Below are 57,671 nucleotides of genomic sequence, written 5' to 3' on the forward strand. Positions count from 1 at the left end.
TGAGACAGGAGAAGAACTCCGTTTGTCATCTCAAGAGAAGATTTCAGGAGAAGAAAACCAGGTGAACGAATTGGCAGAAGTTCCAATAATGCAAGAAGTACAGAAAAGATCATCAGGTAACCTCCGACTTTTACAAGCGTTTCTGAACTGTTCAGGATACAAGATTCTAACACGGGAAAATTCATTTTGTGCGTCAGTGGTTTTGAAAAAATGGAATTCTCCTGTGTGAAAACTTCGGACATTTCCGGGAAAATCCAATCTTTATTCTTGATGAAATGTCTTAGAATTCGTTGAAGAAAGCTTAATAGGATCATAGTTCCGAAAAGAAGCAGTAAAGCGGGAATGCAGAAAGCTTTCTGATGAATTGTATTTAAAACAAGAAAAGTAATAATGAAAGATGGACTTGCATTATTACAGAAGGACAGCAGGTAAGAAGCTTCTTCAAGAGAAATTTTTCCTTGAAGAAGAAGGTCGGCAATGATTTTTGCACCCATTGGATAACCGCATAAAAAGCCGGACAGAACGGCGAAACTTCCATAGAAGGAAGTTCCAAAGAGCAGATGGAGAGGACGGAAAAGCAGACGGGAGACAACAGCAGCACCATCTGTTTTCAACAAAAGTCCTGTGACAATAAGATAAGGAAAAAGGGTCGGTATCAGAATCTGATACCAGAGAAGCAGGCCATCACAAGCTCCCTGGAATACAGTTTCAGGAAAGAGTAGCATCGTAAAAAACAATGAAAGCAGTACGAGAGCCAGAAGCATAGGAAACCTCCTTTTACAAAAATATTCTATGAAAAGAAAAAAGAAACTATACCGGAGCTATGGAAATATGATATAGTTAAATGTAAAGTATTTTGATCTTGATATTGCAAAGGAGCAAACAATAAATATGAATTTACCAAAAGTATTTGAAGAGAAAATGAAGGATCTTCTTGGTTCTGAATATGAAGCATATACGGCATGTTATGATGAACCGCGTCACTATGGTCTGCGCGTGAACACAGCGAAGATTTCTGTGGAAGATTTCCTGAAGATCGCACCTTGGCCGTTAGAGCCGGTTCCGTGGATCCATAATGGATTCTATTATGACGGAGATAATATCCAGCCGTCGAAACATCCATATTATTTCGCAGGACTTTATTATCTGCAGGAGCCAAGTGCCATGACACCGGCAGATCGTCTTCCGGTAGAGCCGGGAGACCGTGTGCTTGATGTCTGTGCAGCACCTGGAGGCAAGGCCACAGAACTTGGGGCAAAGCTTGGAGGAACCGGTGTACTGGCTGCGAATGATCTGAGCAGTTCCAGAGCGAAGGGACTTTTGAAGAATCTTGAATTATTTGGAATCGGAAACGTGCTCATCTTAAGTGAAGAGCCTGGAAAGCTTGTTTCTTATTTCCCAGAGTATTTTGATAAGATTTTGATCGACGCACCTTGTTCCGGGGAAGGCATGTTTCGTAAAGAGAAAAAGATGGTGAAAGCATGGGAAGAACACGGACCGGAGTTTTTTTCAAAGATCCAGAGAAGCATTGTGACACAGGCGGCCCAGATGCTGCGCCCGGGTGGAATGCTGCTTTATTCCACCTGTACATTTTCACCGGAAGAGAATGAACAGACGATTGAATATCTGCTTCAGGAATACCCGGAATTTAAGATCTGTGAGATGGAAGGTTACGAAGGATTTGCAGATGGAATGCCGCAGGTGACAGAAAGCAAGAATCCGGAACTTGAAAAGACGGTTCGTATTTTCCCTCATCGTATGAAGGGAGAAGGACATTTCCTCGCACTTCTTCAAAAGGGCGAAAAACAGGAAGAAGGAAAGAGACTTCCGGAGAGTGGGAAGAACAAGAAGCTTCCGGAAGAATTGGAAGAATTTCTTGGTCATATTGATCGAAAATTCGATTCCTCTCGCATGGATCTGCGTGGAGAGAAAGTGTATTATATGCCGGAAGGACTTCCGACACTTCGTGGAATCCGTTTCTTAAGAACAGGCCTACTGATGGGTGAACTGAAGAAGAATCGTTTTGAGCCGAGTCAGGCACTGGCGATGAATCTGAAAAAGGAAGAATATGATCAGGTGATCGATCTTCCATTAGAAGACGAACGCGTTATGAAATATCTGAAAGGCGAGACTTTGGATGTGGAGGATCTTGTGAAGCCGAAAGACAAGGGATGGTATCTGATCTGTGTGGATGGATATCCGCTTGGTTTTGGAAAGCTTGTGAATCAGATGCTTAAGAATAAGTACCTTCCGGGATGGCGGTGGAACTCATGAAACTGAGACTGGATAAATATCTGGCAGACATGGGAATCGGAACACGTACAGAAGTGAAGAAAGTAATCACAAAAGGACAGGTTCGAGTTAATGAAGAGACAGTAAAACGTCCGGAGATCAAGATTGACACCGAAAAAGATCATGTGTTTTGCCAGGGACAGATGGTTGCTTATGCAGAATATGAATATTACATGTTAAATAAGCCAGCCGGGGTGGTTTCTGCAACGGAAGATAAAAATGACAGTACTGTATTAGATTTGATTGATGAAAAGCAGAGAAAGGATCTCTTTCCTGTCGGAAGATTAGATAAAGACACAGAGGGACTTTTACTGATCACAAATGATGGCGAACTCGCACATCAGCTTTTGTCACCGAAGAAGCATGTAGATAAAGTCTATTTCGCCAGAATCGATGGAAAAGTTACGGAAGAAGATGTGAGAAGATTTGCAGAAGGACTTGAAATCGGGGAAGAGAGACCGACACTTCCGGCTCATCTGGAAATTCTGAAAAGTGAAGAGATTTCTGAAATTCGACTGACAATCAGAGAGGGAAAGTTTCATCAGGTGAAACGAATGTTCCATGTAGTCGGAAAAGAGGTTATTTATCTGAAACGCCTGCAGATGGGAAGCCTTGTACTTGATCCGCGGCTTGCATTAGGAGAATATCGAGAATTAACAGGACAGGAACTGGAAGTATTGCGTGACTGTTCATTATTACGTTAAACAGGGAGAAAGCATGAAAGGAAATTTTTTACCAATTACCAGAGAAGAGATGAAAGAGAGAGGATGGGATCAGGTAGATTTTGTCTATGTATCAGGAGATGCCTATGTCGATCATCCATCTTTTGGTCACGCAATCATTACACGTCTTCTGGAATCCAGAGGATATCGTGTTGGGATTATTGCACAGCCGGACTGGCGTAAGCCGGAGAGCGTGCAGGTGTTCGGAGAACCAAGACTTGGATTTCTTGTCTCTGCAGGAAATATGGATTCTATGGTAAATCATTATTCTGTATCCAAAAAGAGAAGAAAGACAGACGCCTATACACCGGGCGGCGAGATGGGAAAACGACCGGACTATGCCTGCGTAGTATATGGAAATCTGATTCGTCAGACTTATAAAAAGACACCGATCATTTTGGGCGGTATCGAAGCAAGTCTTCGAAGAATGGCACACTATGATTACTGGTCAGACAAGCTGAAACGTTCTGTACTGCTCGATTCGGGTGCAGATGTGATTTCTTATGGAATGGGCGAACATTCAATCGTAGAGCTTGCAGAAGCACTGGATGCCGGGATACCGGTTGAGGATATCACGTATATAGCCGGTACGGTTGTAAAAACGAAATCATTAGACAGTATTTATGATGCGGAAATCCTTCCGTCCTTTGAAGACCTCAAAGCGGACAAGATGAATTATGCCCGCAGCTTTTACACACAGTATCTGAATACGGATGCATTTAACGGAAAACGTCTTGTAGAACCGTATTCTGAACATCTGTATGTAGTACAGAATCCGCCGGCAACACCACTGACACAGATGGAGATGGATGATGTTTACTCCCTTCCTTATCAGAGGACTTACCATCCGTCTTACGAGGCAAAAGGCGGAGTTCCTGCAATCAAGGAGATTAAATTCAGTCTGATCAGCAACAGAGGATGTTTTGGAGGATGCAGTTTTTGTGCATTGACGTTCCATCAGGGAAGAATTGTCCAGGTGAGAAGTCATGAATCTCTGATTGAAGAAGCAAAAGAAATTACAAAAGATAAGGACTTTAAAGGATATATTCATGATGTTGGCGGTCCGACAGCAAATTTCCGGCATCCATCCTGCAAAAAGCAGATGGAGCATGGCGTTTGTAAAACGCGTCAGTGTCTGTTCCCGTCCCCGTGTAAGAATCTGGACGCAGATCACAGAGATTATGTCAGTCTGTTGAGAAAGTTGAGAGATATTCCAAAAGTTAAGAAGGTGTTTATCCGTTCAGGAATCCGCTTTGATTATCTGCTCGCAGATAAGAAGCAGGAGTTTTTAAGAGAGTTGTGTGAATATCATGTCAGTGGACAGTTGAAGGTAGCACCGGAGCATGTGGCAGGGCCTGTCCTGTCTCTGATGGGAAAACCGGAGCACAAAGTCTATGAAGAGTTTACAAGACAGTTTTATAAGATGAATGAGAGAATCGGGAAAGAACAGTATCTGGTTCCGTATCTGATGTCCTCCCACCCTGGTTCTACTCTGAAGGAAGCAGTAGAACTTGCAGAGTACTGTCGTGATCTTGGCTATATGCCGGAGCAGGTGCAGGATTTCTATCCGACACCATCAACTCTTTCCACCTGTATGTATTATACCGGGGTAGATCCGAGAACGATGCAGAAGGTTTATGTTCCGAAGAGTCCGCATGAGAAGGCAATGCAGAGAGCGTTGATCCAATATCGTAATCCGGAGCTGTATGATCTGGTGATTGAAGCACTTCATAAAGCAGGAAGATCTGATCTGATCGGATTCGGACCGAAATGTCTTGTGAGACCGAGACAGATGCGTGGTTCAGGAAATGATAAAAAAGCCGGCAGAAAGGAACCGAAAAAAGGATCAAAAGGTTCGAATGGTCAGAAAAGACAAAACAATTCTGAACACAGAGGAAGAGTTGAAGGGAAAAATAAGAAGAAATCTATCAGAAATGTTCATTCTAAGAAGAATAGAAAATAGGTACATTTAAGTATCTGACAGACAGGATTCAAGAAAGGAAGCAGGATGAAAATTGCAATCGTAACCGGAGCATCTTCGGGAATGGGAAGAGAATTTGTACGTCAGCTTGGATATTTTTATAAAAATCTGGATGAGATCTGGGTGATTGCCAGGCGCAAAGAGCGTCTGGAAGCGCTTGCGAAAGAAAGCAGAGTTCCTCTTCGGATTTTTGCAGGTGACCTTCAGAAGAAAAAGGTATATAAGGAATTGAGAGATGCACTTGAGAAAGAACAGCCGGATTTACGAATGCTTGTGAATTCAGCAGGATTTGGCAAGTCAGGAAGTGTAGAAGAGATTTTGTCTGAAAAATTCCGGATCCAGACAGATATGGTGGATGTAAACTGCCGGTCTCTTACAAGAATGACATTGCTGTGTCTGCCATTTCTGCGTGCTGGCAGCAGGATCGTCAATCTTGCGTCCGCATCTGCATTTTGTCCACAACCGTATTTCTCAGTATATGCGGCAACGAAGTCCTATGTCTTAAGCTTCTCCAGATCATTGGGAGAAGAACTGAGAAAAAAAGGAATTGTCGTCACAGCAGTCTGCCCGGGTCCGGTTGATACGGAGTTCTTCAAGTTTTCCGGGAAACCGCAGAATATCTTGAAGAAACTGACAATGGCGAAGGCAGACAGAGTGGTTCATCAGGCGTTGAAGGACTGCAGATCCGGGAAGTCAGTCTCCGTTTATGGAATCCCAATGAAATTAACTTACTTTGGAACAAAACTGCTGCCGCATGGATTTCTCGTGCGTATGCAGCAAATATGAATTTAGAATAGGATGAAAAATGAAGAAAATACAAAAAGGAAAACCAGGTTATTTGAATTATAAAAGAAAAGTGGAGATTTTAAGAACAGTTATTTATTTTGTAATCGTTCTGGCAATTTTTGCTCTTGGTTACTGGCAGACACATACGAGGCTGAATCTTCTGACAGTTGTTGCTATCCTTGGATGTCTTCCGGCATCAAAGGCACTTGTAGGTGTGATCGCGCGTTATCCATATCAATCAATTGAACTGTCACAGGCGAAGGAAATCGCAGGAAAATCAAAACATTTAACAGTTTGTTATGATCTTATAATTACAAGCAAAGAGCATATCATGCCAACAGACTGTATCGTAATTTCGGGACACAACATTTACGGATACACACATTATGAGAAAGTAAATACAGATGAACTTGGAAAGCATATCAAGACAATCCTTGCGCAGAATCAGTACACAGGTTTTACTGTTAAGATCTTAAATCAGTATACACCGTTTCTGGCCCGCGTGGAGGGACTTGAAAATATTGCTGTAGTAGAGCAGGAAGATACGAAAGCAAGAGAACAGGAAATCCGTAATCTTATTCTGAATATATCAATGTAAAGAGGAAAAGACGATGAGAGAGATCAGCATCCAGAAAAATGAGGCAGGACAACGCATGGATAAATTCCTTGCAAAGTATCTCAATAAAGCGCCAAAAAGTTTTTTCTATAAGATGATGAGAAAAAAGAATATTACCTTGAATGGAAAAAAAGCAGTTGGAAATGAACAGCTGAAACAGGGGGATGTGATTAAGTTATTTCTTGCGGAAGAGACGATTGAGAACTTTATCGATCATTCACAGTTTTCGAAGAAAAAAGTGTCCTCTGCAAAAAAACAGACAGCGGGAAAGAAGGTACAGTTAGATATCTTATATGAAGATGAGGCTGCTGTATTTATCAATAAACCGGTCGGAATGCTCTCCCAGAAGGCATCCCCGACGGATACTTCTCTTGTGGAGTATTTTATTGATTATCTGTTGGAAAATGGGAAAATCACGGAAGAAGAACTGCATACATTTCATCCATCTGTCTGTAACCGTTTAGACAGAAATACAAGCGGAATTGTGGCAGCAGGAAAAACACTGCAGGCATTACAGGGATTAAGCGAGATGTTCCGTGACCGTACACTTAAGAAATATTATCTTTGCCTAGTAAAAGGGCAGGTAAAAGAGAATCAGAGGATTCATGGTTATCTCGTCAAGAATGAAAAGACAAATAAAGTTACGGTGAGTCAGAAAAAGCCGGCTGAACAGACAAAAGATGGGAAAGAGGCATCAGCAATCCGTACAGAATACAAAGTGCTTGCACGAAATAGAGAAACAACACTTCTTGAAGTGCATCTGATCACCGGTAAGACACACCAGATTCGTGCACATCTGGCATCCATTGGGCATCCGATCGCAGGGGATTACAAATACGGGAACCGGTCATTTAACGATGCTTTGAAAAAGGAATACGGACTTCGTTCCCAGCTTCTGCATGCTTACCGTCTGGAATTCCCGGAGAACTGCGAGGGAGATATCAAACAGCTTTCAGGAAAGATCCTCAAAGCACCTGTCCCGGCCTTATTTGAACAAATCTGTAAAGCGCAGGGAGTGATGTGAGATGGCAACATGGAACTCGAGAGGACTTAGAGGTTCGACACTGGAGGAATTTATCAATCATTCGAATGAAAGATACAGTGAGATGGGACTTGCACTGATGCAGAAAATCCCGACACCGATTACTCCGGTACGTATGGATAAAGACCACAGACAGATTACACTTGCGTATTTCGACAAAGCAAGTACGGTAGACTATATCGGAGCAGTGCAGGGAATCCCGGTCTGTTTTGATGCGAAAGAGTGTAATGTAGATACCTTCCCACTTCAGAATGTACATGAGCATCAGATGGACTTTATGGAAAAGTTTGAACGGCAGGGCGGGATTGCTTTTTTTCTGATCTATTATACAGCAAGAAATGAGCTTTATTATATGCAGTATACACAGATCCGTAAGTTCTGGGACCGCGCGCAGAGCGGGGGACGCAAGAGTGTCCGGCTGGAAGAATTAGATCCTGAATGGTTTTTTCAACTGAAAAATGGCTATTTTGTGCCGTATCTGGATTTAATTCAGAAAGATTTGGAAACGAGGGATTGACAGAATCCTACAAAGTCCGTATAATTACAAACAGGTTTTAACGTGGTAGCACGCTAAAGTGAAAAACCAAGAAAAGACAGGAAGGTGAACGAGACATGGAGCAGAAGTTACATACCCCGGAAGGCGTTCGGGATATTTATAATAGAGAATGTGCCATTAAGCTGGCATTGCAGAAAAAGCTGAATACTGTATTGCATTTATATGGATATCAGGACATACAGACACCGACATTTGAATATTTTGATGTATTCCGCAAGGAAATCGGTTCGACATCGATTAGAGATCTTTATAAATTCTTTGACAGAGAGGGGAATATTCTGGCGTTGCGCCCGGATATTACACCGTCCATTGCAAGAGCAGTAGCAACACTGTTTGAGACAGAGAATTTTCCAATTCGTCTGTGTTATGCCGGAAATACATTTATCAATCATTCCAGTTATCGTGGACGCCTGAAAGAAAATACACAGCTTGGTGCAGAGCTGATCGGTGTGGATTCTATCGAGGCAGATGCAGAAATGCTCGCAATGGTTGTGGACGGACTTAAGAAAACCGGACTAAAGGAATTCCAGGTAAGTATCGGACATGTTGATTTTATTCAGAGTCTTTTCGAGGCAACGAATCTGGAAGACGAACAAAAAGAAGAGATCCGTACATTGATTGCGAACAGAAACTTCTTTGGTGTGGAAGAGATTCTCGATCATTATGAGATTGCCGATCAGGTGAAAGAAGCGTTTCATCAGCTTCCGGAACTGACAGGTGGACCGGAGATCCTTGCAGATGCAGGACGCATTGCTCCGGGTGAAGCAGCAAGACTTGCGGTAGAACGTCTTCGCCAGATTTATGATCTGCTGAAGATTTATGGAGTAGAGGATCATGTAACTTTTGATCTGAGCATGAGCGGAAGTTATGGATATTATACAGGAATCATTTTCCGTGCCTATACTTATGGAACAGGAGATGCAGTTGTGCGTGGAGGACGTTACGACCACCTTCTTGAGAAGTTTGGAAAGAAGACACCGTCGATCGGATTCGCAATCATTCTGGATGAACTTATGAGTGCACTGGATCGTCAGAAGATCAAAGTAGAGACAGGACACCGCAATCTGCTTGTTTATACGGATGCAACGGAACAGTGGGCAATTTCTCTTGCGAGGTCATTTCGTGCAAAAGGAAAAAATGTCGAGATGATGAAGAGAAACTCCTGGGATGAAAGAGAGACTTTTGAAGCGTATGGAAAGCGTTCTTCTGTTGCAAGTATGCTTTACTTAAGAGAGGACCGGAAGATTGAAGTGATCAATCTTCAGACAGGAGAAGAGAAGCTGGTCAATACAAAAAAGAAAACAAAGCAGCAATAAAGGAGCAGATCAATGAGATATTTAACATTTGCCCTTACAAAGGGAAGACTTGCAAAGAAGACACTGGAGATGCTGGAGCGTCTTGGAATCACATGCGAGGAAATGAAAGATAAGGATTCCAGAAAGCTGATTTTTGTAAATGAAGAACTGGGATTGAAATTCTTTCTCGCAAAAGGACCGGATGTGCCGACTTATGTAGAGTACGGAGCAGCAGATATTGGAGTTGTCGGAAAAGATACGATTATCGAAGAGGGGCGTAAAGTCCATGAAGTCCTGGATCTTGGATTCGGAAAATGCAGGATGTGTGTGTGTGGATATGAAGAGGCAGCAGAAAAACTGAAACATCATGAACTGATCCGTGTGGCAACGAAATATCCGAATATCGCGAAAGATTATTTCTACAACAAGAAACATCAGACAGTAGAAATTGTGAAATTAAACGGTTCGATCGAACTTGCACCGATTGTTGGCTTATCTGAAGTCATCGTAGATATCGTAGAAACCGGTTCTACATTGAAAGAAAACGGACTGGTCGTACTTGAAGAAGTGTGCCCGCTGTCAGCGCGAATGATCGTCAATCCGGTCAGCATGCGAATGGAAAATGACAGAATCAAAGAGCTGATCACAAATTTAAGAAATCTTCTGAGGGAGGAATAGACAAATGCGTATAGAGAAACTGAATGAGAATACGAAGAAGAATCTTCTGGATGACCTTTTAAAGAGAAGCCCGAATAACTATGGGAAGTTTGAAGCAAGTGTTCAGGAAATATTGAATGCGGTGAAAGAAAAGGGAGACGAGGCTGTATTTGAATATACAGAGAAATTTGATGGAGTCAGACTGGACGCAGAGCATCTTCTTGTAACGGAAGAAGAGATCGCAGAAGCATATGAGCAGGTAGATGATGAACTGATCGCTATTATCAGAAAAGCACTTGTGAATATCAGAGACTATCACCAGAAACAGATGCAGTACAGCTGGTTTGACAGTAAACCGGACGGAACAATTCTTGGACAGAAAGTGACAGCACTCCAGAGAGTCGGTGTTTATGTTCCTGGCGGAAAAGCAGCTTACCCATCTTCTGTACTTATGAATATCATGCCGGCGAAGGTTGCAGGTGTAGATGAGATCATCATGGTAACACCTCCAGGAAAAGATGGAAAGGTAACTCCGACAACACTGGTTGCGGCAAAAGAGGCCGGTGCAGATAAAGTTTACAAGGTTGGCGGAGCTCAGGCAATTGCAGCACTTGCATATGGAACAGAGTCTATTCCGAAGGTAGATAAGATCGTAGGACCTGGAAATATCTACGTAGCTCTTGCTAAGAAAGCGGTTTATGGATTCGTAAGCATTGACTCAATCGCAGGACCAAGTGAGATCCTTGTTCTTGCTGATGAGACGGCAAATCCACGTTTCGTGGCAGCAGATCTTCTGTCTCAGGCAGAGCATGACGAGATGGCATCTGCAATTCTGGTTACAACAAGTATGGAACTTGCAGAGAAAGTATCTGCACAGACAGATGCATTTGTAAAAGAGCTTTCCAGAGGCGAGATCATTCAGAAATCCCTGGATAATTATGGACATATTCTCGTTGCAGAGACAATGGAGGATGCAATCGATGCAGCAAATTCTATTGCTTCCGAACATCTTGAGATCGTGACAGCGAATCCGTTTGAGGTGATGACAAAGATCCGTAATGCCGGAGCTATTTTCATCGGAGAATATTCCAGTGAGCCGCTCGGAGATTATTTTGCAGGACCGAACCATGTCCTTCCGACAAACGGAACAGCAAAATTCTTCTCACCGCTATCTGTAGATGATTTTATTAAAAAATCAAGCATTATTTCTTACTCAAGAAATGCACTTGAGAAGATCCACACAGATATCGAGAAATTTGCAGAGGCAGAACATCTGACAGCACATGCAAATTCAATCAAAGTAAGATTTGAAAAATAAGAGAAAAGGAGCTGTGAGTGTAATGCAGAACAGAATCGGAAGCTGCAAAAGAAAGACAAAAGAGACAGATATTGAACTGACAATCAATCTGGATGGACAGGGAAAGAATCAGATTGATACAGGAATTCCGTTTTTTGATCATATGCTGGATGGATTTGCAAGACATGGATTATTTGATTTAAATGTTAAGGTGCGTGGGGATCTTGAAGTGGATTCCCATCACACGATCGAAGATACAGGAATCGTACTGGGACAGGCAATCGCACAGGCACTTGGAGATAAGGCCGGAATTAAGCGATACGGATATTTTGTACTGCCAATGGATGAGGTTCTTGCTCTTGGAGCAGTTGACCTTTCCGGCAGACCGTATCTGAACTTCCAGGCAGATTTTACAGTACCGGTGCTTGGAACAATGGATACAGAGATGGTGCGTGAATTTTTCTATGCAGTTTCCTATAGTGCTGCAATGAACCTGCACCTTAAGATCCTTGATGCAGGGAATAATCATCATATGGCAGAGGCTTTATTTAAAGCATTCGGAAAGGCTCTGGATATGGCGGTATCAGAAGAGCCAAGAATAAAAGAAGTATGGTCTACAAAGGGAAGCCTTTAACGGCGTGACAGAAGGAGTAAGAAGGAATTATGTATAAAAGACTGACCCCTTGTATTTTTATAGAAAGAGGGAAAGCGGTGCAGTGGTTCGGTGACAGAACTGTGATCGCAGATGATGTGATGGAACTTGCACGCCACTACAATGAAAGAGGAGCGGATGAACTGATTATTTTCGATCTGTCAGACTCAGATGAAGAACATGATGAGACGATCAACCTCCTCAAACAGATCAACCGTGCAATCAGTATTCCAATGGTTGTCGGAGGAAACATCAGACGTGCAGAAGATGTGAAGAAGATTCTTTATGCCGGAGCGAAACGTGCAATGCTGAATTTTTCAAAAGCACTTTCCATTGAATTAATCGAGGAAGTATCCAAGCGTTTTGGAAAAGAGAGAATCGCTGTATCATTAAATGATTTCGATGCATTGTTTAAACAGCAGCATCTGATCGAAGCATATAGTACAGAGATGATATTTATGCATCGCCTGGATCTGAATTCTGTTGTAAATGTTACAGAAACGCAGTGTGTTGTTGTCACGGATACGATGGATGAAAACGAGATCCTTAATATTTTAAAGAGTGATGGTGTAAAAGGTGTATCCGGAAGATTCATCAGTCGCCTGGATATGGATTTTAATCAATTCAAAGAAGTCTGTGCAGAAAATGGAATCAAAATGACATCCTTTGAAAGCCAGATGGATTTCGGTGAGTTTAAATTGAATTCAGACGGACTGATTCCGGTGATCGTTCAGGATTATAAGACAAATGAAGTCTTAATGATGGCATATATGAACGAGGAAGCATTTGAGCATACTGTGAAAACCGGGCGCATGACTTACTATAGCAGAAGCAGAAAATGCCAGTGGATCAAAGGTGAGACATCCGGGCATTTCCAGTATGTGAAATCTCTTGCAATCGACTGTGACAGAGATACGATGCTTGCAAAGGTAGAACAGATCGGAGCAGCATGCCATACGGGAAACCGCTCCTGTTTCTATACAACAATTGTTGGAAATGATTACGATGCCAAGAATCCGGTTCAGATTTTTGAATCCGTATATCAGACAATTGTGGATAGAAAAGAGAATCCAAAAGAAGGTTCCTATACGAACTATCTTTTTGAAAAAGGTCTGGATAAGATCCTGAAAAAGGTTGGAGAAGAGGCGACAGAAGTTGTGATCGCTGCAAAAAATCCAGATGTCGAGGAAGTGAAGTATGAATTATCTGATTTCCTTTATCATGCAATGGTTCTCATGGTAGAAAAAGGGATTACCTGGGAAGACATTACAGGAGAACTGGCTGACCGGTAGAAAACGCTGTATCAGATTTTCCTGGAAGAATAAAGCAGAAGAAACTTTCATAAACTAGAAAAAAAGAAGATGGAGAGGATCTTTCGTGCAGGAAAAAGAATCAGAAGTTCGTAGGCGTAGATTGTGGGAAGAAAATCGCAGACGACAGCGGAATACCGGTATGATAACACCGGCAATTCATCCAAGATATGGTCGTTTATATCGGGAATTATATCCGGATGGTCTGGAGCAAAGTGCAGGAAATGGAGCAGAAGATCTAGATAAGAAAGAAAACAGCAGAGGAAGCTTTACTACCAGATTGATCCTGTCCACTTTTCTGTTTCTTGTGTTTCTTTATGTCAGTCAGAACAGTGTAGAACTTCAAGGGATAAGCAGCCATGAGATTATAGAGAAGATTCAGGAAAACCATGATATTTTCTTGACAGACTAAAAGTGTAATCTTGACACGGAAACAGTAGATTGATAAAATATTATTGACGTTTATTTTATAGTATATGAGAGGCGTTGATTGGATTCAGCGCCTTTTTCATTGCATGAGAAGGAGGAAATGAGAGATGATTAAAGTATGGATAGCCGGCTCAAACGGCCAGATCGGCCGAGCGTTGAACGACATTCTGGATCCATTAGAGATCGAAGTGCTGAATACGGATCTGGATGATCTGGATATTACAAACACAGAGGAAGTTCTTAACTTCGGTATTGTAAACCGTCCGGATGTGATTATCAACTGCTGCGGTGTTACAGACACCGATCTGTGCGAAAAAGAACCGGAACATGCTTACCGGGTAAATGCACTTGGAGCAAGAAACTTAAGTATCGTCGCAAGAAAGAATGGCGCAAAGATCGTCCAGCTTTCAACAGATGATGTATTTGACGGACAGAGCAAGAAACCGTATACAGAATTTGATGATACGAATCCACTGACTGTTTATGGAGCATCCAAAAGAGCTGGTGAGAATTATGTGAAAGAATTCACACACAAGCATTTCATTATCCGCAGTAACTGGGTTTACGGAAAAGGTGGAAATAACTTTGTTAACCGTGTGCTCGAAGTGGCAGAACAGGGAAAAACACTTTCTGTAGCAGGAGATCAGTTTGGTTCCCCGACAAGTGCCAAAGATCTCGCAAGAATGATCCTGTATCTGATCAGTACGAATGAATATGGTACTTATCATGTAACTTGCAGTGGAGTCTGCAATCGTTACGAATTTGCTCAGGAGATCTTGAGATTGTCAGGGAAAAACGTTGAATTAAAGGCAGTTCCGACAGAACAGTCAGACCTTTCTTCTGTCAGACCACCGTATGCGGTATTGGACAACTTCATTCTCCGTATTATTGATATGTATGATATGCCGGATTGGAAAGAGTCATTAGAAGAGTATATGAAAGAAAGAACGGAGAATTAGAATGAAAAATAAGAATGTGAAAGATGAAAAGAAAGAGAAGAAAATTGGTCTGACGACCAAGATTTTCATTGCTCTGCTTTTAGGTGCTGTTTTTGGAATTGTACTTTGTTATCTGATTCCAGACAGCAAGGTAAAAAATGATATTATAGTAGAAGGAATCCTCTATGTGATCGGACAGGGATTCATCCGTCTGATGAAGATGCTTGTTGTACCGCTTGTATTTTGTTCCCTTGTGTGCGGAAGTATGGCAATCGGAGATACGAAGAAGCTCGGAACAGTAGGTGTCAGAACATTGGTATTCTACCTCGCAACAACAGCTCTTGCTGTAACAGTTGCTTTATCAGTTGGTAATCTGATCAATCCGGGTATCGGACTTGATATGAGTGCAATCAAGACAAGTGCGTCCACAGTTGAGACAATGGAAGCAACTTCCCTGACAGATACAATTCTAAATATCATTCCGGACAACCCGATCAATTCCCTGGCAAGTGGAACAATGCTTCAGGTTATCGTATTTGCGCTGATCATTGGTGTTATCCTTGCGAAGATGGGTGAACGTGCAGAGACAGTTGCGAACTTCTTCAGCCAGTTCAATGACATTATGATGGAAATGACAATGATGATCATGAGCCTTGCACCAATCGGTGTATTCTGCCTGATCAGCCGTACTTTTGCTACAATCGGATTCAGTGCATTTGTTCCGCTGGCAAAATACATGATCGCAGTACTTTTGGCACTTGCGATCCAGTGTCTGGGAGTATATCAGATTCTGTTAAAGATTTTCACAGGACTGAACCCGATCCGCTTCATCAAGAAATTCTTCCCGGTTATGGCATTTGCATTCTCTACAGCGACATCAAATGCGACAATCCCGCTTTCTATTGAAACACTTTCTAAGAAAGTCGGAGTTTCCAAGAAGATTTCTTCCTTTACGATTCCGCTTGGAGCAACAATCAACATGGATGGTACTTCCATCATGCAGGGTGTTGCAGTTGTGTTCGCAGCACAGGCGTTTGGAATCCATTTGAGCATGGCAGACTATATTACAGTTATCGGAACAGCAACACTGGCATCTGTCGGAACAGCCGGAGTACCAAGTGTTGGTCTGGTTACACTGACAATGGTATTTAACTCTGTCGGACTTCCGGTTGAAGCAATCGGTCTGATCATGGGTATTGACCGTATCCTTGATATGACAAGAACAGCTGTTAATATCACAGGTGATGCTGTATGTACAACAATCGTTGCACATCAGAATAAAGCTCTGGATAAGAAAGTCTTTTATGAGACGGAGTAAAAGTGAATAGATAGTATATGCACTGTCTATGGTATAGAATGATATAAGTGAAACCCCTGGTTTACGTCTGGAATGATGTGAAACAGGGGTTTTATGATACGGTTGATTAGTGCATAAGAAGCGATGGAATGGTATAATTCTATTATTGATAAATTTTAATAACAGGAGGCTTATACCATGGAACGAGTAGTAAATTTTTTAAAAGAAGCAGAAACGTATTATTTAGCAACAGTGGAAGGAGACCAGCCAAGAGTTAGACCTTTTGGAACAGCGCATGTTTTTGAAGGAAAACTGTATATTCAGACCGGAAAGGTGAAGGATGTTTCAAAACAGATTCACGCAAACCAAAAGGTGGAAATCTGTGCATTTAAAAATGGCGAGTGGCTTCGTGTAGCCGGAGAACTTGTAGAAGATGACAGAAGAGAAGCAAGACAGTCTATGCTTGATGCTTACCCATCTTTACAGAATATGTACTCGGCAGATGATGGAAATACAGAAGTATTCTATTTTAAAAATGTGACAGCTACATTTTCATCATTTACACATGAACCGGAAGTAGTGAAGTTTTAAGGACAACATAAAATGGAGAAAAGTAAGAAGAAAAAAATATATAAAAAGATAGATATGGTCAGTTTTTATAAGAGCATTGTTGATCAGGACAGGGCATCCGTTGTTATATGCAATCTTAAACATGAGATTATTTACATGAATCCGGCAGCTGTTATCAGCTATGCGAAGCGAGGCGGCGATAAACTTATTGGAAGAAGTCTGTTAGATTGTCATAATCCGGAATCAAAAGATAAAATACAGCAGGTAGTGGACTGGTTTGCAGTAGATGAAAGCCATAATATCGTTTATACTTTTCACAATGAGAAACAGAATAAGGATGTTTATATGGTGGCACTCAGAGATGAGGGAAAGTTGATAGGATATTATGAGAAACATGAATATCGAAATGCAGAAACTATGAAACAATACGATTTGTGGTGATGGAGTAGGCAGAAAGGAAAATAAATGAGAAAAGCAATCGTATATGCATCTGTACATCATAGAAATACAGAAAAATTAGTAAAAGACATAGCAAAAGAGTGCCAAGTTGATTTGATTGATGCTGTAAAACGATCAGATGCAGATCTGAGTAGTTATGATATGATTGGGTTTGCATCAGGAATCTATTTTTCAAAATTTCATCAGTCGATATTGGAATTTACAGAGAAGAATCTACCGGACGATAAAAAGGTATTTCTGATCTGTACTTATGGTGAAAGTGCGAATTACAAATCCATAGAGCAGATTTTGGACAAGAAGCGTTCTAAAGTGATAGGAAAATTCGGATGCAGGGGCTATGACACATTTGGTCCATTTAAACTGGTGGGTGGTATTGCCAAAGGGCATCCAAATGAAGAAGATATAAAAAACGCAGTGGAGTTTGTAAAAGTATTATGAAAAACTGAAGGATAAGGGCGAGAATGTGTATATAGATTCTCTTACCTATGAGCAGTTTATGGTGCTTGGTGATGCGGAATTAAGCAGAAGATTCTCCATGCAGGATGAAGCAGAGCAGAAAGAGGAAGTGAAGAAAGCATTGGCTGCAGGAGTTCCGAAAGCAACGATTCTTACTTACTTCTATCCGGAGGTTTCTGTGGAGAGGATGAGGTCATATCGGAAGAAGCATTAAATGATATAGCATAGGCACAGGAAATGTGGTATACTGTGCCTATGTAAAAAAGAATGTGTTTTACAATCGGAAGTTGGAGGATACACGCATGAAAATTGTAATCATTAATGGAAGTGCCAGAAAAGGAAACACGCTGACAGCAATCAATGCATTTATAAAAGGAGCATCAGAAAAGAATGAAATTGAAATCATTGAACCTGACAAACTCAACATTGCACCATGCAAGGGATGTGGTGTCTGTCAATGCTCTAAGGGATGCGTCGATAAGGATGATACAAATCCTACAATTGATAAAATTGCTGCCGCAGATATGATTCTTTTTGCTACACCAGTTTATTGGTGGGGAATGTCAGCACAATTGAAACTTATCATTGATAAGTGCTACTGCCGTGGATTGCAGTTAAAAAATAAAAAAGTTGGCACGATTGTTGTAGGCGGTTCTCCCGTAGACAGTATCCAGTATGAGTTGATTGATAAGCAGTTTGACTGTATGGCAAAATATCTTTCATGGGATATGCTTTTCAAAAAATCATATTACGCAACAGCCAGAGATGAACTTGAAAAAAACAAGGATTCCATGAACGAACTTGAGGGGATCGGAAAAAATTTATAAAGCACGTTCCAAATTCCAGTTTGTCTGACTCACAACAATTTAATAGCAAACAAATACAAGCACTTTAGCCAATAAGGTTAAGGTGCTTTTTTGCGCCTTGAAAGGAGGTGGTTGAAGCATACCACATCGGGGAAAGCCCGATTTAATCATTACAACAGGCATTGCCTGATCATAATATAGATCAATCGTAACTATTCAGTACAGAAATATGCGGTACCGCATATTTCGTAAGAAAACGTATATTATGTAGGAGCAAGCGCCCATCAGCGAAGCTGATTCTAATGCGCTTGAGGCTCGCAACTGTGAAGGTACTGAACAGTTACGAGTAACTTTTAACAGCCAGTTATGGATTTATGATATTGTGGATTTTAGAACTTGTTTCTTATCTTTCGGTACTCTCTTGGAGAATATCCTTTCAGCTTGTGGAAAAGCCGGCTGAAATAAAGCTGATTATCATACCCGACGATTTTAGAAATTTCATTGATGGAATAGGTTGTTGTTTCAAGTAACATCTGGGCATTGTTAATTCGGATTCCCACAATAAACTGCATTGGTGTAGAACCTGTGTATTTTTTGAAGTTTCGGATAAACCAGCTGACACTCATTCCACGTGAGGCAGCATAATCATCTATGCTAATATTCTGGTTATAATTTTCACTGAAAAAGGTAACTGCGTTATCCATCTCGTGATCTAGGTATTCATTTTTCGAGATATGTTCCCTGGTCAGTTCCCGATGAAAGATGATAAGAAGATGACGGAGCAGAAGGACAAGCATTTCCTCATAATTATCTTGGCAACGCTGAAGCTCGATGATAATACGCTTGAAAATCTGTTCGTATTCCATAGAGGTTCCGACCTGAAATACACGCTCTTTATCCGGGAATCCATATTGCCGTAGGATATTTTTTACATTGTTGCCTGTAAAATGAATCCAGTATACTTCTGGCTTATCTTTTCCATAATATTCATATTTCTGAAGTTCCTTCGGTCTGTACAGTACAATATTACCGGCGGGGACAATCGTTTCGTTATCCACATTGTCAAAATGAAAATGCCCACAACCAGCAGTGATATAGATAATCTGATAATCCAGGCGTCCCCTTGGACGGTAGGTTGGTAACTTTGGATGGCTGGAAAGGCGGTAAGTACCGCAACTTCCTACAACCAGTGGGCGACTTTTGTCTTTGAAATCCATATGGGAGTGGTTTAAATAACCGGTATTCATATACATATGGTAGCACCTCTTTTCCTTTTTTTGTTATTGTATCATTTAGTGCATATTTTGTCTAATCCAATTCATAGACATGTTTTGCAGATTAGGATAAGATATATATATAGCAAAACAGAGAAGCGTAAACATAAAAGTAAAAGACAAGGTTTGCTGTGGAAAAACAAAGTGCAAAAAAATGTATATGTATTAAAGGAGAGTTATTTATGATTGTACCACGTTATTATGAGGATTTAAGTGTACTGCATGAAAATACAATGCCAGCCAGAGCCTATTTTATTCCGGCATCCAAAAGAATGGATAACTTGGTGGAGCACAGGGAAGAATCAGACCGAATGCAGTTATTGAACGGAACTTGGAAGTTCCAGTATTTTAACAGTATCTATGATGTTCAGGAACCCTTCTTTGAGAAAGATTATGATACAGAAAATTTTGATAAGATTCAGGTTCCGAGTGTATGGCAGATGGCAGGATATGACACACATCAGTATACAAACATCAGGTATCCGTTCCCATTTGATCCACCGTATGTACCACAGGATATTCCATGTGGAACATATGCACATACCTTTGTTTATCACAAAGATGAAAATGCACCAAAAGCTTTCTTGAATTTTGAAGGAGTAGACAGTTGCTTTTATGTATGGATCAATGGCTCTTATGTAGGGTATAGCCAGGTTTCTCATATGACCAGTGAGTTTGATATCACCGACCTCCTTCGGGACGGAGAGAACAGCATAGCGGTTCTGGTCATGAAGTGGTGTGATGGTTCCTATTTGGAAGATCAGGACAAATTCCGTATGAGTGGTATTTTTCGGGATGTGTACATTTTGAAACGCCCAAAACAGGCAATCAGTGATTATCATATTAAAACAAGAATTGAGGATATGCTTGCGAAAGTAGAAATTGAAATGAAATTCTACTCTCCGTTAAATGTAAAAATTTCGATTGAAGATAGAAACGGAGCAGTTGTAGCACTAGGAAGTATTGCTGAAGAAGGAACAGCTGTATTAGAAATCGCAAGTCCGGAACTTTGGAATACAGAAAATCCATATCTATATAAACTGATTCTTGAAACAGAGAATGAAGTAATTGTAGATCACATTGCATTAAGAAAGATAGAGATTAAAGACCAGGTTATTTATTTAAATGGACAGAAGATTAAATTCCGTGGTGTCAATCGACATGATTCTGATCCGGTTACTGGATTTACAATCAATCTGGAACAGATTACAACCGATCTTACGTTAATGAAGCAGCATAATTTTAATGCGATCCGTTCCAGCCACTATCCGAACGCACCATTTTTCTATGAAATGTGTGACAAGTATGGATTCATGGTAATAGATGAAGCAGATATTGAAGCTCATGGTCCATTTATGATCTACAGAAAAGAAGACACCGATTACAATCGGTTCAAACGATGGAATGAGAAGATTGCAGATGATCCGGTATGGGAAGAGGCAATCGTTGATCGAGTAAAACTCATGGTGGAACGTGACAAAAACCGTTTCTGTATTGTTATGTGGTCAATGGGAAATGAGAGTGCTTATGGCTGCAACTTTGAAAAAGCACTGGAATGGACAAAGAATTTTGATCCAGACCGTATCACACAATATGAGAGTGCAAGATATCGTAATTATGATGAAACATATGATTACAGCAATCTGGATGTGTACAGCCGGATGTACCCAGCGCTTTCCGAAATTCAGGAATATCTGGATAAAGATGGAAGTAAATCCTTCCTTTTGGTAGAGTACTGTCACAGCATGGGAAACGGACCTGGAGATTTTGAAGATTACTTCCAGATGATTCAGGATAATGATAAAATGTGCGGCGGCTTTGTCTGGGAATGGTGTGACCATGCGATTGCTCATGGAACTGCTGAGAATGGAAAGACTATATATGCTTATGGGGGCGACCATGGCGAAGAAATTCATGATGGCAACTTCTGTATGGATGGATTAGTATATCCGGACAGAACGGTACATACAGGACTTTTGGAATACAAGAATGTTTATCGCCCGGCAAGAGTTATTTCCTATAACAAAGAAAGCGGAGAACTGGTGCTTCATAACTACATGGATTTTGATGACTTGAAAGATTATGTGAAGATTAGTTATGAGCTGACACAGGATGGTCTTGTGATCAGCAAAGGCATACTTCCGGAGTTTTCTGTGGCACCACACGGGGAAGGAAAAACAAACCTGAAGATCAATGTTCCAGAGAATGGGAAATGCTATTTAAAACTTATTTACCATCTGAAAAAAGAATTGCCACTGTTGGATGAAGACCATATTCTTGGATTTGATGAAATTGAGGTAAGTAAAGAGGATACAAAATGTAAACTTGCAGAGAAATGGATACCAAAAACAGTAGTGGACTCTGAATTACAGGTAAATGAAAATGATAAGCAGATTCATATCAAGGGGCGTGAATTTGCTTATACCATAGACAAACGTACTGCACTCTTTACAGAGATGAAATTCGCAGGGCGGGAATACTTGAACCATCCGATGGAATTAAATATTTGGAGAGCTCCAACAGATAACGATATGTACATCAAGTCTGAATGGAAGAAAGCCCACTATGATAAGGCTTACACAAGAGCCTATACGACAGAGGTTGCGCAGGGAAAACATGGTGTGAAGATTATAAGCCATGCTTCCGTTGTGGCAGAGACAGTACAGAAGATACTTGATGTGACGATTACATGGAAAATAGAAGCTGCTGGAAAGATTGATGCAGATATTGCAGTAACAAAAGACGATGAATTCCCGGATCTTCCGAGATTTGGTGTGAGGATGTTCCTGGATAAAAAACTTTCAGCTGCACGATACTTTGGAATGGGACCACAGGAAAGCTATTGTGACAAACATCAGGCTGCGAGCCACGGTTTGTATCAGGCAAATGTAGATGATTTGCATGAGGATTATATTCGCCCACAGGAAAATGGAAGCCATTATGATTGTGAATATGTAGAGCTTAACAACAGCCGATATGGAATTGTGGTCTCTGCGGAAAATGCCTTCTCATTCAATGCTTCTTATTATACGCAAGAAGAACTTGAGGAGAAAACGCATAATTATGAACTGACAGAATCAGATAGTGTAGTATTTTGTGTTGACTATGCACTAAATGGCATTGGCTCTAACAGTTGTGGTCCAGTTGTATTGGAGCAGTACCGATTTGATGATGTATTATTCCGGTTTCAGTTTACACTGATACCGTATGTAAAGGGATAATAAAGTTTCATGTAACCTGTAAACAAGGAAAGAGAGTCTGATTGTAATGTAAAGTCCGGACATACAGAGCAATCAGACAAAATCAGAGAAAAAAACAGAATTAGATATCATACGGTTAGCCATATTGAGATTCTAAGTGCGATGAAGATGAGGAGCAAAGAAATTCGATGGAAGAAAAAAAGTATTTGAAATGGTATAACAAAATTGGATACGGATTAGGTGATATTGCAGGTAATGTAGTCTATGCGTTTCTGACATCTTTTATGATGGTCTATCTGACGGACTCAGTAGGACTTGCTGCAGGTGTCGTAGGTACCCTGATTGCCGTATCAAAACTATTTGATGGTTTTACGGATATATTTTTTGGATCAATGATTGACAAAACACACAGTAAAATGGGAAAAGCGAAACCCTGGATGCTATATGGATATATTGGTTGTGCCATTACGCTGATCTGCTGTTTTGCAGTACCAGTCAGCTTGGGAACAACGGCTAAATATGCATGGTTCTTTATCTCTTACACACTGTTAAATGGTGTGTTTTATACAGCAAACAATATTGCTTATTCAGCACTTACGTCACTGATTACAAAGAACAGCAAAGAGCGTGTGCAGATGGGATCTTACCGTTTTATTTTTGCGTTTTCAACAAGTCTTCTGATTCAGGCAATTACAGTTGGATTTGTAGATAAATGTGGTGGAGATGCTGCAGCATGGAGAACGGTTGCTATTATCTATGCAATCATTGGTCTTGCCGTAAATACGATTTCAGCACTTTCTGTTAAGGAACTTCCTGAGGAAGAACTTAACGAAGGAGAAGTAAAGGATGATAATGAAAAGTACGGAATGGTACAGGCATTCAAGCTTCTTGTTAAAAACAAATATTACATGATGATTTGTGGAACATATATTTTACAGCAGTTATATGGTGCCATGATTGGAGCTGGCATTTATTACATGACATGGGTACTGAAAAATAAGAATTTGTTTGGACAATTTGCATGGGCAGTAAATATTCCACTGATCATTGCCCTGATTTTCACACCGACATTAGTTGGTAAGTGGAAAGGTATGTACAAACTGAACTTAAGAGGTTATGTCTTAGCAGTCATCGGTAGAGCACTTGTTGTTGTTGCAGGATATATGGGCAGTGTTCCGCTGATGATGGCATTTACAGCTCTTGCAGCCTTAGGTCAGGGACCATGGCAGGGAGATATGAATGCAGTTATCGCATCCTGCTCTGAGTACACTTATCTTACACAGGGAAAGAGAATTGACGGAACGATGTACTCTTGTACTTCTCTTGGCGTAAAAATCGGTGGAGGTATTGGAACCGCTGTTGTTGGATGGCTGCTTGAGTTCAGTGGATATATCGGAACAAATGCAACTCAGCCGCAGTCTGCACTCGATATGATGCAGTTTATGTATCTTTGGCTTCCGTTAATCTTTGATGTATTGATTATGTTTGTACTTTCAAAAATGAATGTAGAAGATGCAAATAAAAAACTGAAAGCAGAAAAAGGAATTGTTACAGATGAAGTAACAGATGCATCAGACATAAATTAGAATTGACAGGAGAAAGCGTTGTCTAGTCATTGCTCGATGAGACAGTGCTTTTTTCTATATATAGACAAACGTTGCAAAGGGGAGTATTTCATGCAATTAAAATATGTTGACACAAAAGAGGAGATCATAGCAATAAATAGGAAGTCAAAACATATTGAACCACATCTTCATAATGCACTGGAGATCGTTTGTGTAACAAGTGGAGCATTAGAACTTGGTGTCGGACAGGAACTATACCATATGGAAAAAGGAGATATAGGCTTTGTATTTCCAGATGTTATTCATCACTATCAGGTACTGACACCCGGTGTAAATAAAGCGACTTATCTGATTGCATCGCCATTTACGATAGCCAAATTTGCAGATAACATGCAATCCATGGCTCCTGAATACCCAATCATCAAAGCGGAAAAGGTTGAATCGGAGGTATATCGGGTTATAAATGCAATTTTAGAGACAGAACAGTCGGATATTACTGTTGCACAGGCATATCTTCAAATTGTGTTGGCACGCTGCATAGGAAAATTAAATTTGGTAGAAAAGAGTAATGTGGGGAGCAACGATCTTATTTACCAGACAGTTTCCTATATATCAGCAAATTTTAAGAAGAAATTTTCGCTGGAAGAGATGGCAAAAGATCTGGGGGTGAGCAAATATGTTTTATCCAGACTCTTTTCCAAAACATTCCATAGAAACTTTAATCAATATCTTAACGATGTAAGGCTGAACTATGCATGCCAGCGTTTGGAAAATACGAGTGATTCTATTACAAAAATTTGTCTGGATAGTGGATTTGAAAGTCAGAGAACATTTAACCGAGTATTTAAAGAAAGATATAAAATATCACCGAGTGACTACCGGAGTACATGTCTGAAAGATATGACTGTAACAAGCTTAGCAAGTTAACAATTACATAAAAAGAGAAAATAGGTTGCTTTTTTTATCGTCAAAAGATATGATGTTAAAAGTAGCATTTACAATTTTGTAATATAAATGCATAAGTACAAAATACAAGGAGAAATCCATGAGAAAACTAGCATTAGATGATGATATTTTATTAGAAATTGAAAAACCTGCCCGTTATATCGGCGGAGAGGTGAATGCGGTAATGAAGAACGTGGAAGACATCGATGTGCGCTTTGCGATGTGTTTCCCGGATGTCTATGAGATCGGTATGTCTCATTTGGGGATTCAGATTCTTTACGATATGTTCAACCACAGAGAGGATGTGTGGTGTGAGAGAGTTTACTCTCCATGGCATGATCTGGATAAAGTGATGAGAGAACAGCAGATTCCGCTTTTTGCACTGGAGTCCCAGGATCCGATCAAGGATTTTGATTTCCTCGGAATCACAATTCAGTTTGAGATGTGTTATACGAACATTCTGCAGATCCTTGATCTGAGTCAGATACCACTGCATGCAAAGGACAGAACTTTAGACGATCCATTTGTGATTGGTGGTGGTCCGTGCACATACAATCCGGAGCCGATTGCAGAGTTCTTTGATATCTTTTATATCGGAGAAGGAGAAACAGCTTATGATGAGCTGCTTGACGCTTATAAGGAATGGAAAGGTTCAGGAAAGAGCCGCCGGGAGTTCTTAGAACGTGCAGCGCAGATCGAGGGTCTGTATATTCCGATTTTTTATGATGCAGAATATAATGAAGACGGCACTTTGAAATCATTTACACCGAATAATGAATATGCACCAGCTGTAGTTAAGAAGCAGATCGTTATGGATGTAACAGATGCACCGTATCCGATGAAACCGGTTGTTCCTTTTATCAAAGTAACACAGGACAGAGTTGTTCTTGAGATCCAGAGAGGATGTATCCGTGGTTGTCGTTTCTGCCAGGCAGGAATGCTTTACCGTCCGGTCAGAGAAAGAAATGTTGAGCGATTGAAACAGTATGCGCATGATATGCTGCAGAATACCGGTCATGAAGAGATTTCTCTTAGTTCATTAAGTTCCAGTGATTATTCTGAATTAAAAGAATTGGTAACATATCTGATCGATGAGTTTAAGAATAAGGGAATTAATATTTCTCTTCCGTCTCTTCGAATCGATGCCTTCTCTCTTGATGTAATGAGTAAGGTTCAGGATATCCGCAAGAGCAGTCTGACATTTGCACCGGAGGCCGGATCACAGAGAATGCGTGACGTGATCAATAAAGGTCTGACAGAAGAAGTGATCTTAAACGGAGCAGGCGAGGCTTTCGAAGGTGGCTGGACGAAGGTAAAACTTTACTTTATGCTTGGACTTCCGACTGAGACTGAGGAAGATATGAAGGAAATCGCGCATCTGGCAGAAAAGGTTGCCCGCAGATATTATGAGATTCCAAAAGATCAGAGACATGGAAAATGTCAGATCACGGCAAGTTCTTCTTTCTTTGTACCGAAGCCGTTCACACCGTTCCAGTGGGCTCCGATGTGCAAGGCGGAAGAATATATGAGACGTGCACATCTAGTGAATGATGAATTTAAAGAACAGTTAAACCGTAAGAGTCTGAAATATAACTGGCATGATGCGGAAGTTACGGTTCTGGAAGGTATTATGGCCAGAGGTGACCGTAAGATCAGCAAGGCGATCGAGGAGGCATATCGTTTGGGATGTTTGTTCGATTCCTGGACAGAGAGTTTCCACAATGAACTTTGGATGCAGGCATTTGAGAACACGGGTGTTGATATTGATTTTTACAATCTGCGTGAGCGTGGAGAAGATGAATTGTTCCCATGGGATTTCATCGATATCGGTGTGACAAGAAAGTTTCTGCGCAGAGAATGGGATCGTGCGATGGAAGAAAAAGTAACTCCGAACTGCCGTATGCAGTGTTCCGGATGTGGCGCAGCGAAATTTGGAGGAGGTGTCTGTTATGAAGGCAAGAATTAAATTTAGAAAATATGGTTCTCTCCGATTCATCGGACATCTTGATGTGATGCGTTTCTTCCAGAAAGTGATGCGTCGCGCGGATATTCCGATTGCATTTTCAGGAGGATATAGTCCGCATATGATCATGTCATTTGCTAACCCGCTTGGAATCGGACTGACAAGTGACGGAGAATATTTTGATATTGAATTAACAGAAGCAGTCAACAGTGCAGATGCAGTCAGAAGGATGAACGAAGCCTGTCAGATCGAGGGGATCGAGATCGTAAGCATCCGTAGAATTGCTGAGGAGAAGAAGATGACCGGAATGACAATCCTTGCAGGAGCAGATTATCTGACATCTGTGAGAAAGGGAGCATTTCCGGAGGGCTGGAAAGAACAATTTTCAGAATTTATGGAACAGTTGGAGATCAGGATCGTAAAGCAGACAAAACGAAGCGAGAAGGAAGTTGACATTAAACCATTGATCTATGCATGGGAACTACGAGGCGATTCTGTTTACCTGAAAGTGGCAGCAGGAAGTGTAGAGAATCTGAAACCGGATCTTGTAATGGAAGCATTTTGTCAGTTCCTTGGAATTGAACCGGACAGCGTGAAATTCCAGCATCACAGACTGGAAATGTATACAGATCGCAGTGAAGATGGATCCCTGATTCCATTAGAGGCAATGGGTGTTGATATGACAGGCGATGAGGAATGAGAAGAAACAGATGAAACGAAAAGTTTTGATAGAGAAAAAAGAAAATCATGTGTGGACCTTTTTTCTGGAAGAGGATCAGATTGCTGAGATTCACTGTGCAAAGTCCGACGAACAGGAAAAGGTGCATCAGATTGGCGATATATATGTCGCCAAAGTGCAGAATATCGTACAGAATATAGGGGCAGCTTTTCTTGAGATCGAACCTGGCGTTAATTGTTATTTTGATTTAAGAGATGCACAGAATGCATTTTTTACGCATAAGATTGGGAAGAAGCCACTTTGCATCGGTGATGAACTGGTAGTTCAGATCAGCAGGGAAGCTGTAAAGACAAAGGTTCCGACAGTGACCGGTAATATCAGTCTGACAGGCAGATATGCCGTTTTGACGCATGGTAATACAAGAATAGGTGTATCTTCTAAAATTTCAAAAAAAGACAGGGAAGCCTATAAGGAGCGCCTTCAGGAATATCAGAATGACCAGTATGGTCTTATTATCAGAACAAATGCAAAAGATGCTGCATTCGAAGATGTCCTTACAGAGATTGAACAGCTGAAAGCGGAATATGAACATCTTTTAAAATATGCTGCTTCCAGAGTGTGTTTCTCATGCCTGAAATCTGCTCCACCGTCCTATATTACAGATCTGAAAAATGTCTATATGGATGGCATGGAAGAAATTCTTGTGAATGATGCAGAAATATATGAAAAGATTTGCGGCTATTTCAAGAAAGAAATGCCGGAGAATCTGGAACTGGTTCATTTCCATGATGACAGTGGTTATCCACTTGGAAAGATTTATAGTACAGAAACAGCGGTTGAACATGCCTTAGCAGAAAGAGTCTGGCTGAAACATGGAGGATATCTGGTGATCCAGCTAACAGAGGCGCTTACCGTGATAGACGTAAATTCCGGGAAAAACGTCCGTAAAAAGGGTGATGATGAGTCTACATTGAAGATGAATCTGGAGGCAGCGAAGGAAACAGCCAGACAGATACGTCTTCGTAATCTGTCTGGAATCATTCTGATTGATTTTATAAATCAGGACGAGGAAAAGAATGAGGAAACTTTATTAAAAGAATTCCGATATTTTCTTGCGAAAGATCCGATCCAGACAACATTAGTTGATATTACGGCACTTGGACTTGCTGAGGTGACGAGAAAGAAAGTGCGTAAGCCGCTGCATGAAGCAGTAAGAGAGATAGAATAGCAGATGCATTTGCAGGCAGAGACAACAGAGGAGATGCTAATATAATGAGTAAGAAAGAACTGAAAACAAATGCAATGAGAATCTTGGACAGGAACAAGATCCCATATGAATATGAAACCTATGAATGTGATGAATTTGTCGATGGAATCACAACAGCAGATAAAATCGGTCTTCCGCACGAACAGGTATATAAGACGCTTGTGACGGTTGGAAAAACAGGCGGGCATTATGTGTTTGTTATTCCGATTGCGGCGGAGCTTGATCTGAAAAAGGCTGCGAAGTCAGTTGGGGAAAAATCAGTAGAAATGCTCCATGTGAAGGATATTACTGCGGTGACCGGTTATGTGCGTGGTGGCTGTACGGCAATCGGAATGAAGAAGCAATTTCCGACTGTGATCGATTCCAGTGCACAGCATCAGGAATACATTTATGTAAGTGGCGGGAAGATTGGAATGCAGATCAAATTGAAACCGGATGATCTGAAAAAGGCTGCACGGGCGGAATATGGAGAGATCACGTTTTAATTGATTATTATTAATGCTTATAAGAAATTCCTATAAGTTTTCTTATTTAAAAGTTTACAAGAACTGTGGAACACTGTATAATAATGAACCGATAATGCAGAAAGCAGTATTGTTACTGTTCACGGGAAACTTGAAACAGCAACGCAGAATTACATTGGAGGAATAGCAAGAATGAAGAAAGTAGTAAAGTTCGGCGGAAGTTCTCTTGCGAGCGCAGAACAGTTTAAAAAAGTTGGAAATATTATCCGTGCAGAAGAATCAAGAAGATATGTTGTACCATCTGCTCCGGGAAAGCGTTTTTCAGCTGATACAAAGGTAACAGATATGCTCTATGGCTGCTATGCGGCTGCTGAGAATGGTGAAGATTTCACAGAGAAGCTTGCAGCAATTAAAGATAGATATCAGGAAATTATTGATGGACTTGGTTTAAAGTTCTCCCTGGATGAGGATTTTGAAGTGATCCGCAAGAACTTTTCTGAAAAAGCAGGAAGCAATTATGCAGCATCCAGAGGAGAATTCCTGAATGGTAAGATTATGGCTGCATATCTTGGATTTGAATTTATTGATGCAGCAGAGGTTGTTCGTTTTGATGAGAATGGAGATTTCCAGTCCGAGATCACAAATGAAATTATGTCTGCACGACTTGAAAAGGCTAAGAATGCTGTTATCCCGGGATTCTACGGAGCAACAGAGGAAGGACGTGTAGTTACATTTTCAAGAGGTGGTTCTGATATCACAGGTTCTCTTGTAGCTCGTGCAGTCAATGCAGATCTTTATGAGAACTGGACGGATGTATCAGGATTCCTGATTGCAGATCCAAGAATCGTAAAAGGATCAAAATCAATTGAGACAATTACATATAAAGAGCTTCGTGAGCTTTCTTACATGGGCGCAAGTGTCCTTCATGAAGATGCGATCTTCCCGGTAAGAAGAGCAGGAATCCCGATCAATATCCGTAATACAAATGCACCGGCAGACAAAGGAACACTTATCGTAGAAGCAACATGTTGTCAGCCGAAATATACTATTACAGGTATTGCCGGAACAGACGGATTTGCTGCGATCACAATTGAAAAAGCGATGATGAACTCCGAAGTTGGTTTCTGTCGTAAAGTACTTCAGGTATTTGAAGACAATGGTGTTTCTATTGAGCACATGCCATCTGGAATCGATACAATGACAATCTTTGTCCACAAAGATAAGTTTGAAGAGAAAGAACAGCAGATTCTTGCAGGAATTCACAAAGCGGTAGATCCGGATCACATTGAGCTTGAGTCTGATCTTGCACTGATCGCGATCGTAGGTCGTGGAATGAAGTCTACAAGAGGAACAGCAGGAAGAATCTTCTCTGCACTTGCTCACGCACACATTAATGTCAAGATGATCGACCAGGGATCCAGTGAGCTTAATATCATCGTTGGTGTACGTCATGATGATTTTAAAAATGCGATCAAAGCATTGTATGAGATTTTCGTACTGACACAGATTTAAAACCAAGAAAGGCTGAAAAGAGATGAATATCTTATTTTTTCTGAAACCGAAGAGTGAGGTTGCTTTTATTTATGATTACAGCACATTACGTCAGGTTTTGGAAACAATGGAATTTCATAAATATGCATCTATTCCAATGCTGAATAAGGCAGGGGAATATGTCGGAACAATGACAGAAGGAGATATCCTCTGGGGAATCAAGAAGTATACGAATCTGAACCTGAAAGAGGCAGAGACAATTTTTATCCAGGACTTCCCACGAAAAGCAGATTATGAGGCTGTATCGGCAGATGCTGACATGGAGGATCTTCTTCAGAAAGCGATGAATCAGAATTTTGTTCCGGTTGTGGATGACCAGAAGAAATTCATTGGAATCATAACAAGAAAAAGTATTATTGAATACTGTTATGAAAAAATAAAAAAATTAGATGAACCCTATTGACAAATCTAAATTTGCAAGTTAATATATATGAGTATGCCGCACAACGAGGTATTTAAGTTCTGATTTCAGACACCATAGTTGGCGAGTAATGATAATAGGAGGTGCCATATGTACGCGATTATAGCAACAGGTGGTAAACAGTACAAAGTAGCTGAAGGCGATATCATTAGAGTAGAGAAACTTGGGGTAGAAGCTGGTGAGACTTATACATTTGACCAGGTACTTGCAGTTAACAACGACAAGATGGTTGTTGGTAACCCAACAGTTGAAGGTGCAACAGTTACAGCTTCTGTAATCGGTGACGGTAAAGCTAAGAAAGTTATCGTTTACAAGTATAAGAGAAAATCTGGATACCATAAGAAAAACGGTCACAGACAGCAGTACACAGAAGTAAAGATCGAAAAGATCAACGCTTAATCTGTTTCTGATGATTAAGGTAACCATTTATAAGACCGAACGGCAGGAATATGTTGGGTTTGATATGGAAGGTCATGCGGGATATGCAGAGGCCGGTGAAGACATTGTCTGTGCCGGAGTATCCGCTCTCGTGATCAATGCGCTGAATTCAATTGAGCGTTTTACAGATGATGAGACAAGCTGCGTTTCGGATGAAGATACCGGAAGTATTGAGTTCCGTTTTGACGGAACACCATCACATGATGCCACATTATTGCTGGATTCCATGATTCTTGGTCTGGAAGAGATAGAAGACAGCAATGACTACGAGAAATATATCGACATAATTTTCAAGGAGGTGTAATTACCATGATGAAAATGAATCTTCAGTTTTTCGCTCATAAAAAAGGAGTTGGTTCTACAAAGAACGGTCGTGACTCCGAGGCAAAGAGACTGGGCGCTAAAAGAGCAGACGGACAGTTTGTAAAAGCTGGTAACATTCTTTACAGACAGCGTGGAACAAAGATCCATCCAGGACTTAACGTAGGACGCGGTGGAGATGACACTCTGTTTGCACTTGTAGACGGTGTAGTAAGATTTGAAAGAAAAGGAAGAGATAAGAAACAGGTTTCTATCTATCCAGTAGCTGAGTAATCAGTTTTGGCTGGAAAGTTCCGACGGAATCTTTTCACTCGCATACATGGCAAAAGGAAGCCTCAGACGTTTTTTAAGGTCTGAGGCTTTTTCTTTCAAAGAAATCTTTTATTGTCAGATGATAAAGAAATTTACGCATATATGATGTGAATAAAGATACAGAAACAGTTGTTGATACAAATTAAGAGGAGAATAATATGTTTGCAGACAGAGCTAAGATATTGATCCGTTCCGGTAAAGGCGGAGACGGTCACTGCAGCTTCCGCAGAGAACTGTATGTACCAAACGGCGGACCGGACGGTGGAGACGGTGGACACGGCGGAGACCTGATCTTCGAAGTAGATGAAGGGCTGAATACTCTTGTTGACTACAGACATAAGAGAAAATTTGCTGCCGAAGATGGGGAACAGGGCGGAAAGCGCCGCTGTCACGGTAAGGACGGAAAAGACCTTGTTCTTCGTGTGCCGGAGGGTACAGTAATTAAAGAATCTGTTACAGGAAAAGTTATCGCTGATATGTCCGGAGAGAACAGACGTCAGGTTGTCTTAAAAGGCGGAAGAGGCGGACTTGGAAATCAGCATTTTGCTACTTCTACCATGCAGGTTCCGAAGTATGCACAGCCGGGACAGCCGGCAAGAGAGCTGGAAGTGAATCTGGAATTGAAGGTGATTGCAGATGTTGGTCTGATCGGTTTCCCGAACGTTGGTAAATCTACATTGCTTTCCCGTGTTACAAATGCGGAACCGAAAATTGCGAACTATCATTTCACAACATTGAATCCGAACCTTGGTGTTGTCGATCTGGATGGAGCAAAGGGATTCGTTATGGCTGATATCCCGGGACTAATCGAGGGTGCATCCGAAGGTGTTGGTCTTGGACATGAGTTCCTTCGCCATATCGAGAGAACAAAGTTAATGATCCATGTTGTTGATGCAGCCGGAACAGAAGGACGTGATCCGGTTGATGATATTCATAAGATCAATGCAGAGCTTGCTGCTTACAATCCAGAAATTGCGGAACGTCCGCAGGTAATCGCAGCGAACAAGACGGATTTGATCTATGATCCGGAAGATGATCCGGTTCAGCGCTTGAAAGATGAGTTTGAGCCAAAGGGAATCAAAGTATTTCCTATCTCCGGAGCTACAGGAAAAGGAATCTCTGATCTTCTCTACTATGTAAGTAACGAGCTTCAGAAGCTGGATCAGAAACCGGTAGTATTCGAGCAGGAATACTTCCCGGATGATGAACTGATCTATGAAGATCTTCCTTATACGGTAGAACAGGCAGATGGAATGTATGTAGTTGAAGGTCCGAAGATTGAGAAAATGCTTGGATATACGAATCTTGATTCAGAGAAGGGATTTGCATTCTTCCAGAAGTTCCTGAAAGATTCAGGTATTCTTGCAGATCTTGAGAGAGCTGGCATCCAGGAAGGTGACACAGTTAGAATGTACGGACTTCAGTTTGATTATTATAAATAAGGAGAATATTATGACTACAAAACAGAGAGCTTATTTAAAAGGACTTGCGATGACAATGGATCCGATTTTCCAGGTTGGAAAGGCAAGCATGAATCCGGGGCTTACGGAGGCAATTGCCGAGGCACTGGAAGCACGTGAGCTGATCAAGATCAGTGTTTTAAAGAACTGCATGGATGATCCGAGAGAAATCGCAGAGACACTTGCAGAGAGAACACAGTCTCAGGTTGTTCAGGTAATCGGAAAGAAAATCGTTCTTTACAAAGAAGGAAAAGACGATAAAAAGAAAATTCAGCTTCCAAAATAATTATTTTTTCAGCTTCTGAGTTATTATATGATTCGGAAGCTGAATTTGAATATAGGAAACTCGCAGAGCGTGTTTTCCATAGTAGAAAAGGAACGGGTATAGACAATGAAGATTGGTATTATGGGTGGTACATTTGAGCCGATTCATATCGGTCATCTTCTTCTTGGTGAGTTTGCTTATGAAGATTTTGGACTTGATGAGATTTGGTTTTTACCGAATGGAAATCCTCCACACAAAGAGACACTCGATACAGAAGAAGCAATGCATCACAGGATCGAGATGGTTCGTCTTGCAATAAAAAGTAATCCGAATTTCTCATTGAATCTTTCAGAAGCGGATACGAAGAAGCACTCTTATACGTATCATACAATGAGGCATTTTAACGAGATCTACCCAAACGATGAATTTTATTTTATTCTCGGAGCGGATTCTCTGTTTGCTTTTGAAGAGTGGAAAGATTTCAGAGAAATTTTTACGACCTGTACGATTCTTGCAGCAATGCGTGACGACAAAGATGCTTCAGCAATGAAGGGACAGATACGATATCTCACGGAAGCATACGGAGCACATATAGAACTGCTTCGCGCACCGTTGGTAGAGATTTCCTCTACTACAATAAGAGAAAGGGCAGCAAAGGGACTCAGCGTGCGTTATATGGTGCCTGATGTTGTCGCGGATTATATTAAAGAAAAGAATCTATATATTTAAAGCATATTTTATCTGCACTTGTCAAAATGACGAGATGCATTCAAGCCAAAACATGCATCCTCCGTGTCAATCAGCGAAGTGATTGACACGGGAGTGAACAGTAACCAGAGAGGAGATAGAACACGATTATGAAAGAAGCTTTCATTGACATTAGAAAACAACTGGAAAAAAAGCTGAAAAAAGATCGTTTTGAACATACAATTGGAGTTATGTATACAGCAGCATCTCTTGCAATGCGTTATCATGAAGATATCGATGATGCTATGATGGCAGGACTTCTGCATGATTGTGGAAAGTATGGTTCTGCGCAGGAACAGGTTGAGAGATGTCAAAAACACGGTATTCCGCTTACACAATCAGAACTTGAGATGCCGGCATTGGTCCATGCGAAACTGGGAGCATATTTCGCGGAGAAAGAGTATGGTGTGACCAATAAAGGCGTTTTAAGTGCAATTACATGGCATACAACAGGACGACCGGAGATGACAATGCTTGAGAAGATTATTTATATTGCTGATTATATTGAACCGAACAGAAAGATAATTCCTGGTCTTCAGGAGATCCGTGAAACTGTGTTTGTCGATATTGACCATGCAATCTGTCTTTGTGCAGGGAATACGGTTAATTATCTGCGTAAGAATGGTAAGCCGGTAGATCCGATGAGCATTGAAACTTATCAATATTATAGCGACAAAGGAGAATAATAAAAGATGAATCAGTCAAAAGAAATGGCAAAGCTGGCATATACAGCCCTCAGTGATAAAAAAGGAGAAGATATCCAGATCATCGATATCTCAGGCGTGTCTGTACTTGCAGATTATTTCCTGATCGTAAATGGAAACAGTGACAGTCAGGTGAATGCCCTTGTGGACAATGTGGAGGAAGAATTGCATAAAGCAGGATATTCTCTGGTACAGAGAGAAGGAAATGCATCCGGAAGATGGGTGTTACTTGATTTTGGTGATATTATTGTACACGTCTTTGATCGTGAGAACAGACAGTTCTACAATTTGGAGAGAATCTGGAAAGATGGACATCATGTGTCTGTTGAAGATCTTGAAGCATAAATAGTGAGAGTTATAAAAAACTGGCAGAAGAGTAGTGGAGTACTACATTCTGCCAGTTTTTTATACTTTGAGTTCTAATTAAAAATCCTATATCCAGTAATGAGATTTAATACATACGGATAACACCGATTACCTTACCCAGGATAGTGACATCTGTAAGAATGATCGGATCATATGCATCATTTTCCGGCTGCAGGCGGATAATACCTTCTTCACGATAGAAAGTCTTGACTGTAGCGCCATCTTCAATCAGTGCAACTACCTGTTCCCCATTTTCAGCAGATGGAGTCTGCTCAACAATAACATAATCCCCACTCAGAATTCCTGCATTGATCATACTTTCACCTTGTACCTGGAGCATAAATGTCTGCTTGTTTGGCATATATTCTACAGGAATAGGAAAATAATCTTCAATATTCTGTTCTGCAAGAAGCGGTTCGCCGGCAGCGACACGGCCTATGATCGGAATATTCACCATCTCTCTTCTTGTCAGGTTGAAATTATCATCCAGAATCTCAATTGCACGAGGCTTGGTAGGGTCTCTTCTTATGTAACCATTTTTTTCCAGCGTCTCCAGATGCGAATGAACGGAAGAGGTAGACTTTAAATTCACAGCCTCACAGATCTCACGAACTGCCGGCGGAAAGCCTCTTGTTAAAATCTGGTCTTTTATATATTCTAAAATCTCTTTCTGCTTAGGAGTAATATTCCCTTCTGACATATTGTTCCCTCCGAATCTACTATAATCATAAGAACATAATAACACAGCATTTTTTAGAAAGCAAACATTTGTTGCGAAAATATGTTCGGTTTTATGAAGTGAAATACTTGACAAACATTTGTTCGAACGATATAATGAAAATATAAAAGAACAGATGTTCGATGTATAGCAATAACAGAAGATAGGTATACAGTAAGCGAAAAGAGAGGAAAAGGATTATGAAAAAGTATTCAGGAAATCATTCAGTAAATTCAAAGAAGAAACATGGTGTTATTCGTCATTCTGGTTTGGTAATATGCAGTATTCTTTTTATTCTCTGCAGCTGTATGTACTTTGGAATGTTCCGAGTTTCGGCAAAGGAAATAGATCAACAGAGAACCTCAGATGCTATTGAGATCTGTTACACAAGTAGATTAATTGAACCAGGTGACAGCCTTTGGAGCATTGCAGAAGAAACAATTACAGACAGATACGGCTCCGTAAGCGAATATGTAGAAGCACTTAAGGTGATGAATCATCTTGATTCAGATACGATTCATGCAGGTCAATACCTGATGATCGCATACGAAAAATTATAAATGGTATCAATATACACCCTATGTATTGATATATACACTCCCTGAATCCGAAGAAGATTGCTATCTGCTTTCCAGAAATAGCGCTTTAAATAGCAGCAGATAGTCTCTTCGGATTTTATTAACAGAAATCAATCTATACGACAAATACCGATTTTTCCAAAAGATATAGACGAAAAACAGTACTTATGTTAAAATATATAAGAAATATGGGGTTTTCAGTAAATTTGAATCTATAAAGGAGCTTTTAATATGGCAGAAACTTCTAACAGAAAAACATATCATGAACAGACATATATAGATAACACATTACGTCTTAGAGAAATTCTGAAGACATTGCCTCCATTTGCAAAGGATTATTTTCGTGCGGTGGAACCAACGACATCTGCGCGGACCAGGATTTCTTATGCCTATGATATCCGTGTTTTCTTTCATTTCCTTATGGAGAATAATCCGGTTTATAAAAATTATACGATCGAACAATTTGAGGTACATGATCTGGAACGCCTGGAGCCAGTAGATATTGAGGAATACCAGGAATATCTGAAGGTCTATAAGAATGACGAAGAAAAATGTATCACGAACACAGAAAAGGGACTTGCAAGAAAGATGTCTGCGCTTCGTAGCTTTTATGGATATTATTTTAAACGGCAAATTATCAGCAAGAACCCTACGTTGCTTGTAGAGATGCCTAAGCTGCATGAGAAAGCGATTATACGGCTTGATACGGATGAAATCGCAATGCTCCTGGATTATGTTGATCATGGTGGGGATAATCTTACAGGTCAGCGGAAAGCATATTTTGAAAAGACAAAAAATCGAGATCTGGCAATTCTGACGCTTCTGCTTGGAACAGGAATCCGTGTATCAGAATGTGTTGGACTGGATCTCCAGGATATTGATTTTAAGAATAACGGAATTACTGTAACACGAAAAGGTGGGAATCAGATGGTTGTGTATTTCGGTGAAGAGGTTGAGAATGCATTAAAGACGTATCTTTACACGACCAGAAAGCAAACTGTACCACTCTCCGGTCATGAAAACGCACTGTTCTTGTCTACCCAGCGAAAACGTATGGGCGTTCAGGCAGTTGAAAATATGGTAAAGAAGTACGCTAGGGAGGTCACTCCGAATAAGAAGATAACTCCACATAAACTGCGCAGCACTTACGGAACAGCACTTTATAAAGAAACCGGAGACATTTATCTTGTCGCAGATGTTCTGGGGCATAAAGATGTCAATACAACAAAGAAACATTATGCAGCGATCGATGAAGACCGACGCCGTCAGGCGGCAGGTGCTGTAAAGCTTCGTGAAGTATAGGAAGCAAAAAGAATAAGAATAGATAAAAAGGATACAGAAAGAATGCACTACTGCTCTTCTGTATCCTTTGCACTATACATTTTAATAAATAAGATTAAACAATATTTCTGGCTTCTTTTTCAATACTTTCTTTTAAAAGAATATACTGTTCAATTGCTTTCGCTGTACCTTGTACTCCGAGTTCAGAACTGTTTAAGCAAAGCTCATAGCTGGCTGCCTCGCCCCACTTCTTGTTTGTATAATAATTGTAATAGCTTGCTCTCTTTTTATCCGTCTTATTGATCAGATCTTTTGCTTTCGCATCCGTAAGATCAAGTCTTGTTGCTACACGACGAATACGATCTTCCATATCTGCACGAATGAAGATGCTGACAACATTTGGATAGGATTCAAGTGCATAATCTGCACAACGGCCTACCAGGACACATGGTCCCTCATCTGCAATCTTTTTAATTGCATCAAACTGTGCAAGAAAAACTTTGTGATTGATAGGCATCTCTGTGTATGTGTTGCCGGCATATCCCATAGAATATGTATCCATCACAAGAGAATATAGAAAACTGTTCGTTGGCTTTTCGTCATGAGTCTCAAATAATTCCTCACAGATACCACTTTCTTTTGCTGCACGCGCAAGCATTTCCTTGTCGTATAATTTAATTCCAAATGCCTCGGCAACGAAATGTCCGATCTCTTTTCCACCACTTCCGTACTGACGTCCGATTGTTATAATAGTATTTGTCTTCATAATAAGCCACACTCCTTTTCAAGTCTATGCGAAATCTTATCTATATTATAACCAAAAAGATGAAAAAAGACAATGTCAATTCACTATTTCCTACACCATTTCTTATACTTAGTTTTGTTTTCTTAATTTATTTAATAAATCTTTAAAATAGTCTGGCAAAGGTGCGTCAAATTCTATATATTCTCCTGTAGATGGATGAGTGATACCAAGGATTTTTGCATGCAAAGTCTGTCCCTGGAGTTTATAAGGACATTTTGCAGGACCATAAATCTCATCGCCCAGAATTGGATGTCCGATACTGGACATATGAACACGGATCTGATGTGTCCGACCGGTTTCAAGCTGGCACTCAATGTAGGTAAAATTACCAAATCTTTCCAATACACGGTAATGAGTGACTGCATGTCGCCCATTTGGTGCTTTTGTACTCATCTTCTTACGATCTGTAGGGTGCCGACCGATCGGAGCGTTCACAGTGCCTGTATCCTCCTTCAGATTGCCATGTACGATAGCGTGATACTTTCTTGTGATAGAATGTTCTTTTAATTGTTCTGCAAGAATCTGATGAGCTTTATCATTTTTGCAGATCAGAAGGGAACCGGTTGTATTCATGTCAATCCGATGGACGATTCCCGGACGGATTACACCATTGATTCCCGACAGGTTTTCTCCACAGTGATATAGAACCGCATTGACCAGCGTATGGCTGTAATGTCCCGGTGCAGGATGTACAACCATTCCTTTTGGTTTGTTAACGACGAGAATGTCATCATCTTCATAGAGAATATCCAGAGGAATATTTTCAGGCTGAATATCAAGTGGTTCCGGGTCAGGGATCTGAAGAATGATAGTATCCCCTGTTGTTAACTTGTAATTCGCTTTAACCGGTAATTGATTTACAAGAATTTTTTTTTCTTTAATTAATTTCTGGATATAAGAACGGGAAAGGCTCTCTATTCTCCCGTCAAGGAATTTATCGATCCTTTCCCCTGTAATATCCGCATTAAAATGAAGTTCTTCCATAAGCTTTCAGAATCCTTCCTGTTGTGCGTTTTTATCTGTTCTTAAAATTTAAAAACTCAAAATCGTTGTCGTCCTTATAATAAAATAAAATGAGAACAACAAATAAAATACATGCAATTACAACATAGCAGTCTGCAACATTAAAGATTGGAAAATCAATCAGTCGGAAATAGAAAAAGTCAACAACATAATCAAGTTTCACACGATCGATCATATTTCCCACAGCTCCGGATGCAAGCAGTACAGCACAGATACGCAGTGGTCTGTAATGTGGTGTAAATGGCATCTTCTGGTACAGATACAAAATGACAGCAAGTATAATAATACCTCCGACTACAAACACAATCTGTCGATTCTGCATAATACCAAATGCAGCTCCGCGGTTCTCAAGATAGCGAAGTTCAAAAACTCCGGAAATCAAAGAGAAAGACTCGAGACGGCGTAAGATAGTAGATGCAAGATATTTGGTCCATTGGTCAAGTGCTAATGTGAGCAGAAACCCAATGGCAGCGAAAAGATAACTCTTTGTCTTTGTTTTTGTATTATTCATGAGTCGATAAGCTCCTCTTTTCTAAGCTTTTTAGATTATACATATTTCTGAATAGTTACACTGATCCGATTCTTTTTAGTGATTTTCCCCGCTTCCTCAAAACGGAACTTACCTAATCCGCGTACAGAGATAAGATCTCCTTCTTTTACCTGATATCCATTGCTTGTAATCAATTTGCCGTTTACAAAGACCTTTGCGCCTTCAATGAGTCCGGATAGTTTACTTCTGGAAGAAGAAAATGCAAGTGGAAGTAGGCTGTCTAAGCGAACAGATGAAACAGTTCCTTTTATCTGCTGGAAATCAGGTGTGTAGTTTATCATATCTAAGTTGATGACAGAACTATCTATAACAGTGTGGCGAACCCGGGTTAAGTCTTCTGTTACAACAGATACAAGGTCCTTATTGATAAAAAGAAGTGCTGAATCTTCTGTCACAAGAATATCTCCGGTTTTTGAACGGTCAATCCCAAGATTTAATATGGAACCAAGAAAATCCCTGTGAGTCAGGTCTTCGGAAAATCTTTTATTTTTTGGTTCTATTTTCACAGCACAAAACGGATAATCAATCTCTTTTGGAGTAATATCAGATACCCCATAACGCAAAGAAAGAGCCTCAGGGATAAATGCAGCCATCTGACGCTCCGCCATATCATACCCGCCAAAGAGGACATATCTTGAATAAAGCTTGTTCTTTGGCAGGGTATGCAGGATATTCTGATCATTCAGGTTAAGAAAATCCGAATATGTAACAATTTCACGTTCAAAAGCAATTCTGGAAAGTTCAATAAATCTGTGTTCCAAAAGCTTTGTTTCTTTTTTCTGATTTTCTTTTATCATAATAATTCTAAAATCCAGTTCCTATAGTTGAAGTTAAATTCTAGTATCTTCCACGAACACTTGGTGTTTCCATAGATCCACTGAGAAGATCCTGAAGATCACCGGAAATATCAACATTTGTAGGTGTAACAAGGAAGATATAGCTGGAAATCTTCTGAAGATTTCCGCTGATCGCAAATGCTGCTCCGGAAATAAAATCAATAATTCGCTGTGCAATCTCAAGATCCATACCTTCTAAGTTAAGGATTACAGTACGGCCTGCAAGTAATGTCTCTGTGATCTCACGGGAATCATCTACTGAAGTTGGTTTTACAACGCATACTTCCATGTTTCCGCCGTGTTTTGCAGCAGGACGCATTGGTGTAACCTTGCTGGAAGCAGAAGGCTGAAACGTCTTATCTTCATCAGCATCAAAGTCATTGAAAGATTCCTCTTTATTATTCTTCTTACCGAAGAAAGAACGACGCGGTTTTTCCTCAAAATCACCGTCATCTGCAAAATCATCATCATCATAAAATTCATCGTCATCATAATCGTCATCATTTAACTTCATGATGTCAAGAAATTTATCAAATACACCCATTTTTACACTCCTATCTTGTCCCCTTTTTCAGGTGGCGCTCTTTTTTATTCATACGATCCAACGAAAAAATGATACTATTCAATTACTGCTCAAAAATACTGTAAACAGTAACTCATTCATCAGGTTAATAAATTAAGTCAGATATTATAGTTCCTTGCACCAAAGATACCAGTTCCAACTCGAACCATAGTTGCTCCCTCTTCTATGGCAACCTCGTAATCATTGGTCATTCCCATTGAAAGTATGTTCACATAAACATTATCAATGTTTTTCTCATTAATGTCAACAGATAATTTATGTAAATTTGCGAAAATTTGACGATTTTCTTCCGGGTTATCGACAAAAGGTGCAATTGTCATCAGTCCGCAGACCTTGATATGTTCGAAATTTGCAATCTTTTCAATAAACGGGAGAACTTCTTCTGTTTTAAGTCCAAACTTACTTTCTTCCTGAGCAACATTTACTTCAATTAAAATATTAGCTGTAAGATTATGTTTTGCAGCTTCCTTTTCAATTGTCTCTGCAAGCTTGAAAGAATCGACAGAGTGGATCAGATCTACTTTATCAATAATATATTTTACCTTATTGGTCTGCAGATGTCCGATCATGTGCCAGTGGATATCATCAGGAAGTGCATCGTATTTGGCTGTGATTTCCTGCACTTTATTCTCACCAAACACACGGACACCGAGATCGTAAGCTTCCTGAAGCATTTCTATCGGTTTTGTCTTACTTACGGCGATCAATGTAACTTCTTCCCGCTTGCGTCCGGCACGGTCACAGGCTGCCTGAATCTTTGCTTCTACTTCTTTTAACTGTGTTTCTAGCATAAGTTATCTCTCCTTTTTTAAATTTGATTATCCTCTTTTGAATTTTGTATCCAATTTCCAAAGGACTACAAAATCAAATCACTGAAATACAACATCATCAGAGGAAACACCGGCTCCGTTTTGTACGATATGATCGTAATTAGAAAGTCCGTAAGAATCTCCTTCCTGAACAATGTAATATTCGTCGCTTTCACATAAAATGGATACTTTTTTGAAAATAGCGTATCCTTTATTGATATTGTAGACGCCCTTTAATGGCTTTTGGGTATCAATCGTATAAGTATCAGAAGAATCCGGTTTTACAATCACTGTTCCGGATTTCAGCTGATCTCGACTTAAATAAACTTCTCCATCATCGGAGGTGTCATAGATATCAACAGCCTGAAATGAGGCAGTTCCTTTTGAATCCAAAACCATAACACCTTCTAAAGAGCTGTTACCTCCGTTTGTAATGTAATCATGAGGAATTACAAAGAACTGCTCTTCTACTACGGAAGATTTTGGAATCTTCAGGCCACACTCATCTTCTAAGATAAGTTCTATGTTCAGAAAACGCTCTGATGCATAACGAATCATAGAGTTGTCAAAGGTCAGAACACCATAGAAATTCCCATCTCGTTCAAGAACAGAGAAAGCGGACCACATCTTTTCACTGTCTTTATCTATGCGGACCTGCACATTCTGTAAATTAGATTTCTGAAATTCTTTTGCGGTGTCTTCTTTTAAAGGTATCACTACGGACCAGTTTTCACTGGTAATCAAGCGGTAAGCCGGTGAACCGCTTGATATCTTCATCTGATCGGTAAGCTCAGTTACTTTATAATTTGTTTTATTAAAATTATCTGCTGTAAAATTGTCAACAGTTAAGGACTCTAAACCATCAATCGTATGGGAAACAATTCCGTCCTGTCCGGCAGAAGAGGTTGTGACAGTTTGTCCGCTGCTCTCAATTACAGATGCAAGCTGCGCAGTTTTAGTTGTGCAGTATGCATTTTGCAATGTATTTTGCAGCTCATTCTTTAAGGTATAGATACTTGAAAAGTTGGAATTGTCATAGTTTTCATTGAATGTCTGAAGTTGTGTCACAAGTCCTGATTGAACATCAGGACTAAGATCTGCAGTTGAAGATGATTCCGTAGATGAATCATCAAAATTCAAAGCATTCTTTGAAATTGCATAAACAGGTGCGCCATATTTGACTTTGCTGTTCCCATTCTGATAATAATTAATGTAGCCGCCCGATTCTGCATTTACAGTTGTTTCCTGGCGGATGATCAATCCGGTATAGGTATTATCCTTCACAATACTGCCCTCCCGCACTTCATAAATAGAAGGCTTATCTTCTAAAAGATATGCGGTAATAGTAACAATAAGATAAATAAATACAACTGCAAACAGAAACATTCCAATATTAAATTCTTTTTTTGCCTTATATCTTTTTATATTTACAGACTTGTTTTTTTTCTTTGCCAAGATAAAAATATTACCTCCTGTCATTTCTGCTTTAACTTTGTTAGTATATCATTTTTTTGTGTATATTTCCAGCCTTTCAGGGGAAGAATACATATTAATAAATTAAAGAGCGTTACTGAAAACAGGAAACGGTAAAGGAGAATATTACATGAAATAAGATAGAAAAAAACCATGCGGACAGATTAAAAATGAAAGCTTCTAATTTGTTGTTCTGTGCCACATGGCTTTTTCATATCGGTTATTCTTTATTCTGTTTTAGTTGTTTCTCCAGCCTCAAGAAGCCGGTTCATCTCCTGGTAAAGAAAACTCTTATCTTCAGCCCCCATAATAATGGAAATATAAGGATTCTTTTCCAGATCTTCGCTATAAAGGATCACACAGCACCCGGCTTCATCTGTGGTACCGGTCTTACCGCCAAATACACGAATCCCTTCAGGGGCATTGATCTTCCCTGAGGAATAATAGTTGGTTGGGACTACATCAAATGTTCTTGTTGTACCATCTGCTCCGGTAAGATTCATTGTATAAGAATCCATGGAAATAATGTCCATAAATCTCTGATCCTGAATGCAGGCATTAAAGATCAGATACAGGTCATATGCTGTTGTATAGTGGTTTTCATTATGAAGTCCGTGAGGATTCACGAAATGACTGCCAGTGGCACCAAGAGCTTTCGCTTCTGAGTTCATAAGCTCAGCAAAAGCTTCTACACTTCCGGAAATATGTTCAGCGATAGCAACACCACAATCATTACCTGAACGAAGTAAAAGACCACATAATAAATCATAAAGTGTCACTGTATCACCAGGCTGCAGGTTGCAGACTACTTCATCAGAGGCAAAGCTTGAAACACTGTCAGAAACAGTTACAATGTCATCCATATTACCGTACTTAAAAGCAAGGTATGCAGTCATAAGCTTTGTTGTACTTGCAGGATATAATTTATCATAAAGTTTATATCCATATTCAACTGTTTTATCATTTAGATTGAATAATCCTGCAGCATGAAGAGAATCCTCATCATCAAATCCAGTGAGAGCCACATCATCAGCAGCGACGCATAAATCATCAGCAAACAAACTTCCTTGGTATAAATTAGAGTTATAAGTGGCTGTCTCATATGTCCGGACAGGATCACCACCATATTCTTTGTAATACCAGACTCCGCCGACAGCTCCGGACAATACAACAATAAGACATATGACAGGAATAAGTATGCGGCTGACAGAATGCCGTTGCTTTCTTCGTCTTCTCTTCTTTTTGTATGGTTTACTCATATTATCGATACATCTCCCGCCAGTCAAGGTCGCCTCTGTCAAGAGCAAGGATCAATGCTTCAGCAGTTGCGATATTTGTTGCGATCGGAATGTTATAAATATCACAAAGCTTAACAATGTCATTAACATCCGGTTCATGTGAGTGAGGTGTCAGTGGATCACGGAAGAAAATCAAAAGATCCATCTGATTGTGTTCAATCTGTGAGCCGAGCTGCTGTTTTCCTCCGAGATGTCCAGCAAGATATTTGTGAATGCTTAAGTTTGTTACATTCTCGACCAGTATACCGGTGGTTTCTGTTGCATATAAATTATGCTTACTGAGTATCCCACGGTATGCAATGCAGAAATTCTGCATCAATTTTTTCTTCGCATCATGCGCTACTAATCCGATATTCATAGTGGTATCCTCTCTTTACTGATATTTATTAGGCTGTAAGCCTACATTTAATACAAAACCGATTCCCATGAAAAAACATACTACGGAAGTCAGTCCATAACTGACAAATGGGAGGGACAAGCCTGTATTTGGAAAAATCATTGTAGCTACACTGACGTTAATAAAGCTCTGGATTCCAATCAGTGAAGCAACGCCTCCGCAAATGATCCGCCCTCCTGTATCTTTGGCCTTCAAACCAATTAAGATACACTCTATCACAATTAATAATAACAAAATTATGACTCCACAACAACCCACAAATCCTAATTCTTCACCAATAATTGCAAAAATAAAGTCTGTTTGTGGCTCAGATACGAAATTTCCGTTCTTAACGGATGTTGTTGCGTCATTATCATACCCTTTCCCGGTCAGCTGTCCGGACCCAATTGCCATAACGGAATTTAACTGCTGGTAAGATTCGTCGTCGGCATACTTTTCAGGTTCCAGCCATGCAAGGATACGTTCCTGCTGATAGTCTTTTAAGAATGGCTGGTTTGGCTGTATTGCAACAACAAGCAGTATAATGATCGTCGGTATTGTGATTACAAGAACGGTTCCAATGAGTTTGTAGCTTAATCCTCCAAGGTAAAGAAGGACAGCAAACAATGCGGCAATACAAATTGTTGTAGACAAGTTTGGCTGCTTGTAAATCAATGCAAGTGATGGAAGGATTAAAGCAATTGCCTGAATAATCGTTTTGGGTTCTTTAATCTTCTGCTCTCGTTCCATTAAGAATTTTGCAAAGAACAGAATCATAAGGATTTTTGTAAGGTCGGAAGGCTGGAATTGTGTAAATCCAAGGTTCAGCCATCTTCTCGCGCCATTTACTTTTGTTCCAAAAACCAAAACAGCCAGGAGCATAACAATATTCAGAGCATAAAGCGGCCAATATAGGTTTAAAATCCATTTATAATCAATGAAAGAGATAATAAACATAACAATCAGACCAAGACAAACGCCCATAATCTGACGATTCATTAAATCAGGTCTTGCACTTCGGACCATAAGGATTCCGACCAGTGAAATCAGAGTGACCAGAAAAACCAGACTGATTTTATAATCTCTAATATTATAACGCTGTTTCAAATTAGTAAAAAATGATTTCAATGTTTTTCTCCTGTATATTTTATATGTATATCCGTGCGTGTTATTTTGACATCAAATTGTTCCGGGGAGATTTCTATGTATTTAGAAATCGTCTGATATAAATCCGATGTCAGAAATTCTATCATATCGGGTGTACATTGAATTCTGTCAGTAATTAGCAAATTTCGCAACCTGTCTTTTGCAATTGTAACAGAAGGTACACTCATAATGTGACCTCCTAGTTCTTATGAAAAAGACTGGAGAGTTTACTGCGAAGTCCGGGTTTATGATTAAAATCGGAAATCGGGACTTCTTCTCCTAACAGACGTCTACAGATATTCTGGTAACATTTTCCAGCTAAGGAATCTTCGCCGACTACCGGTTCTCCCTGATTGGTTGCAACAACAACAGACTCATCATCAGGGATGACTCCAAGCAGATCAATCGCTAGAATCTCTGTGACATCTTCTACAGACATCATATCACCTCTGCGAACCATGTCAACGCGCAGACGATTGATCAGAAGTTCATTTTTCCGGATTCCGGAAGCTTCAAGTAATCCAATAATTCTGTCAGCATCACGAATTGAGGAAACTTCAGGTGTTGTAACAACAATGGAACGCTGTGCGCCTGCAATTGCATTTTTAAAGCCCTGTTCAATTCCTGCCGGACAATCTAAAAGAATGAAGTCATAATCATCTTTTAGTTCGTCAATCAGTTTTTTCATCTGTTCCGGTGATACGCTTGTCTTATCTTTTGTCTGGGCAGATGGGAGCAGGTACAGATTTTCAAATCGCGTATCTTTGATCACTGCCTGTTTCAGACGACATTTGCTTTCAATGACGTCAACAAGATTGTAGACAATGCGATTTTCAAGTCCAAGAACAACATCCAGATTTCGAAGTCCGAGATCTGTATCAATTACAAGAACTTTTTTTCCTGCTGAAGACAGACCAATTCCAATATTCGCTGTTGTTGTTGTTTTTCCAACACCGCCCTTTCCCGATGTAATGACGATTACTTCACCCATGTTGAATATTCCTCCTATTTCCCATGCTTATGTCTTTCCAAAGATTTATTCTATCAGTGGATCAAGGTAAATTCTTTTTCCGTCAACAACTGCAATTTGCGGTCCGTTGATGGAAAGGCTGTCCTGATAGATCAGTTGACGTTTTGCTTCAATATCTCCGATTACAAGTCGCTGCGGCTGCATGGAGAGAGCAATGATAAAAGCATTCCTGTCACCGGCAGCTCCCGCATGAACAGATCCATAGAGAGTACCGAGAATGATAATATTTCCTTTTGCAACTACTTTAGCTCCGAATTCAACATCTCCTAAGATCACAATGCTGGATTCGGATTCAAGAAGCTGTCTTCGCTTTAATGTTCCGCGATAGAATTGTCCATCTGATTTTTCACGTTCAGATAAACACTGCGTTACCGCTCTTTTGTAGATCAGTTCCTTGCGTTCATCATGATCAATGATACAGATAATCTCAAGGTTTGTCGTCTGCGTAATAACCTGTATTAACTGCTCCTCTTCGCTGATGGAAAGTGTCCTTCCGCTAAATGAAACTGCCATCTTTGCATTCTTGAAAAAATCAGCAGATTGTCGGAATTTCTCTTCTACAGCTTTCAAAAGATCCGGGAATGGGAGTTCGGCATTAAGCCGCAGCTCTATACCGGAATGACTGCTTTTTATTGTTACCAGTTCACTCATGATCCCATCCCCTTTCGTTATCTTAATTAATCACCGGCTCCTGCAGTTCCTAAAGAAGAAGCATATCCTTGAAGCAGTTCATCGGCAGATTCTGGATTGAAGTACACTTTTGTGATATCTCTTCCAATTTCAGCTGCATAGGTAGATGCATATCCATTTGCAATGCGGACAGCAATTGAAATTTCAGGTGAATCTGTCGGCGCATAACCGACAAACAGAACATTATCTGCATGTATCTTACTATACTGGGCAGTTCCGGTTTTTCCTCCCATGGAAATATCCATTCCGGCAAATGTGGAGCTGCTTTTTACCATGCTTTCCATTCCATTGTGTACCAGATCCCATGTACTTGAGCTGATCTCATCCATCTGATTTACAACTTCCGGAGTATAATCTTTGATCAGCTTTCCATTCGAATCAGTTGTTTTATCAATGAGAGAAAGACTGTAAACAGTTCCTCTGTTCGCAACAGCTGTCACATAACGGTTGATCTGGCTGACAGTATAGTTGTTGGTACCCTGTCCAATGGCAGATCGAACAGAGTCAGAATCAGAAATCTGAGGTTGTGATTCAGGAATTTCGATTCCTGATGTCTGGTCAAATCCAAACATTTTTGCATATTTTGCCAGTTTTTCAAGACCGGTATCACTGTCATAGTTACCATTCGAGTCTTGTCCAAGACGATAACCAACTTCATAGAAGAAATCATTACAGGAATGCTGCAGTGCACCTACTACATTCAGACTTCCATGAGCACTTGGATAAATCCAGCATTTTGGACTTGGTGTGATCTTATCAAATACACCTGAACAACTGATATAGGAGTTTCCATTAATTACCCCTTCTGTCAGACCGGCTACAGAAGAAAGCATTTTATAAGTAGAACCTGGTGCTGTCTTCTCCTGAGTCGCTCTGTTGTAGAAGGTACGTGACATACCCATGCTCAACTTCACATAATAAGAACGATCCATTACGTTTGAGAGACGATTATTGTCATATCCAGGATAAGAAACACATGCCAAAACTTCTCCGGTATTTGGATTTGTTACAACTGCACCGGCAGAACATGGCTCAAGTGCCAGTTCACCAGGTGTAAGTTCAAGGCTTTCCAGCTTGCTCTTGATCCAGGAAAAAGCATCTGTTCCTCCGTTGAGTAATCCGTTATATGCCGAGTCATCCATAGGAAGAACACCCTGTTCATATACGATAGCACAAACTTGTTCACCAGTAACACTACCTGATTTTATAAGATATTTGTAGAGAAGTTTGTCGAAATTACTGTCATCTGCCAAATATTCTTTTAAATATTTTAAAATCTCCTGATAAATCTCTTCTGAACTGGAATAAGAACTGCTTCCAAGCTTGGAAGTATCAATCCAGTTTTTAGAAATCGCATAATTCAGGTAAGTATATAAATTGATCGTTTCATCTTTTGCCCATGCAATATAAGTAGCATCATTCTTATCAATCTGATCTGACATAAGGATGCCTGTATCCTTTGTCAGCAGGGTATCACAGATGTAATCCATATATGCTTTCATTTCATTGGAAAGATCTGTATATGCGCTGGCCTGTGAGTTCTGAAGTTCTGATTCGAGCTCGGAAATCGTCGCCGTCTTCTTTTCCTGAAAAATGGAATAAACCTGCTGCTCGGCAGTTTTTGCATCACTGCTTGAAAAGTGTCCGGAATCGATGACGGAATTTCCAATCAGATTATAATATGCATCACTGACCGGGATGATCAGATTCTTAGAGTCATCTACACTGGATGTATCGTATTCCAGAACATTCTGTAGTTTGGATAAAACAATTCCGGCAATCTTCTCTTCCAGAAGTTTATAAGTACTTTCCTGAAGATTTTTATCAATCGTCAGATATACATCATTTCCGGCTTCAGGATCTTTCCGGCTGACAGTATCAGTTACACGTCCGAGGTTATCTACATACACGGTTTTTTCACCTTTTGTGCCCTGAAGGACATTGTCCATGCTTTGTTCAATGCCGGCCTTTCCTACAATATCAGACAGAGAGTACTTTTTCTTTTCATCCTTGTCCAGCGCATCGTATTCATCCTGGGAAATCTGTCCGGTATATCCGATAATAGATGCAAAATACATTCCATCGGTATATTTTCGGATAGAATCTTCTGAAATGTCAACACCGGTAAGAACGTCCTTATTCTCCATAATTGCTGCTGCTGTTTCGTCACTTACATCGGATGCAAGAACGGTATCAATATACTGCTGATATGCATTTAATGCCATTGCATAACGCATGTTGATGATCTTTAAAATATAAGCAGGCTCTAATGTGCTGTCATCAAGGCCATATCCATATTTTTCATCGGTACAAAGATAATGAATGATATCTGCTGCACTTTGGTTCTGTTGCTTTTCTGTAAGCTCATCTATTGTTCTTTTTCCATAGACATCTGCAATAAAACGGAGCTTTTGGGTATCGCTTGACTGTGTAAACTGATAGGTTCCGGAGGAATCCAGGATGATACCAAAACTTGAAACAACAGAATCTCCATTTGATTCTACGATAGAAAGAACCTGATCCAGAATTTTATTTAATGCCGCATTTTTTTCAGAACGTTTATCTGTTGTGATGGAGTTTTCAACGGTTGACAGATTAATTGTCACGGAATAAGCCAGCTGGTTATAAGCCAGTAGATTTCCATTACGGTCATAAATATTTCCGCGTGTTGCTGCAACGGATGTCGTCCGGCGGATAGAATATTCGTAGTTTTCAAGATAATCAGACCCTTTTACGATCTGAAGATAGAATAATCTTCCGATCAGGATGGAAGAACTGACACAAAATATAATGATCAAAGTAACGAGTCTTGACTGCATCAGGTAAGCTCCGGCTTCTTTCAGACGGTCTAAAATATTTCTAAACAAATTTACTTGCACTCCTTTTTTCTTCTGCTTCAAGTTTGTGGTTAATAAATAAAATCAGTGGGTATAATCCCAGTGTGATCACGATTGTGTAAATCAGTTCAGGAACGATGATGCGGTTGAGATAATATAAAAAGTTAAAATCACTTCGCAACATGAACATGAGCAAATAAATGATGATACCGTAGAGAAATTCGCTGACAGAAATCAAAAATAACGGCAGCTTGATATCTTCATCAAAATAAAGCTGTTCAAATAATCCGTTTACAAAACCGATTACCAGGTAAAGTAATGCATAAAATCCCAAAATTGTACCAAACTGAATATCTGTGATAAGGCCGGCAAAGAAACCGACCAGCATTCCTTCTTTCTGCCCACGCATAAAACCAAAGGATGCTGTGACAATCAGAATCAGGTTAGGTTTAATTCCGGCAAGTTCCAGATGATTGAATAAGGTACACTGGAGCAGATATGCTGCTAGTACGATCAGTACAGTTACAGCAACTCTTTTAAATTTCATTAATTTCATGAGTATTCACTCCTATTCGCTCTGATTGGATCCAACCAAATCCGCTTTCGTTGTTGTGATAACAAGAACTTCCTGAAGATTTTTAAAATCTACAGCCGGTGTAATATATCCGGAACGAGTCAGATTGTTAGAGTCGACCGTTACTTCACTGACATATCCGATCAGGATTCCCTGTAGGTATTTATCACTAATATAAGAAGTGACGATCTGGTCTCCGACGGAAACCGTATTATCATTGTTTTCCATCTGACCAAAACGAATCTGGTTATCACTCATAAGTGACAGATCTCCACTTACGATACAACGGTCAGAAGTAGAAAGTACCATTGCACTTACATTACTTGAATCATCGATAATAGAACGGACTTTTGCCCAGGTCGGACCAACTTCTGTGACAATGCCGACAAGACCGCTTCCGGCCATTACGTTCATATCTGTGGCAATACCGTCTTTACTTCCTTTGTCAATGGTAAATGTACTGAACCAGTTTCCGGAATCTTTCCCGATTACATGCGCAGCAGTTTTTTTGTAATCCGCATAGTTCTTGTCCAACTGATATAATTCCTGCAGTCTCTGAAGCTCATAACGTTCTTGCTGCAGATTGTTATTTTCTGTAATCAGAGAGTCAACCTGTTTCTGAAGCTTTGTATTTTCTGCGCGTACCTGTTTCAGAGTTTGGAAATTGTCTTTCATATCTCCCATCCAGCCACCAATCTGATTGATTCCCTGCTGAAGAGGGATAACGGTTACATTTGCAACAACTTTAAATGGACCTCCTACTTTGTCTGAAAAGGAAGATAACAGCATCATAAAAATGCAGAAAACAGAAAGTCCTATAAGTAAATATCTGTTCATAACAGAAGTCTGATTCTTCTTTTTTTTCATATTATCTTAACCACCTATAATCTTCGTCTAACATAGAGTAACTTAATTTTCTATACAAGGTCTTATTCAGTATGATCCTCTGCAGACCTTTGACGGCACAGAGTTCAGGGTCTGTTTTCATGTGAACCGGCAGACCGATACTTTCTTCCAGATAAGTAGAAATCCCTCGCAGATTAGCAAGTCCTCCAGTAATATAAATCCCGTTTTTATTAATATTTCTCCGGACATCGGGAGGCGTACGGTCGAGCATGGAATGAATGGCCTGTACACATTCTCTCAAAGGTTCTTTGATCGCTGCCCGTACAAGACTGATTGGAATGTCAATGTGCGACGGACCGCCGCGCATCATATCTCTGCCGTATACAGTAAGAGAGCTTCCGGTGGACTGGTCAAAAACTCCAAATTCTTTCCGCAGCCGTTCGGCAGTCGGACGGCCAATTATAAAATCTTTAGAATGACGGACAAGATTGGCGATCGCACTATCCAGCTGTTCGCCACCGATCTTAAGCAGACGGTTCATAACAATACCACCGTAGGAAAGAACGGAAAGTTCTGTTGTTCCTCCACCTAAATTGGCAATAAAAGCTCCTGGTTCTTCTAGAACATCAATCCCAAGTCCAAGTCCGTCTGCAAGACCGCGCTCTACAATTCTTACTGATTTTGCTTTCGCTTCAGAATGAAGCACAAGATCATAGAAAGCCTTCTTTTCTACTTCTGTGACATCTGTAGGAACAGCGATCACATATTCTGCCCCACGGATAAACGGACGCTCTTCCTTCAAAAGATCTCCGAGAAGATATTGCATGTCATCAAAACGGGCAATGACACCATTCTTCATCGGAAATATGATCTGTATATTTCCCGGAGCCTTTTCATACATCTCATAAGCATCGTCTCCGACAGAAAAAATATATTTTTTATCTTTCATGGCAATTACATTCTTGGCATGCCATATGCGGTCTTTTTTCTTATCAAAAATCTTGATATCATAAGTTCCAAGATCTAACCCATATACATTCCTGGCCATAAATACACTCCATCCCCTTATCTATTTGCAGATTCTTGAGAAAAGAATCCTTTCTCCCTTAAACTGAAATAACAATTATCTCCAATAATGATGTGATCGAGAAGTTCTATACCGATCAAAACCCCTGCTTCACGGATGCGCCGGGTTGTCAGAAGATCATCTTTGCTTGGTGTCGGATCTCCACTCGGATGATTATGCAAAAGAATAATGGATACGGCATTCTTCTGCAAAGCTTCCACAAACAGTTCTCGTGGAGAAACAAGTGCGGAATTTATGGTTCCTGTTGAAACATCCATCTCACTGATCAGCCTGGATCTGGTATTCAGAAGCAAAAGCTTCATTACTTCCCGTTTCTTATGCCGAAGATCTTCCATATAATAACGTGCAATACTGTCCGGAGAGGAAAAATCCAATCCCAGTGAGGCTTCTGCTTTCGCCATACGTCTTGCAAGTTCTGCCAGACAAAGAATCTGGATGGATTTTACCTTTCCGATTCCTTTGATCTTCAGCAGTTGTTCCATAGACCACTGTGGGATGCTGAGAAGTCCTTCAGAGCCAAATGGTGGATGCAGAATCTTCTGGGCAAGCCGAAGCGAATTCTCCCCTTTCGTTCCGGTACGAAGTAAAACAGCTAAAAGTTCCACATCTGTCAGATATTCTGCACCGTACTGCTCACATTTTTCATAAGGACGGTCTTCAAGATACATCATTTTGATTGTTTCTGTATTTCTATTTTCCATGTTAATCATATCACTGCGATGACATAATACAACGATTCATTTTAGCACAGTTTCAAAAAAGTGTATAGAGAAGATACCAAAAAACCACAAATTTCATAAATGATTAAGATTTATATTTTTGAATGATTGCCTCGGCGACCTTCATTCCGTCCATCGCTGCGGAAGTGATTCCACCGGCATATCCGGCTCCTTCACCACATGGATAGATCCAGTCACAGGAAGCACAGACAAAGTTCTCATCCCTTTCAATTCTTACAGGGGAAGAAGTTCGGCTCTCCACACCGGATAATAATGCATCATTATCTGCAAATCCATGAATCTTATGATCCATTGCTGTGATTCCATCCTCAAGCGACTGTGCGATTTCTTCCGGAAAGATACCGCGTACATCCCCAAAGACAGAAGCCCCTTTCATGCAAGAATGAACCTTACCATAAGAAGTTGTGATCTGATCTTTTTTAAAGTCGCCAAAACGTTGGACAGGAACTTTTCCCTGTCCTGCCTGATAAGCTTTTTCTTCTAAGCTGCGCTGGAAAGAAATTCCGGCAAGCGGATGGTCAGAAGCAAAGTCGTCCGGAGTAACTGTGACGATTACAGCACTGTTTGCATTTTCTCCGGCACGGTCGTGATAGCTCATTCCATTGACTGCAAGACGATGCTCTTCAGAAGAAGCATTTACAACATATCCGCCCGGGCACATACAGAAAGTATAGACTCCTCTTCCATTGTCCAAGTTCTCGGTCAGTTTATATGCTGCTGCCGGAAGATCATTTCCCCGATCTCTTCCATATTGAGAATGATCGATCAATGTTTGTGGGTGTTCGATACGGACTCCGACGGCAAATGATTTTGCGCGCATCGGAATCTGATGCCTGTAAAGCATGTCAAATGTATCACGGGCGCTGTGACCGATCGCAAATACGGCTGCTCCGGCAGATATTTCTTCTGTAGAATCCTCTGAGAGGTGAACAATTTTCAACGTTTTTGATGTTAGATCAACATCTGTGACCTGTGTATGAAAACAGAATTCACCGCCAAGCGAAATGATCTCCTGACGCATCTGGCTTACAACATCAATCAGAACATCTGTACCGATATGCGGCTTATTTGCATATAAAATATCTTTGTCCGCTCCGAATTTTACGAAAGTCTCAAGAACGAAACGGTTACGTCCTGTCTTATCTTTTACAAGTGTATTTAACTTTCCATCTGAAAATGTACCAGCGCCGCCTTCACCGAACTGGACATTGGAAGAAGTGTCAAGCACACCGGTCTCCCAGAAACGATCCACATCCTTCTTACGTTCTTCTACACAGGCACCACGTTCAAGAACCAAAGGACGGTATCCTTCCAGTGCGAGCAGATAAGCGCAGAATAGTCCGGCAGGACCGCTGCCGATGACAACCGGACGGGCATTCAGAATCTCTGTTCCGTGAGATGGAATCTGGTAATGCTTCTCTTCTACTTTCTGGATGTTTCCTTTACAATGCTTTAAAACAGCATTCTCATTGGAAACAGTGACATCAACCGTATACACATAGAACAACTCCGGTTTTCTGCGTGCGTCTAATGACTGACGGTGAATCCGATAAGTAAAAGAGTCCCCTTTCTTTAGATGAAGTGTCTTTTGTATCTTCTTTTCAAGAGCTTCTTCCGTGTGTGGAATCTGCAGTTTCAGCTGATTAATTCGTATCATTTATCTATCCTTTCTTTCAGGAAATCTAATATTAAAATATATCATCCGGATATTGGTTACAAGTTAGCAGCAGGCAATTATGCAGATGCGGCAGACTGTCCGGCAACATAACCGCTTGCCCACGCCCAGGTGAGGTTATACCCACCACAGATTGCATCTACATCGATCAGTTCTCCGGCAAAATAAAGCCCTGGAACAAGTCTGGATTCCATCGTTTCCGGATTAATCTGTGTCGTATCAACACCGCCACAGCAGATCTGTGCCTGTTCATAAGAATTTGTCTTAATTACAGGTGATTTGAATTCCTTGATCATCCATGACAGCCTCTGAATATCTGCATCTGTGAAGTCGCTGCATAGCTTCTCTTTCTTGATCTTGGTAAATTTCAGCCATACAGCGGCCAATTTTTCATGAAACAGGCCGGTAAAGAACTGTTCTGCTGTCTTTTCCGGCTGGCGGTTGGCACGTTCTTTCAGAAGAATTTTTACTTCATCAACAGAATATTCTGGAAGAAAATCCAGCATGGCAACAACTTCCTTCTGCTCATATAATGCTTTCGATGCATAACGGCTGATCTGGAATACCGGAATTCCGGAGATTCCGTAGGCGGTCAATTGGAGTTCACCGGTAT

Annotated in this window: 61 protein-coding genes and 1 pseudogene (2 of these 62 cut by a window edge); 39 read left to right on the forward strand and 23 right to left on the reverse strand. The window is 40.4% G+C overall.

Features of this window, described 5'->3' with window-relative positions:
• Positions 1–764 carry the 5' portion of a hypothetical protein gene (locus ACZ47Z_RS07715; RefSeq protein ID WP_054751190.1) on the reverse strand. Its footprint begins 193 nt before the window's first position, so 764 of the gene's 957 nt are visible here — the first part of the coding sequence; its start codon is at positions 762–764; its stop codon lies off the left edge, out of view.
• A 127-nt stretch (positions 765–891) separates the two neighbouring features.
• Here ACZ47Z_RS07715 and ACZ47Z_RS07720 point away from each other — a divergent pair, with 127 nt between their 5' ends.
• The 20 genes and pseudogenes from ACZ47Z_RS07720 to ACZ47Z_RS07815 all read left to right on the forward strand — a co-directional run bounded on the left by ACZ47Z_RS07720 (position 892) and on the right by ACZ47Z_RS07815 (position 18,182).
• On the forward strand, positions 892–2,274 hold the full coding sequence (locus ACZ47Z_RS07720) for an RsmF rRNA methyltransferase first C-terminal domain-containing protein (RefSeq protein WP_020436634.1): 1,383 nt from the start codon (positions 892–894) through the stop codon (positions 2,272–2,274).
• A complete protein-coding gene (locus ACZ47Z_RS07725; protein WP_464526032.1) occupies positions 2,271–2,996 on the forward strand; it encodes a pseudouridine synthase in 726 nt (241 codons plus the stop codon). The genes ACZ47Z_RS07720 and ACZ47Z_RS07725 overlap by 4 nt, the downstream gene beginning before the upstream one ends.
• Positions 2,997–3,009: 13 nt before the next feature.
• Positions 3,010–4,977, forward strand: a complete 1,968-nt coding sequence (locus tag ACZ47Z_RS07730) for a YgiQ family radical SAM protein (RefSeq protein ID WP_464526033.1) — start codon at positions 3,010–3,012, stop codon at positions 4,975–4,977.
• Between the two features lie 45 nt (positions 4,978–5,022).
• Positions 5,023–5,781, forward strand: coding sequence for an SDR family NAD(P)-dependent oxidoreductase (locus ACZ47Z_RS07735; RefSeq protein ID WP_015529169.1), 759 nt, complete (start codon positions 5,023–5,025; stop codon positions 5,779–5,781).
• 19 nt (positions 5,782–5,800) lie between these two features.
• Positions 5,801–6,379 carry a hypothetical protein gene (locus ACZ47Z_RS07740; protein ID WP_015529170.1) on the forward strand — a complete coding sequence of 193 codons (579 nt, stop codon included), beginning with the start codon at positions 5,801–5,803 and terminating at the stop codon, positions 6,377–6,379.
• A 13-nt stretch (positions 6,380–6,392) separates the two neighbouring features.
• The gene (locus ACZ47Z_RS07745; RefSeq protein ID WP_464526034.1) at positions 6,393–7,421 is read left to right on the forward strand and encodes an RluA family pseudouridine synthase; all 1,029 of its coding nucleotides are present in this window, start codon (positions 6,393–6,395) and stop codon (positions 7,419–7,421) included.
• Position 7,422: 1 nt separating this feature from the next.
• Complete coding sequence (locus ACZ47Z_RS07750) at positions 7,423–7,956, forward strand: Holliday junction resolvase RecU (protein ID WP_015529172.1); 534 nt, start codon at positions 7,423–7,425, stop codon at positions 7,954–7,956.
• A gap of 95 nt (positions 7,957–8,051) precedes the next feature.
• Positions 8,052–9,311, forward strand: coding sequence for an ATP phosphoribosyltransferase regulatory subunit (hisZ, locus tag ACZ47Z_RS07755; RefSeq protein WP_020436641.1), 1,260 nt, complete (start codon positions 8,052–8,054; stop codon positions 9,309–9,311).
• 12 nt (positions 9,312–9,323) lie between these two features.
• Positions 9,324–9,968, forward strand: a complete 645-nt coding sequence (hisG, locus tag ACZ47Z_RS07760; RefSeq protein WP_015529174.1) for an ATP phosphoribosyltransferase — start codon at positions 9,324–9,326, stop codon at positions 9,966–9,968.
• A 4-nt stretch (positions 9,969–9,972) separates the two neighbouring features.
• On the forward strand, positions 9,973–11,265 hold the full coding sequence (gene hisD, locus ACZ47Z_RS07765; protein ID WP_020436642.1) for a histidinol dehydrogenase: 1,293 nt from the start codon (positions 9,973–9,975) through the stop codon (positions 11,263–11,265).
• 22 nt (positions 11,266–11,287) lie between these two features.
• The gene (hisB, locus tag ACZ47Z_RS07770) at positions 11,288–11,878 is read left to right on the forward strand and encodes an imidazoleglycerol-phosphate dehydratase HisB (protein ID WP_015529176.1); all 591 of its coding nucleotides are present in this window, start codon (positions 11,288–11,290) and stop codon (positions 11,876–11,878) included.
• Positions 11,879–11,904: 26 nt separating this feature from the next.
• Positions 11,905–13,188, forward strand: a complete 1,284-nt coding sequence (hisIE, locus tag ACZ47Z_RS07775) for a bifunctional phosphoribosyl-AMP cyclohydrolase/phosphoribosyl-ATP diphosphatase HisIE (protein WP_083475020.1) — start codon at positions 11,905–11,907, stop codon at positions 13,186–13,188.
• 85 nt (positions 13,189–13,273) lie between these two features.
• Positions 13,274–13,618 (forward strand): hypothetical protein, encoded by a 345-nt coding sequence (locus tag ACZ47Z_RS07780; RefSeq protein ID WP_054751192.1) that lies wholly within the window; start codon positions 13,274–13,276, stop codon positions 13,616–13,618.
• A gap of 124 nt (positions 13,619–13,742) precedes the next feature.
• Positions 13,743–14,594: a dTDP-4-dehydrorhamnose reductase gene (gene rfbD / locus ACZ47Z_RS07785; RefSeq protein ID WP_015529178.1), complete on the forward strand. Its 852-nt coding sequence runs from the start codon at positions 13,743–13,745 to the stop codon at positions 14,592–14,594.
• 1 nt (position 14,595) lies between these two features.
• Positions 14,596–15,891: a dicarboxylate/amino acid:cation symporter gene (locus ACZ47Z_RS07790; protein WP_015529179.1), complete on the forward strand. Its 1,296-nt coding sequence runs from the start codon at positions 14,596–14,598 to the stop codon at positions 15,889–15,891.
• Between the two features lie 177 nt (positions 15,892–16,068).
• A complete protein-coding gene (locus ACZ47Z_RS07795; protein WP_054751193.1) occupies positions 16,069–16,461 on the forward strand; it encodes a pyridoxamine 5'-phosphate oxidase family protein in 393 nt (130 codons plus the stop codon).
• 12 nt (positions 16,462–16,473) lie between these two features.
• Positions 16,474–16,881, forward strand: a complete 408-nt coding sequence (locus ACZ47Z_RS07800; protein WP_054751194.1) for a PAS domain-containing protein — start codon at positions 16,474–16,476, stop codon at positions 16,879–16,881.
• A 24-nt stretch (positions 16,882–16,905) separates the two neighbouring features.
• Positions 16,906–17,337, forward strand: coding sequence for a flavodoxin family protein (locus ACZ47Z_RS07805; protein ID WP_464525426.1), 432 nt, complete (start codon positions 16,906–16,908; stop codon positions 17,335–17,337).
• Positions 17,327–17,569 (forward strand): annotated as a pseudogene (locus tag ACZ47Z_RS07810) (VirD4-like conjugal transfer protein, CD1115 family); the annotation flags it as partial. The gene ACZ47Z_RS07805 and the pseudogene ACZ47Z_RS07810, both read left to right, overlap by 11 nt.
• Before the next feature lie 88 nt (positions 17,570–17,657).
• Positions 17,658–18,182 (forward strand): flavodoxin family protein, encoded by a 525-nt coding sequence (locus ACZ47Z_RS07815; RefSeq protein WP_008119059.1) that lies wholly within the window; start codon positions 17,658–17,660, stop codon positions 18,180–18,182.
• A 368-nt stretch (positions 18,183–18,550) separates the two neighbouring features.
• Here ACZ47Z_RS07815 and ACZ47Z_RS07820 read toward each other — a convergent pair whose 3' ends face one another.
• Positions 18,551–19,414, reverse strand: a complete 864-nt coding sequence (locus tag ACZ47Z_RS07820) for an AraC family transcriptional regulator (protein WP_464525427.1) — start codon at positions 19,412–19,414, stop codon at positions 18,551–18,553.
• A 203-nt stretch (positions 19,415–19,617) separates the two neighbouring features.
• Here ACZ47Z_RS07820 and ACZ47Z_RS07825 point away from each other — a divergent pair, with 203 nt between their 5' ends.
• From ACZ47Z_RS07825 to rsfS, 17 genes are all read left to right on the forward strand, one after another.
• Positions 19,618–22,656 (forward strand): glycoside hydrolase family 2 TIM barrel-domain containing protein, encoded by a 3,039-nt coding sequence (locus ACZ47Z_RS07825; RefSeq protein WP_054751198.1) that lies wholly within the window; start codon positions 19,618–19,620, stop codon positions 22,654–22,656.
• Positions 22,657–22,823: 167 nt separating this feature from the next.
• Positions 22,824–24,221, forward strand: a complete 1,398-nt coding sequence (locus tag ACZ47Z_RS07830; RefSeq protein ID WP_464525428.1) for an MFS transporter — start codon at positions 22,824–22,826, stop codon at positions 24,219–24,221.
• Positions 24,222–24,311: 90 nt separating this feature from the next.
• On the forward strand, positions 24,312–25,127 hold the full coding sequence (locus ACZ47Z_RS07835) for a helix-turn-helix domain-containing protein (protein WP_055172544.1): 816 nt from the start codon (positions 24,312–24,314) through the stop codon (positions 25,125–25,127).
• Between the two features lie 118 nt (positions 25,128–25,245).
• Positions 25,246–27,111: a TIGR03960 family B12-binding radical SAM protein gene (locus ACZ47Z_RS07840; RefSeq protein ID WP_054751199.1), complete on the forward strand. Its 1,866-nt coding sequence runs from the start codon at positions 25,246–25,248 to the stop codon at positions 27,109–27,111.
• Positions 27,095–27,808, forward strand: a complete 714-nt coding sequence (locus ACZ47Z_RS07845; protein WP_054751200.1) for a TIGR03936 family radical SAM-associated protein — start codon at positions 27,095–27,097, stop codon at positions 27,806–27,808. Before ACZ47Z_RS07840 ends, ACZ47Z_RS07845 begins: the two co-directional genes overlap by 17 nt.
• A gap of 10 nt (positions 27,809–27,818) precedes the next feature.
• The gene (locus tag ACZ47Z_RS07850; RefSeq protein WP_464525429.1) at positions 27,819–29,015 is read left to right on the forward strand and encodes a ribonuclease E/G; all 1,197 of its coding nucleotides are present in this window, start codon (positions 27,819–27,821) and stop codon (positions 29,013–29,015) included.
• A 44-nt stretch (positions 29,016–29,059) separates the two neighbouring features.
• The gene (gene ybaK, locus ACZ47Z_RS07855) at positions 29,060–29,539 is read left to right on the forward strand and encodes a Cys-tRNA(Pro) deacylase (protein ID WP_015529191.1); all 480 of its coding nucleotides are present in this window, start codon (positions 29,060–29,062) and stop codon (positions 29,537–29,539) included.
• A gap of 171 nt (positions 29,540–29,710) precedes the next feature.
• A complete protein-coding gene (locus tag ACZ47Z_RS07860) occupies positions 29,711–31,030 on the forward strand; it encodes an aspartate kinase (RefSeq protein WP_054751201.1) in 1,320 nt (439 codons plus the stop codon).
• 22 nt (positions 31,031–31,052) lie between these two features.
• On the forward strand, positions 31,053–31,472 hold the full coding sequence (locus ACZ47Z_RS07865; RefSeq protein WP_015529216.1) for a CBS domain-containing protein: 420 nt from the start codon (positions 31,053–31,055) through the stop codon (positions 31,470–31,472).
• 108 nt (positions 31,473–31,580) lie between these two features.
• Complete coding sequence (gene rplU, locus ACZ47Z_RS07870) at positions 31,581–31,889, forward strand: 50S ribosomal protein L21 (protein ID WP_015529217.1); 309 nt, start codon at positions 31,581–31,583, stop codon at positions 31,887–31,889.
• Between the two features lie 10 nt (positions 31,890–31,899).
• Positions 31,900–32,232, forward strand: coding sequence for a ribosomal-processing cysteine protease Prp (locus tag ACZ47Z_RS07875; protein ID WP_020435993.1), 333 nt, complete (start codon positions 31,900–31,902; stop codon positions 32,230–32,232).
• A 5-nt stretch (positions 32,233–32,237) separates the two neighbouring features.
• Positions 32,238–32,522: a 50S ribosomal protein L27 gene (rpmA, locus tag ACZ47Z_RS07880; protein ID WP_015529219.1), complete on the forward strand. Its 285-nt coding sequence runs from the start codon at positions 32,238–32,240 to the stop codon at positions 32,520–32,522.
• A 197-nt stretch (positions 32,523–32,719) separates the two neighbouring features.
• Positions 32,720–34,003 carry a GTPase ObgE gene (gene obgE, locus ACZ47Z_RS07885; protein WP_020435994.1) on the forward strand — a complete coding sequence of 428 codons (1,284 nt, stop codon included), beginning with the start codon at positions 32,720–32,722 and terminating at the stop codon, positions 34,001–34,003.
• 10 nt (positions 34,004–34,013) lie between these two features.
• Positions 34,014–34,307 carry a ribosome assembly RNA-binding protein YhbY gene (gene yhbY / locus ACZ47Z_RS07890; RefSeq protein ID WP_015529221.1) on the forward strand — a complete coding sequence of 98 codons (294 nt, stop codon included), beginning with the start codon at positions 34,014–34,016 and terminating at the stop codon, positions 34,305–34,307.
• A gap of 105 nt (positions 34,308–34,412) precedes the next feature.
• Positions 34,413–35,015, forward strand: a complete 603-nt coding sequence (gene nadD / locus ACZ47Z_RS07895) for a nicotinate-nucleotide adenylyltransferase (RefSeq protein WP_054751204.1) — start codon at positions 34,413–34,415, stop codon at positions 35,013–35,015.
• A 128-nt stretch (positions 35,016–35,143) separates the two neighbouring features.
• Positions 35,144–35,719 (forward strand): bis(5'-nucleosyl)-tetraphosphatase (symmetrical) YqeK, encoded by a 576-nt coding sequence (gene yqeK / locus ACZ47Z_RS07900; RefSeq protein ID WP_054751205.1) that lies wholly within the window; start codon positions 35,144–35,146, stop codon positions 35,717–35,719.
• A 6-nt stretch (positions 35,720–35,725) separates the two neighbouring features.
• Positions 35,726–36,082: a ribosome silencing factor gene (gene rsfS, locus ACZ47Z_RS07905; RefSeq protein ID WP_015529223.1), complete on the forward strand. Its 357-nt coding sequence runs from the start codon at positions 35,726–35,728 to the stop codon at positions 36,080–36,082.
• Between the two features lie 106 nt (positions 36,083–36,188).
• On the opposite strand, the gene lexA is transcribed toward rsfS, so the two are convergent.
• Positions 36,189–36,803: a transcriptional repressor LexA gene (gene lexA / locus ACZ47Z_RS07910; RefSeq protein ID WP_015529226.1), complete on the reverse strand. Its 615-nt coding sequence runs from the start codon at positions 36,801–36,803 to the stop codon at positions 36,189–36,191.
• 218 nt (positions 36,804–37,021) lie between these two features.
• On the opposite strand from lexA, the gene ACZ47Z_RS07915 reads away from it, so the two are divergent.
• The gene (locus tag ACZ47Z_RS07915; RefSeq protein ID WP_054751207.1) at positions 37,022–37,381 is read left to right on the forward strand and encodes a LysM peptidoglycan-binding domain-containing protein; all 360 of its coding nucleotides are present in this window, start codon (positions 37,022–37,024) and stop codon (positions 37,379–37,381) included.
• Positions 37,382–37,630: 249 nt separating this feature from the next.
• Positions 37,631–38,701, forward strand: a complete 1,071-nt coding sequence (locus ACZ47Z_RS07920) for a tyrosine-type recombinase/integrase (RefSeq protein WP_055145480.1) — start codon at positions 37,631–37,633, stop codon at positions 38,699–38,701.
• Positions 38,702–38,795: 94 nt separating this feature from the next.
• Here ACZ47Z_RS07920 and ACZ47Z_RS07925 read toward each other — a convergent pair whose 3' ends face one another.
• The 20 genes from ACZ47Z_RS07925 to ACZ47Z_RS08020 form a co-directional block, all read right to left on the reverse strand.
• Positions 38,796–39,446: a cytidylate kinase-like family protein gene (locus ACZ47Z_RS07925; RefSeq protein WP_015529229.1), complete on the reverse strand. Its 651-nt coding sequence runs from the start codon at positions 39,444–39,446 to the stop codon at positions 38,796–38,798.
• Positions 39,447–39,554: 108 nt separating this feature from the next.
• The gene (locus ACZ47Z_RS07930) at positions 39,555–40,469 is read right to left on the reverse strand and encodes an RluA family pseudouridine synthase (RefSeq protein ID WP_055156504.1); all 915 of its coding nucleotides are present in this window, start codon (positions 40,467–40,469) and stop codon (positions 39,555–39,557) included.
• Positions 40,470–40,500: 31 nt separating this feature from the next.
• Complete coding sequence (gene lspA, locus ACZ47Z_RS07935) at positions 40,501–41,019, reverse strand: signal peptidase II (RefSeq protein ID WP_020436001.1); 519 nt, start codon at positions 41,017–41,019, stop codon at positions 40,501–40,503.
• A gap of 35 nt (positions 41,020–41,054) precedes the next feature.
• Positions 41,055–41,855: a YlmH family RNA-binding protein gene (locus tag ACZ47Z_RS07940; protein WP_020436002.1), complete on the reverse strand. Its 801-nt coding sequence runs from the start codon at positions 41,853–41,855 to the stop codon at positions 41,055–41,057.
• Between the two features lie 40 nt (positions 41,856–41,895).
• Complete coding sequence (locus ACZ47Z_RS07945) at positions 41,896–42,438, reverse strand: cell division protein SepF (protein ID WP_015529233.1); 543 nt, start codon at positions 42,436–42,438, stop codon at positions 41,896–41,898.
• 137 nt (positions 42,439–42,575) lie between these two features.
• Positions 42,576–43,268 carry a YggS family pyridoxal phosphate-dependent enzyme gene (locus tag ACZ47Z_RS07950; protein ID WP_054751210.1) on the reverse strand — a complete coding sequence of 231 codons (693 nt, stop codon included), beginning with the start codon at positions 43,266–43,268 and terminating at the stop codon, positions 42,576–42,578.
• A 78-nt stretch (positions 43,269–43,346) separates the two neighbouring features.
• Positions 43,347–44,741 carry a biotin/lipoyl attachment domain-containing protein gene (locus ACZ47Z_RS07955; RefSeq protein ID WP_226861619.1) on the reverse strand — a complete coding sequence of 465 codons (1,395 nt, stop codon included), beginning with the start codon at positions 44,739–44,741 and terminating at the stop codon, positions 43,347–43,349.
• A gap of 245 nt (positions 44,742–44,986) precedes the next feature.
• On the reverse strand, positions 44,987–46,018 hold the full coding sequence (locus tag ACZ47Z_RS07960; RefSeq protein ID WP_055156512.1) for a D-alanyl-D-alanine carboxypeptidase family protein: 1,032 nt from the start codon (positions 46,016–46,018) through the stop codon (positions 44,987–44,989).
• Between the two features lies 1 nt (position 46,019).
• A complete protein-coding gene (locus ACZ47Z_RS07965) occupies positions 46,020–46,415 on the reverse strand; it encodes a methylglyoxal synthase (RefSeq protein WP_015529236.1) in 396 nt (131 codons plus the stop codon).
• A gap of 15 nt (positions 46,416–46,430) precedes the next feature.
• On the reverse strand, positions 46,431–47,561 hold the full coding sequence (locus tag ACZ47Z_RS07970) for an FtsW/RodA/SpoVE family cell cycle protein (protein ID WP_020436005.1): 1,131 nt from the start codon (positions 47,559–47,561) through the stop codon (positions 46,431–46,433).
• Positions 47,558–47,767 carry a cell division topological specificity factor MinE gene (locus ACZ47Z_RS07975; RefSeq protein WP_015529237.1) on the reverse strand — a complete coding sequence of 70 codons (210 nt, stop codon included), beginning with the start codon at positions 47,765–47,767 and terminating at the stop codon, positions 47,558–47,560. Before ACZ47Z_RS07975 ends, ACZ47Z_RS07970 begins: the two co-directional genes overlap by 4 nt.
• An 11-nt stretch (positions 47,768–47,778) precedes the next feature.
• The gene (gene minD, locus ACZ47Z_RS07980) at positions 47,779–48,570 is read right to left on the reverse strand and encodes a septum site-determining protein MinD (RefSeq protein WP_015529238.1); all 792 of its coding nucleotides are present in this window, start codon (positions 48,568–48,570) and stop codon (positions 47,779–47,781) included.
• A gap of 45 nt (positions 48,571–48,615) precedes the next feature.
• The gene (locus ACZ47Z_RS07985; RefSeq protein WP_054751212.1) at positions 48,616–49,260 is read right to left on the reverse strand and encodes a septum site-determining protein MinC; all 645 of its coding nucleotides are present in this window, start codon (positions 49,258–49,260) and stop codon (positions 48,616–48,618) included.
• Positions 49,261–49,286: 26 nt separating this feature from the next.
• Positions 49,287–52,118: a penicillin-binding transpeptidase domain-containing protein gene (locus ACZ47Z_RS07990; protein ID WP_270841016.1), complete on the reverse strand. Its 2,832-nt coding sequence runs from the start codon at positions 52,116–52,118 to the stop codon at positions 49,287–49,289.
• Between the two features lie 40 nt (positions 52,119–52,158).
• Positions 52,159–52,692 (reverse strand): rod shape-determining protein MreD, encoded by a 534-nt coding sequence (gene mreD, locus ACZ47Z_RS07995; protein ID WP_015529240.1) that lies wholly within the window; start codon positions 52,690–52,692, stop codon positions 52,159–52,161.
• A gap of 12 nt (positions 52,693–52,704) precedes the next feature.
• The gene (mreC, locus tag ACZ47Z_RS08000) at positions 52,705–53,577 is read right to left on the reverse strand and encodes a rod shape-determining protein MreC (RefSeq protein ID WP_015529241.1); all 873 of its coding nucleotides are present in this window, start codon (positions 53,575–53,577) and stop codon (positions 52,705–52,707) included.
• Position 53,578: 1 nt separating this feature from the next.
• Positions 53,579–54,604, reverse strand: a complete 1,026-nt coding sequence (locus ACZ47Z_RS08005) for a rod shape-determining protein (protein ID WP_464525430.1) — start codon at positions 54,602–54,604, stop codon at positions 53,579–53,581.
• 17 nt (positions 54,605–54,621) lie between these two features.
• Positions 54,622–55,344 (reverse strand): RadC family protein, encoded by a 723-nt coding sequence (radC, locus tag ACZ47Z_RS08010; protein WP_270347176.1) that lies wholly within the window; start codon positions 55,342–55,344, stop codon positions 54,622–54,624.
• A 103-nt stretch (positions 55,345–55,447) separates the two neighbouring features.
• Positions 55,448–57,040, reverse strand: a complete 1,593-nt coding sequence (locus ACZ47Z_RS08015; RefSeq protein ID WP_270347175.1) for an NAD(P)/FAD-dependent oxidoreductase — start codon at positions 57,038–57,040, stop codon at positions 55,448–55,450.
• Between the two features lie 77 nt (positions 57,041–57,117).
• Positions 57,118–57,671, reverse strand: the 3' end of a protein-coding gene (locus tag ACZ47Z_RS08020) for a BaiN/RdsA family NAD(P)/FAD-dependent oxidoreductase (RefSeq protein WP_054751215.1). Its footprint extends 667 nt past the window's final position; the window shows 554 of its 1,221 coding nt (coding positions 668–1,221); the start codon falls outside the window, past its right edge — the gene reads right to left on this strand; its stop codon occupies positions 57,118–57,120.

Source organism: Mediterraneibacter faecis, assembly GCF_055383675.1.

Excerpts from the sequence above, each read along its gene's own strand:
- ACZ47Z_RS07720 (WP_020436634.1), top strand. The coding sequence starts at position 892 with ATGAATTTACCAAAAGTATTTGAAGAGAAAATGAAGGATCTTCTTGGT.
- ACZ47Z_RS07725 (WP_464526032.1), top strand. The coding sequence starts at position 2,271 with ATGAAACTGAGACTGGATAAATATCTGGCAGACATGGGAATCGGAACA.
- ACZ47Z_RS07730 (WP_464526033.1), top strand. The coding sequence starts at position 3,010 with ATGAAAGGAAATTTTTTACCAATTACCAGAGAAGAGATGAAAGAGAGA.
- ACZ47Z_RS07735 (WP_015529169.1), top strand. The coding sequence starts at position 5,023 with ATGAAAATTGCAATCGTAACCGGAGCATCTTCGGGAATGGGAAGAGAA.
- ACZ47Z_RS07740 (WP_015529170.1), top strand. The coding sequence starts at position 5,801 with ATGAAGAAAATACAAAAAGGAAAACCAGGTTATTTGAATTATAAAAGA.
- ACZ47Z_RS07745 (WP_464526034.1), top strand. The coding sequence starts at position 6,393 with ATGAGAGAGATCAGCATCCAGAAAAATGAGGCAGGACAACGCATGGAT.
- ACZ47Z_RS07750 (WP_015529172.1), top strand. The coding sequence starts at position 7,423 with ATGGCAACATGGAACTCGAGAGGACTTAGAGGTTCGACACTGGAGGAA.
- hisZ (WP_020436641.1), top strand. The coding sequence starts at position 8,052 with ATGGAGCAGAAGTTACATACCCCGGAAGGCGTTCGGGATATTTATAAT.
- hisG (WP_015529174.1), top strand. The coding sequence starts at position 9,324 with ATGAGATATTTAACATTTGCCCTTACAAAGGGAAGACTTGCAAAGAAG.
- hisD (WP_020436642.1), top strand. The coding sequence starts at position 9,973 with ATGCGTATAGAGAAACTGAATGAGAATACGAAGAAGAATCTTCTGGAT.
- hisB (WP_015529176.1), top strand. The coding sequence starts at position 11,288 with ATGCAGAACAGAATCGGAAGCTGCAAAAGAAAGACAAAAGAGACAGAT.
- rfbD (WP_015529178.1), top strand. The coding sequence starts at position 13,743 with ATGATTAAAGTATGGATAGCCGGCTCAAACGGCCAGATCGGCCGAGCG.
- ACZ47Z_RS07790 (WP_015529179.1), top strand. The coding sequence starts at position 14,596 with ATGAAAAATAAGAATGTGAAAGATGAAAAGAAAGAGAAGAAAATTGGT.
- ACZ47Z_RS07795 (WP_054751193.1), top strand. The coding sequence starts at position 16,069 with ATGGAACGAGTAGTAAATTTTTTAAAAGAAGCAGAAACGTATTATTTA.
- ACZ47Z_RS07800 (WP_054751194.1), top strand. The coding sequence starts at position 16,474 with ATGGAGAAAAGTAAGAAGAAAAAAATATATAAAAAGATAGATATGGTC.
- ACZ47Z_RS07805 (WP_464525426.1), top strand. The coding sequence starts at position 16,906 with ATGAGAAAAGCAATCGTATATGCATCTGTACATCATAGAAATACAGAA.
- ACZ47Z_RS07815 (WP_008119059.1), top strand. The coding sequence starts at position 17,658 with ATGAAAATTGTAATCATTAATGGAAGTGCCAGAAAAGGAAACACGCTG.
- ACZ47Z_RS07820 (WP_464525427.1), bottom strand. The coding sequence starts at position 19,414 with ATGTATATGAATACCGGTTATTTAAACCACTCCCATATGGATTTCAAA.
- ACZ47Z_RS07825 (WP_054751198.1), top strand. The coding sequence starts at position 19,618 with ATGATTGTACCACGTTATTATGAGGATTTAAGTGTACTGCATGAAAAT.
- ACZ47Z_RS07830 (WP_464525428.1), top strand. The coding sequence starts at position 22,824 with ATGGAAGAAAAAAAGTATTTGAAATGGTATAACAAAATTGGATACGGA.
- ACZ47Z_RS07835 (WP_055172544.1), top strand. The coding sequence starts at position 24,312 with ATGCAATTAAAATATGTTGACACAAAAGAGGAGATCATAGCAATAAAT.
- ACZ47Z_RS07840 (WP_054751199.1), top strand. The coding sequence starts at position 25,246 with ATGAGAAAACTAGCATTAGATGATGATATTTTATTAGAAATTGAAAAA.
- ACZ47Z_RS07845 (WP_054751200.1), top strand. The coding sequence starts at position 27,095 with ATGAAGGCAAGAATTAAATTTAGAAAATATGGTTCTCTCCGATTCATC.
- ACZ47Z_RS07850 (WP_464525429.1), top strand. The coding sequence starts at position 27,819 with ATGAAACGAAAAGTTTTGATAGAGAAAAAAGAAAATCATGTGTGGACC.
- ybaK (WP_015529191.1), top strand. The coding sequence starts at position 29,060 with ATGAGTAAGAAAGAACTGAAAACAAATGCAATGAGAATCTTGGACAGG.
- ACZ47Z_RS07860 (WP_054751201.1), top strand. The coding sequence starts at position 29,711 with ATGAAGAAAGTAGTAAAGTTCGGCGGAAGTTCTCTTGCGAGCGCAGAA.
- ACZ47Z_RS07865 (WP_015529216.1), top strand. The coding sequence starts at position 31,053 with ATGAATATCTTATTTTTTCTGAAACCGAAGAGTGAGGTTGCTTTTATT.
- rplU (WP_015529217.1), top strand. The coding sequence starts at position 31,581 with ATGTACGCGATTATAGCAACAGGTGGTAAACAGTACAAAGTAGCTGAA.
- ACZ47Z_RS07875 (WP_020435993.1), top strand. The coding sequence starts at position 31,900 with ATGATTAAGGTAACCATTTATAAGACCGAACGGCAGGAATATGTTGGG.
- rpmA (WP_015529219.1), top strand. The coding sequence starts at position 32,238 with ATGATGAAAATGAATCTTCAGTTTTTCGCTCATAAAAAAGGAGTTGGT.
- obgE (WP_020435994.1), top strand. The coding sequence starts at position 32,720 with ATGTTTGCAGACAGAGCTAAGATATTGATCCGTTCCGGTAAAGGCGGA.
- yhbY (WP_015529221.1), top strand. The coding sequence starts at position 34,014 with ATGACTACAAAACAGAGAGCTTATTTAAAAGGACTTGCGATGACAATG.
- nadD (WP_054751204.1), top strand. The coding sequence starts at position 34,413 with ATGAAGATTGGTATTATGGGTGGTACATTTGAGCCGATTCATATCGGT.
- yqeK (WP_054751205.1), top strand. The coding sequence starts at position 35,144 with ATGAAAGAAGCTTTCATTGACATTAGAAAACAACTGGAAAAAAAGCTG.
- rsfS (WP_015529223.1), top strand. The coding sequence starts at position 35,726 with ATGAATCAGTCAAAAGAAATGGCAAAGCTGGCATATACAGCCCTCAGT.
- lexA (WP_015529226.1), bottom strand. The coding sequence starts at position 36,803 with ATGTCAGAAGGGAATATTACTCCTAAGCAGAAAGAGATTTTAGAATAT.
- ACZ47Z_RS07915 (WP_054751207.1), top strand. The coding sequence starts at position 37,022 with ATGAAAAAGTATTCAGGAAATCATTCAGTAAATTCAAAGAAGAAACAT.
- ACZ47Z_RS07920 (WP_055145480.1), top strand. The coding sequence starts at position 37,631 with ATGGCAGAAACTTCTAACAGAAAAACATATCATGAACAGACATATATA.
- ACZ47Z_RS07925 (WP_015529229.1), bottom strand. The coding sequence starts at position 39,446 with ATGAAGACAAATACTATTATAACAATCGGACGTCAGTACGGAAGTGGT.
- ACZ47Z_RS07930 (WP_055156504.1), bottom strand. The coding sequence starts at position 40,469 with ATGGAAGAACTTCATTTTAATGCGGATATTACAGGGGAAAGGATCGAT.
- lspA (WP_020436001.1), bottom strand. The coding sequence starts at position 41,019 with ATGAATAATACAAAAACAAAGACAAAGAGTTATCTTTTCGCTGCCATT.
- ACZ47Z_RS07940 (WP_020436002.1), bottom strand. The coding sequence starts at position 41,855 with ATGATAAAAGAAAATCAGAAAAAAGAAACAAAGCTTTTGGAACACAGA.
- ACZ47Z_RS07945 (WP_015529233.1), bottom strand. The coding sequence starts at position 42,438 with ATGGGTGTATTTGATAAATTTCTTGACATCATGAAGTTAAATGATGAC.
- ACZ47Z_RS07950 (WP_054751210.1), bottom strand. The coding sequence starts at position 43,268 with ATGCTAGAAACACAGTTAAAAGAAGTAGAAGCAAAGATTCAGGCAGCC.
- ACZ47Z_RS07960 (WP_055156512.1), bottom strand. The coding sequence starts at position 46,018 with ATGAGTAAACCATACAAAAAGAAGAGAAGACGAAGAAAGCAACGGCAT.
- ACZ47Z_RS07965 (WP_015529236.1), bottom strand. The coding sequence starts at position 46,415 with ATGAATATCGGATTAGTAGCGCATGATGCGAAGAAAAAATTGATGCAG.
- ACZ47Z_RS07975 (WP_015529237.1), bottom strand. The coding sequence starts at position 47,767 with ATGAGTGTACCTTCTGTTACAATTGCAAAAGACAGGTTGCGAAATTTG.
- minD (WP_015529238.1), bottom strand. The coding sequence starts at position 48,570 with ATGGGTGAAGTAATCGTCATTACATCGGGAAAGGGCGGTGTTGGAAAA.
- ACZ47Z_RS07985 (WP_054751212.1), bottom strand. The coding sequence starts at position 49,260 with ATGAGTGAACTGGTAACAATAAAAAGCAGTCATTCCGGTATAGAGCTG.
- ACZ47Z_RS07990 (WP_270841016.1), bottom strand. The coding sequence starts at position 52,118 with ATGCAGTCAAGACTCGTTACTTTGATCATTATATTTTGTGTCAGTTCT.
- mreD (WP_015529240.1), bottom strand. The coding sequence starts at position 52,692 with ATGAAATTAATGAAATTTAAAAGAGTTGCTGTAACTGTACTGATCGTA.
- mreC (WP_015529241.1), bottom strand. The coding sequence starts at position 53,577 with ATGAAAAAAAAGAAGAATCAGACTTCTGTTATGAACAGATATTTACTT.
- ACZ47Z_RS08005 (WP_464525430.1), bottom strand. The coding sequence starts at position 54,604 with ATGGCCAGGAATGTATATGGGTTAGATCTTGGAACTTATGATATCAAG.
- radC (WP_270347176.1), bottom strand. The coding sequence starts at position 55,344 with ATGGAAAATAGAAATACAGAAACAATCAAAATGATGTATCTTGAAGAC.
- ACZ47Z_RS08015 (WP_270347175.1), bottom strand. The coding sequence starts at position 57,040 with ATGATACGAATTAATCAGCTGAAACTGCAGATTCCACACACGGAAGAA.